At 65.4% G+C, this 57,202-nt stretch carries 50 protein-coding genes and 1 tRNA gene (1 of these 51 cut by a window edge); 22 read left to right on the top strand and 29 right to left on the bottom strand.

Features of this window, described 5'->3' with window-relative positions:
• The 3 genes from modB to G3O06_RS13025 all read right to left on the bottom strand — a co-directional run.
• Positions 1-301, bottom strand: the start of a protein-coding gene (gene modB / locus G3O06_RS13035; RefSeq protein WP_039358066.1) for a molybdate ABC transporter permease subunit. The gene continues 377 nt to the left of window position 1, outside the view; only the first 301 of its 678 coding nucleotides appear in the window; the start codon lies at positions 299-301; its stop codon lies beyond the left edge, outside the window.
• A gap of 10 nt (positions 302-311) precedes the next feature.
• The gene (modA, locus tag G3O06_RS13030) at positions 312-1,112 is read right to left on the bottom strand and encodes a molybdate ABC transporter substrate-binding protein (protein WP_205816268.1); all 801 of its coding nucleotides are present in this window, start codon (positions 1,110-1,112) and stop codon (positions 312-314) included.
• A 137-nt stretch (positions 1,113-1,249) separates the two neighbouring features.
• A complete protein-coding gene (locus G3O06_RS13025) occupies positions 1,250-1,948 on the bottom strand; it encodes a phosphatase PAP2 family protein (RefSeq protein ID WP_205816267.1) in 699 nt (232 codons plus the stop codon).
• Between the two features lie 249 nt (positions 1,949-2,197).
• Between G3O06_RS13025 and G3O06_RS13020 the strand changes: the two genes are divergently transcribed.
• A complete protein-coding gene (locus tag G3O06_RS13020) occupies positions 2,198-3,307 on the top strand; it encodes a PHB depolymerase family esterase (protein ID WP_175004234.1) in 1,110 nt (369 codons plus the stop codon).
• A gap of 81 nt (positions 3,308-3,388) precedes the next feature.
• Complete coding sequence (locus G3O06_RS13015; RefSeq protein ID WP_085040617.1) at positions 3,389-3,565, top strand: DUF3563 family protein; 177 nt, start codon at positions 3,389-3,391, stop codon at positions 3,563-3,565.
• Between the two features lie 111 nt (positions 3,566-3,676).
• On the opposite strand, the gene G3O06_RS13010 is transcribed toward G3O06_RS13015, so the two are convergent.
• The 5 genes from G3O06_RS13010 to G3O06_RS12990 form a co-directional block, all read right to left on the bottom strand.
• On the bottom strand, positions 3,677-4,096 hold the full coding sequence (locus G3O06_RS13010) for an organic hydroperoxide resistance protein (RefSeq protein ID WP_174972915.1): 420 nt from the start codon (positions 4,094-4,096) through the stop codon (positions 3,677-3,679).
• Between the two features lie 156 nt (positions 4,097-4,252).
• The gene (locus tag G3O06_RS13005; protein WP_174972917.1) at positions 4,253-4,705 is read right to left on the bottom strand and encodes a MarR family transcriptional regulator; all 453 of its coding nucleotides are present in this window, start codon (positions 4,703-4,705) and stop codon (positions 4,253-4,255) included.
• Positions 4,706-4,834: 129 nt separating this feature from the next.
• Entirely contained in the window at positions 4,835-5,644 is an 810-nt protein-coding gene (locus G3O06_RS13000; RefSeq protein ID WP_174917443.1) for a BPSS1780 family membrane protein, read from the bottom strand.
• Positions 5,635-6,633: a homoserine kinase gene (locus tag G3O06_RS12995; RefSeq protein ID WP_174972919.1), complete on the bottom strand. Its 999-nt coding sequence runs from the start codon at positions 6,631-6,633 to the stop codon at positions 5,635-5,637. The genes G3O06_RS13000 and G3O06_RS12995 overlap by 10 nt, the downstream gene beginning before the upstream one ends.
• 101 nt (positions 6,634-6,734) lie before the next feature.
• A complete protein-coding gene (locus G3O06_RS12990) occupies positions 6,735-7,130 on the bottom strand; it encodes a hypothetical protein (protein ID WP_039358086.1) in 396 nt (131 codons plus the stop codon).
• A gap of 129 nt (positions 7,131-7,259) precedes the next feature.
• Between G3O06_RS12990 and G3O06_RS12985 the strand changes: the two genes are divergently transcribed.
• A complete protein-coding gene (locus tag G3O06_RS12985) occupies positions 7,260-8,786 on the top strand; it encodes an AMP nucleosidase (protein WP_174917445.1) in 1,527 nt (508 codons plus the stop codon).
• A gap of 172 nt (positions 8,787-8,958) precedes the next feature.
• Here the strand turns inward: G3O06_RS12985 and G3O06_RS12980 are convergent, their stop codons facing one another.
• From G3O06_RS12980 to G3O06_RS12970, 3 genes are all read right to left on the bottom strand, one after another.
• Entirely contained in the window at positions 8,959-9,930 is a 972-nt protein-coding gene (locus tag G3O06_RS12980) for an aldo/keto reductase (RefSeq protein ID WP_205816266.1), read from the bottom strand.
• A 26-nt stretch (positions 9,931-9,956) separates the two neighbouring features.
• Complete coding sequence (locus G3O06_RS12975; RefSeq protein ID WP_205816265.1) at positions 9,957-10,760, bottom strand: glucose 1-dehydrogenase; 804 nt, start codon at positions 10,758-10,760, stop codon at positions 9,957-9,959.
• 64 nt (positions 10,761-10,824) lie between these two features.
• Positions 10,825-11,283, bottom strand: coding sequence for a cupin domain-containing protein (locus tag G3O06_RS12970; protein WP_241019870.1), 459 nt, complete (start codon positions 11,281-11,283; stop codon positions 10,825-10,827).
• A gap of 164 nt (positions 11,284-11,447) precedes the next feature.
• Here G3O06_RS12970 and G3O06_RS12965 point away from each other — a divergent pair, with 164 nt between their 5' ends.
• Positions 11,448-12,380: a LysR family transcriptional regulator gene (locus tag G3O06_RS12965; protein WP_205816263.1), complete on the top strand. Its 933-nt coding sequence runs from the start codon at positions 11,448-11,450 to the stop codon at positions 12,378-12,380.
• Positions 12,381-12,659: 279 nt separating this feature from the next.
• Here G3O06_RS12965 and G3O06_RS12960 read toward each other — a convergent pair whose 3' ends face one another.
• The 4 genes from G3O06_RS12960 to G3O06_RS12945 form a co-directional block, all read right to left on the bottom strand.
• Complete coding sequence (locus G3O06_RS12960; protein WP_174917450.1) at positions 12,660-13,223, bottom strand: Tautomerase enzyme; 564 nt, start codon at positions 13,221-13,223, stop codon at positions 12,660-12,662.
• A 144-nt stretch (positions 13,224-13,367) separates the two neighbouring features.
• Positions 13,368-14,360 (bottom strand): helix-turn-helix domain-containing protein, encoded by a 993-nt coding sequence (locus G3O06_RS12955; protein WP_205816262.1) that lies wholly within the window; start codon positions 14,358-14,360, stop codon positions 13,368-13,370.
• A 170-nt stretch (positions 14,361-14,530) separates the two neighbouring features.
• Entirely contained in the window at positions 14,531-14,827 is a 297-nt protein-coding gene (locus G3O06_RS12950) for a hypothetical protein (RefSeq protein WP_205816261.1), read from the bottom strand.
• 391 nt (positions 14,828-15,218) lie between these two features.
• Positions 15,219-15,977, bottom strand: a complete 759-nt coding sequence (locus G3O06_RS12945) for a TIGR00730 family Rossman fold protein (RefSeq protein ID WP_174917453.1) — start codon at positions 15,975-15,977, stop codon at positions 15,219-15,221.
• Between the two features lies 1 nt (position 15,978).
• Here G3O06_RS12945 and polA point away from each other — a divergent pair, with 1 nt between their 5' ends.
• The 3 genes from polA (at position 15,979) to G3O06_RS12930 (ending at position 21,624) form a co-directional block, all read left to right on the top strand.
• Complete coding sequence (gene polA / locus G3O06_RS12940) at positions 15,979-18,732, top strand: DNA polymerase I (RefSeq protein WP_205816260.1); 2,754 nt, start codon at positions 15,979-15,981, stop codon at positions 18,730-18,732.
• A 271-nt stretch (positions 18,733-19,003) separates the two neighbouring features.
• The gene (locus tag G3O06_RS12935; protein WP_205816259.1) at positions 19,004-20,338 is read left to right on the top strand and encodes an NAD(P)/FAD-dependent oxidoreductase; all 1,335 of its coding nucleotides are present in this window, start codon (positions 19,004-19,006) and stop codon (positions 20,336-20,338) included.
• Positions 20,339-20,748: 410 nt separating this feature from the next.
• Positions 20,749-21,624: a dienelactone hydrolase family protein gene (locus tag G3O06_RS12930; protein ID WP_205816258.1), complete on the top strand. Its 876-nt coding sequence runs from the start codon at positions 20,749-20,751 to the stop codon at positions 21,622-21,624.
• A gap of 54 nt (positions 21,625-21,678) precedes the next feature.
• On the opposite strand, the gene G3O06_RS12925 is transcribed toward G3O06_RS12930, so the two are convergent.
• Both G3O06_RS12925 and G3O06_RS12920 read right to left on the bottom strand, forming a co-directional pair.
• Positions 21,679-22,548, bottom strand: a complete 870-nt coding sequence (locus G3O06_RS12925) for a sulfurtransferase (RefSeq protein WP_205816257.1) — start codon at positions 22,546-22,548, stop codon at positions 21,679-21,681.
• A gap of 117 nt (positions 22,549-22,665) precedes the next feature.
• Positions 22,666-23,772, bottom strand: a complete 1,107-nt coding sequence (locus tag G3O06_RS12920) for an aromatic ring-hydroxylating dioxygenase subunit alpha (RefSeq protein WP_174972941.1) — start codon at positions 23,770-23,772, stop codon at positions 22,666-22,668.
• A gap of 271 nt (positions 23,773-24,043) precedes the next feature.
• On the opposite strand from G3O06_RS12920, the gene G3O06_RS12915 reads away from it, so the two are divergent.
• The 4 genes from G3O06_RS12915 to folE2 all read left to right on the top strand — a co-directional run bounded on the left by G3O06_RS12915 (position 24,044) and on the right by folE2 (position 28,168).
• Positions 24,044-24,337 carry an exodeoxyribonuclease VII small subunit gene (locus G3O06_RS12915; RefSeq protein ID WP_011355806.1) on the top strand — a complete coding sequence of 98 codons (294 nt, stop codon included), beginning with the start codon at positions 24,044-24,046 and terminating at the stop codon, positions 24,335-24,337.
• Complete coding sequence (locus G3O06_RS12910; protein WP_069251092.1) at positions 24,334-25,218, top strand: polyprenyl synthetase family protein; 885 nt, start codon at positions 24,334-24,336, stop codon at positions 25,216-25,218. The genes G3O06_RS12915 and G3O06_RS12910 overlap by 4 nt, the downstream gene beginning before the upstream one ends.
• A gap of 81 nt (positions 25,219-25,299) precedes the next feature.
• Positions 25,300-27,204, top strand: a complete 1,905-nt coding sequence (gene dxs, locus G3O06_RS12905; RefSeq protein WP_175000927.1) for a 1-deoxy-D-xylulose-5-phosphate synthase — start codon at positions 25,300-25,302, stop codon at positions 27,202-27,204.
• Between the two features lie 154 nt (positions 27,205-27,358).
• Entirely contained in the window at positions 27,359-28,168 is an 810-nt protein-coding gene (gene folE2, locus G3O06_RS12900) for a GTP cyclohydrolase FolE2 (RefSeq protein ID WP_205816256.1), read from the top strand.
• A gap of 92 nt (positions 28,169-28,260) precedes the next feature.
• Here folE2 and tsaD read toward each other — a convergent pair whose 3' ends face one another.
• On the bottom strand, positions 28,261-29,301 hold the full coding sequence (gene tsaD / locus G3O06_RS12895; RefSeq protein ID WP_205816255.1) for a tRNA (adenosine(37)-N6)-threonylcarbamoyltransferase complex transferase subunit TsaD: 1,041 nt from the start codon (positions 29,299-29,301) through the stop codon (positions 28,261-28,263).
• Positions 29,302-29,803: 502 nt separating this feature from the next.
• On the opposite strand from tsaD, the gene G3O06_RS12890 reads away from it, so the two are divergent.
• On the top strand, positions 29,804-30,736 hold the full coding sequence (locus G3O06_RS12890; RefSeq protein WP_205816254.1) for a LysR family transcriptional regulator: 933 nt from the start codon (positions 29,804-29,806) through the stop codon (positions 30,734-30,736).
• On the opposite strand, the gene G3O06_RS12885 is transcribed toward G3O06_RS12890, so the two are convergent.
• Complete coding sequence (locus tag G3O06_RS12885; RefSeq protein ID WP_205816253.1) at positions 30,737-31,153, bottom strand: VOC family protein; 417 nt, start codon at positions 31,151-31,153, stop codon at positions 30,737-30,739.
• Positions 31,154-31,230: 77 nt separating this feature from the next.
• On the bottom strand, positions 31,231-32,028 hold the full coding sequence (locus tag G3O06_RS12880) for a hypothetical protein (RefSeq protein WP_241019869.1): 798 nt from the start codon (positions 32,026-32,028) through the stop codon (positions 31,231-31,233).
• A 367-nt stretch (positions 32,029-32,395) separates the two neighbouring features.
• Here G3O06_RS12880 and G3O06_RS12875 point away from each other — a divergent pair, with 367 nt between their 5' ends.
• The 4 genes from G3O06_RS12875 to dnaG all read left to right on the top strand — a co-directional run bounded on the left by G3O06_RS12875 (position 32,396) and on the right by dnaG (position 36,533).
• Positions 32,396-33,616: an NAD(P)/FAD-dependent oxidoreductase gene (locus G3O06_RS12875; protein ID WP_205816252.1), complete on the top strand. Its 1,221-nt coding sequence runs from the start codon at positions 32,396-32,398 to the stop codon at positions 33,614-33,616.
• Positions 33,617-33,723: 107 nt separating this feature from the next.
• Positions 33,724-33,936 (top strand): 30S ribosomal protein S21, encoded by a 213-nt coding sequence (gene rpsU, locus G3O06_RS12870; RefSeq protein WP_006751743.1) that lies wholly within the window; start codon positions 33,724-33,726, stop codon positions 33,934-33,936.
• A 202-nt stretch (positions 33,937-34,138) separates the two neighbouring features.
• Entirely contained in the window at positions 34,139-34,585 is a 447-nt protein-coding gene (locus tag G3O06_RS12865) for a GatB/YqeY domain-containing protein (protein ID WP_174917463.1), read from the top strand.
• Between the two features lie 70 nt (positions 34,586-34,655).
• On the top strand, positions 34,656-36,533 hold the full coding sequence (gene dnaG, locus G3O06_RS12860; RefSeq protein WP_174998688.1) for a DNA primase: 1,878 nt from the start codon (positions 34,656-34,658) through the stop codon (positions 36,531-36,533).
• Positions 36,534-36,599: 66 nt separating this feature from the next.
• Here the strand turns inward: dnaG and G3O06_RS49945 are convergent, their stop codons facing one another.
• Positions 36,600-36,734 carry a hypothetical protein gene (locus tag G3O06_RS49945; protein ID WP_307873380.1) on the bottom strand — a complete coding sequence of 45 codons (135 nt, stop codon included), beginning with the start codon at positions 36,732-36,734 and terminating at the stop codon, positions 36,600-36,602.
• Between the two features lie 253 nt (positions 36,735-36,987).
• Here G3O06_RS49945 and rpoD point away from each other — a divergent pair, with 253 nt between their 5' ends.
• The 3 genes from rpoD to G3O06_RS12845 all read left to right on the top strand — a co-directional run bounded on the left by rpoD (position 36,988) and on the right by G3O06_RS12845 (position 41,065).
• Positions 36,988-39,045, top strand: coding sequence for an RNA polymerase sigma factor RpoD (rpoD, locus tag G3O06_RS12855; protein WP_346779512.1), 2,058 nt, complete (start codon positions 36,988-36,990; stop codon positions 39,043-39,045).
• A gap of 129 nt (positions 39,046-39,174) precedes the next feature.
• Positions 39,175-39,250: transfer RNA gene (locus tag G3O06_RS12850), tRNA-Ile, on the top strand.
• A 264-nt stretch (positions 39,251-39,514) separates the two neighbouring features.
• The gene (locus tag G3O06_RS12845; RefSeq protein WP_174972957.1) at positions 39,515-41,065 is read left to right on the top strand and encodes a phospholipase D family protein; all 1,551 of its coding nucleotides are present in this window, start codon (positions 39,515-39,517) and stop codon (positions 41,063-41,065) included.
• Between the two features lie 22 nt (positions 41,066-41,087).
• Here the strand turns inward: G3O06_RS12845 and G3O06_RS12840 are convergent, their stop codons facing one another.
• Complete coding sequence (locus G3O06_RS12840; protein ID WP_205816251.1) at positions 41,088-42,554, bottom strand: PLP-dependent aminotransferase family protein; 1,467 nt, start codon at positions 42,552-42,554, stop codon at positions 41,088-41,090.
• 312 nt (positions 42,555-42,866) lie between these two features.
• On the opposite strand from G3O06_RS12840, the gene G3O06_RS12835 reads away from it, so the two are divergent.
• Positions 42,867-43,517, top strand: coding sequence for a pyridoxamine 5'-phosphate oxidase family protein (locus tag G3O06_RS12835; protein WP_205816250.1), 651 nt, complete (start codon positions 42,867-42,869; stop codon positions 43,515-43,517).
• A 343-nt stretch (positions 43,518-43,860) separates the two neighbouring features.
• On the opposite strand, the gene G3O06_RS12830 is transcribed toward G3O06_RS12835, so the two are convergent.
• Complete coding sequence (locus G3O06_RS12830; RefSeq protein ID WP_205816249.1) at positions 43,861-45,693, bottom strand: S53 family peptidase; 1,833 nt, start codon at positions 45,691-45,693, stop codon at positions 43,861-43,863.
• Between the two features lie 799 nt (positions 45,694-46,492).
• On the opposite strand from G3O06_RS12830, the gene G3O06_RS12825 reads away from it, so the two are divergent.
• Positions 46,493-47,263 (top strand): APH(3')-II family aminoglycoside O-phosphotransferase, encoded by a 771-nt coding sequence (locus G3O06_RS12825; RefSeq protein ID WP_346779513.1) that lies wholly within the window; start codon positions 46,493-46,495, stop codon positions 47,261-47,263.
• A gap of 80 nt (positions 47,264-47,343) precedes the next feature.
• Here the strand turns inward: G3O06_RS12825 and G3O06_RS12820 are convergent, their stop codons facing one another.
• The 5 genes from G3O06_RS12820 to G3O06_RS12800 all read right to left on the bottom strand — a co-directional run bounded on the left by G3O06_RS12820 (position 47,344) and on the right by G3O06_RS12800 (position 54,098).
• Positions 47,344-47,955 carry an ankyrin repeat domain-containing protein gene (locus tag G3O06_RS12820; protein ID WP_205816247.1) on the bottom strand — a complete coding sequence of 204 codons (612 nt, stop codon included), beginning with the start codon at positions 47,953-47,955 and terminating at the stop codon, positions 47,344-47,346.
• A gap of 77 nt (positions 47,956-48,032) precedes the next feature.
• Entirely contained in the window at positions 48,033-49,568 is a 1,536-nt protein-coding gene (locus tag G3O06_RS12815; protein ID WP_205816246.1) for a catalase, read from the bottom strand.
• Between the two features lie 328 nt (positions 49,569-49,896).
• The gene (locus G3O06_RS12810; protein ID WP_205816245.1) at positions 49,897-51,384 is read right to left on the bottom strand and encodes an efflux transporter outer membrane subunit; all 1,488 of its coding nucleotides are present in this window, start codon (positions 51,382-51,384) and stop codon (positions 49,897-49,899) included.
• A gap of 13 nt (positions 51,385-51,397) precedes the next feature.
• A complete protein-coding gene (locus G3O06_RS12805) occupies positions 51,398-52,984 on the bottom strand; it encodes an MDR family MFS transporter (protein WP_174917474.1) in 1,587 nt (528 codons plus the stop codon).
• Complete coding sequence (locus tag G3O06_RS12800) at positions 52,977-54,098, bottom strand: HlyD family secretion protein (RefSeq protein WP_205816244.1); 1,122 nt, start codon at positions 54,096-54,098, stop codon at positions 52,977-52,979. Before G3O06_RS12800 ends, G3O06_RS12805 begins: the two co-directional genes overlap by 8 nt.
• Before the next feature lie 92 nt (positions 54,099-54,190).
• Here G3O06_RS12800 and G3O06_RS12795 point away from each other — a divergent pair, with 92 nt between their 5' ends.
• Complete coding sequence (locus G3O06_RS12795; protein ID WP_205816243.1) at positions 54,191-55,024, top strand: CerR family C-terminal domain-containing protein; 834 nt, start codon at positions 54,191-54,193, stop codon at positions 55,022-55,024.
• 27 nt (positions 55,025-55,051) lie between these two features.
• Here the strand turns inward: G3O06_RS12795 and G3O06_RS12790 are convergent.
• A partial coding sequence (locus tag G3O06_RS12790; RefSeq protein WP_205816242.1) for a mechanosensitive ion channel domain-containing protein occupies positions 55,052-57,202 on the bottom strand: 2,151 nt, incomplete at its 5' end.

The following is a 57,202-nucleotide window of genomic DNA, read 5'->3' as shown; positions in this document are numbered from 1 at the left end:
GAAACGCGACGACCATCGATGCGATCACCGCGCCCTGCCACGTGAAGACCAGCTCGATGCCGAGCTTGTCGAGCCACGCGCCGAACACGCCGCGCCGGCCGAGCAGCACGAGCAGGTAATACCCGAGTACCGTCGGCGGCAGCACGAGCGGCAGCGTCAGCACGGAATCGACGACGTCGCGCAGCGGCGAGCGCCAGCGCGCGAGCATGAACGCGGCGGCGACGCCGAGCACGATGTCGAGCGCGGTTGCCCAACCGGCAACCTTCAGCGACAGCAGCAGCGGTACCCAGGCGTCTTGCATCGCGCTACGCTCACTTGCCCGCGGGCTTGAAGCCGAACGTCGACAGCACGGCCTGGCCCTGCGGCGACGCGACGAAGTCGATGAACGACTGCGCCTGCGCGGCGTGGCGGCTGTCCTTGACCACGGCGATCGGATAGGTGATGGCCGTCTTCGTCGGCACCGTCAGCGCGACCTTCACGCGGCCCGGCATGATCGCGGCGTCGGTGCCGAACACGAAGCCCGCGTCGACTTCGCCGCGTGCGACATAGTCGAGGCTCTGGCGCACGTTGGCGGCCAGCACGCCTTTCGCGCTGACGGCATCCCACACGCCGGCCGTGCGCAGTGCGCCCTCGGTGTAGCGACCGACCGGCACCGATGCCGGGTCGCCATACGCGATGCGCTTCACGCCGGGCGCCGTCAGGTCATTCAGCGACGTCGGTGCGGCGGCCTTGCTGTCCGCCGGCACGATCAGCACGAGCGAGTTCGCCGCGAAATCGCGGCGCGTACCGGGCACGATCACCTTTTCGTCGGCCGCACGATCCATCGCCTTCTGGTCGGCCGACGCGAACACGTCGGCCGGCGCGCCCTTGGCGATCTGCTGCATCAGCACGTCCGACGCGCCGAAGTTGAACAGCACCTTGGTATCCGGATGCTGCCTCTCGTACGCTTCGCCGACGGCCTTGAACGCGTTCGTCAGGCTGGCGGCGGCCGACACGACCAGTTCGTCGGCGGCGGACGCGGGCGCGCTGAACGCGATACCGGCAGCGGCAAGCGTGGCGATCGGCAGCAGGCGAAGCAGGGTGCGGCGAAGCGGACGGACGGTTGAGCGCATGGTGGATTCGTTTTGAATGGGTGGAAACCGTAATCGTAATATAGGGCGGGTTATAACGCTCGACATACCGTTCATGCGACGGCGTGCATGTAATGGTCAGACCAGAAAAGGGGCGGGCGTGACGGCCGGGCGGCCGGTCACGTACGGAGCGTTTGCGGCGACGATTGGGTGCGCTGCAGCGACGACGGTTGCGATGCGGGGCGGTAGTTCGGGTTGGCCTTCCAGCGCGCGCGGACGAACGGGCGCTCGTGGCCCGACAGTTGCAGCGCCACCTTGGTGACCCAGCGATGCGACGGCACGGTGATGCCGTGCAGCGCCACGGTGACGAGTACGAGGCTCGCGACGACCGCGGGCACCGACCAGCGGTGCGGTACCGCGCGCCACGAACCGGCGATGAACGCGAGCGCGGCGATCGCGCCGACGATACAGCCGGTGATCGATTCGGACGGCGAATGTGCGTCGAGCGCGACGCGCGACACGCCGACCGCGACGCCGGCCGCGAGCCCGAGCGCGATGCCGGCGATTCGCACCGGCGTGCGCGTGCGGATCAGCGCCAGGAAAATCGCGACCGGATAGACCGACGTCGACAGCATCGCATGGCCGCTGAACCCCGTGAAATCCCACTTGCGGATGCCGATCCCCCAGCCGAGGAACGCGATCTTCGTGAGCGCGACCACGCCGATCGCGACCGCGAGCACGCCGAGCCACGCGGCCGCGCGCTGCCACGAGTAGCCGAGCGCGAGCCAGACGGCGATCGTGATCGCGAGCGGCAGGGTCAGGCCGGCGCCGCCGAACGCGGTGATCATGATCCACAGGTGAGACGACAGGTCGAACATCGGGAAGGGGACGAACGAAGGCGGGGAAGATGCTTAAATCAACGCGCGAGCCGGAAGGAACGACTACAACGGATACAAGCGGCGAAGCCCCAGTATAGCGCCGCGTGCGCACGAGCCCCGTTTTTTGCGCGGCCGGGAACTATCCGCGTGCAGGAAAAATCCCAGAAACAATGTTATGGTGCATTGCACAAAGACGAACGATGCATCCGCTGTGGTGCCCCTATTTTTTCCTGACTGCGAGCCCGATCGATGACCAAAAGTCTGACCAAGGTGTGGCTGGGCGGCATGAAACGCATGCTGTCTCCGGCCGCCCAGCGCGCGGCGCGTGATGCGCAGCGCATCACACGCGACGCACTCGAGGCCGCGGCCTCTCCCGCCGTATCCGATCTGTCCCCGCCGCGCGAATCGCGCGTGCGACCGCGCGCGGCCGCATGGGCGGCCGGCGAGTGGACGCGCGGCGAACATCCGATGGCACCCGCGCTCGGGCGCCTCGTCCAGAATCTCGCGTACGGCCTCTACGTGCCGACCGGCCGCCGGCGCGGCGCGATGCCGCTCGTCGTGATGCTGCACGGCTGCCAGCAGTCCGTCGACGAATTCGTGCAGGGCACGCGAATGAACCTGCTGGCCGACAAGCACGGCTTCGCGGTGCTGTATCCGGAGCAGTCGCTGCGCGCACATGCGCACGGCTGCTGGCACTGGTATGAAGACACCGACCGCGCGGGCCGCGGCGAGGCGAATGCGGTGGCGTCGCTCGTCGACGCACTCGTTGACGAACGCGGTTTCGACGCGTCGCGTGTCTATGTCGCGGGGCTATCGGCCGGCGCAGGCCTGGCGTCGCTTCTTGCACTGCACCATCCTGACCGCTTCGCGGCGGTGGCGCTGCACTCGGGCCCCGCGCTCGGCGAGGCGAATTCCGGCATTACCGCGATGGACGTGATGCGGCGCGGCGTGCGGCAGAACCCGGCCGCGGCCGTCGATGCGTTGGTCGATGCCGCCGCGTATCCGGGCATGCCCGCGCTGATCGTCCAGGGCGATGGCGACCACGTGGTCGCACCGAAGAACGCCGACCAGTTGACGGTGCAGTTCATGCGCCTGAATGGGCTGGCCGACAGCCGCGGCGCACTGCGCGGCGGCGAGCGGGTCGAGACGCGCGAAGCGGGCGCGCAGATCACCGATGTCTGCCGCGACGGCGAGCCGGTCGTGCGGCTCTGTCATGTGAAAGGGCTCGATCACGCGTGGGCCGGCGGCGATGAAGCCGTGCCGTTTCATGCGGCGGTCGGCCCCGATGCGAGCGCGATGATCTGGGCCTTTTTCGAAGCCAATCGCCGCACTGTGGCGACCGAACGACGCATCGGTTGAGCGACGCTGGTCAAAATCTAGGGTTTTCCCTATAATTCGGGAAAACCCTAGTCAAAGAACCTTCGAATAGCGAGATCAACCATGTACCTGCTGAGCCACCTCTTCCTGATGCTGACCAAGAACGCTGAAAAGGCCTCGAAAGAGCGCGCCGACGCGTACCTGGCCGACGCCACCGACATCTACGATCTCGAATTCCGCATGCGCAAGATCGATCGCGAAGCGGCGATGAATCGCCCGTATTCGTTCGGCGCGCGCTAAGCAGCGCAGGGCGGGCCGGCTGGTCCGCCGTTCCGGCGAGTCACGCAGCAAAAGGGCGCGTGCGGCTACATGCCGCACGCGCCCTTTTTGCATTCCTGGCTTTGTGTCGCGTCAGACGACCGTCAGGCGCACCGGCACGTTGTTGCGCGTCGCGTTCGAATACGGGCACACGTGGTGCGCCTTTTCGACCAGCGCTTGCGCGTCGGCCTTGTCGAGCCCGGGCAGCGACACGCGCAGCTCGACGTCGAGCCCGAAGCCGCCTGCGTCATTCGGGCCGATGCCCACTTCCGCGGTGACCTGAGTGTCGGCCGGCAGTGCCTTCTTGTCCTGGCCGGCAACGAATTTCATCGCGCTCAGGAAACAGGCCGAGTAACCTGCGGCAAACAGTTGCTCCGGATTCGTGCCTTCCGCGCCCGTGCCGCCGAGTTCGCGCGGCGCGGCCAGCTTCACTTCCAGCTTGTTGTCAGCGGATACCGCGCGGCCGTCGCGGCCACCCGTGCTCGTGGCGCTGGTCTTGTACAGAATGTTCATCGTGCAGCTCCTGTCTGGGAAAGGGAGGAAAAGCGGCCCGGTCGAACGGGGTGTCGCCGGCCACGAAGAAAATATAGAACACAAATCATTAGTGTGCAAATGAAATTTTGAAGAAAAGGCCCGGCAGCGCCGGGCCGGTTCGCCGAGGCTCGCCTGTCAGCGTTCGTTGGCAGCCGACAGCGCGTCGCGCAACTGCTGGAGATCGGCGCGCAGCCTGACGAGGAATTCGGGGGATTGCTGCATCGCGCAAAAGAGATCGGCGGGTACCGAGCGCGCGCGGTCTTTCAGCGTACGGCCTTCCGGCGTCACGCGCACGTTCACCACGCGTTCGTCGGCCGCGCTGCGCACACGCTCCACGTAGCCGAGCGCCTCCAGCCGCTTCAGCAGCGGCGTGACCGTGGCCGGGTCGAGGTCGAGCCGCGCGGCGATGTCCTTCACGGCGATGTCGTCGCGTTCCCACAGCACGAGCATCGCGAGATATTGGGGATAGGTCAGCGACAGCTTGTCGAGCAGCGGCTTATACGCCTTCGTCATCGCATGCGAAGTCGAATAGAGCGCGAAGCAGAGTTGCTCGTCGAGCGTCTGGGGCAACGGGGGCAGGCGGTCCATGATTCGGGAGGCGCGGCGAACGCGCGAACAATTTGTACGCAAATTATTTTGCGCGCAAAAGATCGGGATGAACAGGGGGCGGCCGGCGCGGAGAACGGTGGCCGGCGACGTGCGCCGGCCGGGGATACGTCAGCGGCCCGACGTGGTGGTCGTTGCGCCGGGTTCCTGTACGCCGAAGCAGCCGCGATAGGTCGCGTAGAACGAGCAGTACAGCATCGTGACGATGATGATCGTCACCGGCATCATGATCGTCAGCGCGTACGCGCCGGCGCCGAGCGCCTGCAGCAGCAGTGACAGCGCGAGCGACGTGCCGAGCGCGACGGCGAACCACAGCACGCCGTACACGACGAACGCGCCGCGATTGCGCCAGCAGCTGACGACGCTGAAAAACAGCGCCTTCGCGGGCGGCACGTCATGCCAGGCGACCAGCACCGGCGCGAACCAGAACAGCATCGCGACCGGCAGGTAGAGCAGCGTCGCGAAGAACAGCGCGCCGAGCGTGCCTTGCGCGGCGAGCGTTTCCGGCGTCGCGCTTGCCTCGTCCGCCGCGCCCATCATCACGTGGAACAGCGCGCCGCCGTCGACGAACGACGAAGCGGCGAACACCAGCACCATCGACGCGACGTAGATCACGCCGAGCACGAGCAGCCGCTGGGTCGCGACGGTACCGTACGAGCGGAAGCCGTCGACGAGGATCGTCGGCATCACCGGCTTGCCGGCCACCGTGTCGCGGCATGCGGCCATGAAGCCGACCGCGACGCCCGGAATGAACACCAGCGGCAGCGCGGAGCCGATCACGGGCACCATCGACACCAGCGTGATCGCCAGCAGGTACGTGAAGAACAGCGTGATGAACGCGAGCGGGTTCCGGCGGAACAGCCAGACGCCTTGACGGAACCAGACATAGCCCGTTTTGGCGGGCACTTCGATCAGTTGCATGCGGTTTGGATCTCGGGAAGCGCGGGCGTATGCGCGATACGCTCGCGCAGGATGCGTTCGAAATGACCGGGGTCGTGCGGCTTGAGCATCTCGGCCGCACGCGGCAGGTAGAAGTCGTACAGGCGCGACACCCAGAAGCGGTACGCGCCCGCGCGCAGCATGTCGCTCCAGTGGCGGCGCTCCTCGGCCGTGAACGGCCGGACGGTCTGGTACGCACGCAGCATCGCATCGGCGCGCGCGACGTCGAGCACGCCGGTCGCGAGGTCGACGCACCAGTCGTTGACCGTGACCGCGACGTCGAACAGCCACTTGTCGCAGCCTGCGAAATAGAAGTCGAAGAAGCCGCCGAGCCGCACGTCGTGGCCGGTGCCGGGCGCCGCGTGCGCGAACAGCACGTTGTCGCGGAACAGGTCGCAATGGCACGGCCCGGCAGGCATCGCCGCGTAGTCGTCCGATGCGAAGAAGCTGGCCTGGTGTGCGAGTTCGCCCTCCAGCAGCGCACGCTGCTCATCCGTGATGAACGGCACGATCGCCGGCACGTTCTCCTGCCACCACGGCAGGCTGCGCAGGTTCGGCTGGTTGCGCGGATAGTCGCGGCCGGCGAGGTGCAGGCGCGCAAGCATCTGCCCGACCTCGATGCAGTGTTCGACCCCCGGCGCGAGTTCGGCCGAGCCGTCGAGCTTCGTGACGATCGCGGCCGGCTTGCCGTGCAGCTCGCCGAACAATGCGCCGTCGTCACGCGGGATCGGATCCGGCACCGGCACGCCGTGGCCGGCCAGATGCCGCATCAGGTCGAGGTAGAACGGCAGTTGCTGCGCCGTGAGCTTTTCGAAGATCGTGAGGACGTACTCGCCGCGCGTCGTCGTCAGGAAGAAATTGCTGTTTTCGATACCGGACGGAATGCCGCGGAACGCAAGCACGTCGCCCAGTTCGTAGTGGCGCATCCATTGCGCGAGATCGGAGTCGGAAACAGCAGTGAAAACGGCCATGCGGGATGCGTCAGGTCAGGGTGTCGGCACGCGGGCGGCGTGCGTCGCGACAGCAGGTGAAGGGAGGCGGCGCGCGGCGTTCGACGCGGCGCGCCACGGAATCAGTAGCGCAGGTTCAGCGACGGCAGGCGCGTGATCGGGATGCCCGCGTCGTGCGGCTTCGGCGACGTGTCGGGCGTCGAGCTCATCTGGTAGCGCGTGCCGAAGTTCGACTTCACGTCGATCTCGACCGGTTTGCCGCGATCGCGATACTCGGTGACTTCGGTGCCGTTCTTGCTCTTTTCGTGGAAGCTCGGCGTGCGGCGGATATCGGCGAAGTCGACTTTCGACGTGACTTCGGCACCCGGCCGGTTGATCTTGCGGAGATCGGGCAGGCCGGCGGCCTCGTTGGCCTCGGCCCGAGCCTGCGCGTCGGCGTCAGGCGTACCGCCGGCGGCGTAAGCGACGCTGGCGGCGGCAAACGCGGCGGCAGCGGCGACGAGAATGAGCGGCTTCATGATGAGTCTCCAGTGAACCCACCGATTTTAGCAAATACTGCGCCCCTTCCGGCCCTCGCGTGCGCAGGGGCGGCCATAAGCGTGACCGGGTTCCGTGGTAATGTCGTCAGATCAGACGAGGTGATGAAAATGAAGAACGATTTGAGCCGCCGGCACCGAGCGCTGACGCCCGAAAGCCCGTCGGTCGAGGCTTTCGACGATCCGATCGCCGCCGTCGCGCGGCTGTCCGCCATTTACGACACGAATACGGGCTTCCTGCGCGACGCCTTCGCGCGCTATCGCCGCCACGAACCGATTACCGAGCACGTGCGCGCATGCTACCCGTTCGTGCGGATCCGCACCGACGTCAACACGCACGTCGATTCGCGCCGCTCGTACGGTTTCGTCGCCGGCCCCGGCGTATTCGAGACGACGGTCACGCGCCCCGATCTCTTCGCGAACTACTATCGCGAGCAGCTGCGCCTGCTGGCGAAGAACCACCATGTGAAGATCGAGATCGGCGTGTCGTCGCAGCCGATTCCGGTTCATTTCGCGTTTCCGGAAGGCATCCATCTCGAAGGCGAGCTCGACCGCGACCGCCTGCTCGCGATGCGCGACATCTTCGATACACCCGACCTGTCGTATCTCGACGACCGCATCGTCAACGGCACGTTCGAGCCAGCGCCGGGCGAGCCGCATCCGCTCGCGCTGTTCACGGCCGCGCGCGTCGATTTCTCGCTGCACCGGCTGCGTCACTACACGGCCACGTCGCCCACGCACTTCCAGAACTACGTGCTCTACACGAACTATCAGTTCTACATCGACGAATTCGTGAAGCTGGGCCGCACGGTGATGACGGAGAGCGATGATCCCGAGGTGCGTGCATACCGCAGCCAGTACAGCTCGTTCGTCGAGCCGGGCGATGTCGTCACGTACAACGCGAACCTCGGCAGCGAGCCGGCCGAGGGCAACGCGCCGCCGCGCCTGCCGCAGATGCCCGCGTATCACCTGAAGCGCGCGGACGGCAGCGGGATCACGATGGTCAACATCGGCGTCGGCCCGTCGAATGCGAAGACGATCACCGATCACATCGCGGTGCTGCGTCCGCACGCGTGGGTGATGCTCGGTCACTGCGCGGGGCTGCGCAACACGCAGCGTCTCGGCGACTACGTGCTCGCACACGGTTACGTGCGCGAGGATCACGTGCTCGATGCCGACCTGCCGCTATGGGTGCCGATTCCGGCGCTGGCCGAAGTGCAGCTCGCGCTCGAGCGCGGGGTGGCCGACGTGACCCGGCTGGAGGGGGCTGAACTGAAGCGCGTGATGCGCACGGGTACAGTCGCGAGCGTCGACAACCGCAACTGGGAGTTGCGCGATCATCGCGAACCGGTGCAGCGGCTGTCGCAGAGCCGTGCGGTTGCGCTCGACATGGAAAGCGCGACGATCGCCGCGAACGGTTTCCGCTTCCGCGTGCCGTACGGCACGCTGCTGTGCGTGTCGGACAAGCCGCTGCACGGCGAGCTGAAACTGCCGGGCATGGCCGACACGTTCTATCGCGGGCAGGTCGACCAGCACCTGCAGATCGGCGTGAAGGCGATGGAGATCCTGCGCACGAACGGGCTCGACAAGCTGCATAGCCGCAAGCTGCGGAGCTTTGCAGAAGTGGCGTTCCAGTAAGTGCAATGACCGGCGGGCCCTGCGGGGCGTTACCGGGGGCACGTTTTCCGGTTTGCCGCACCGGCTGATGTGACGGCGCATGCGATTTCGAGGACTGGCAGCTTCGGCCGCGTGCCCGTCATGATCGACGCGGCTTCAAAACCCGGGCTGGATCCGATTGCCGGGGCCTTGGTCACCATTGCACCGGTTCGACTGCCCGGTCGAATGCGGCCTCGAGCAACGCGATCTCGCGATCGTCGAGTCTCAGGTCGAGTGCCGCGAGCGCGTCGGTCGGGTGATGCGGTTTTGACAACCCGACGATCGGCGCGGTGATGCCTGGCCGGCGCAGCACCCATGCCAGGGCGATCCGGGCGGGCGTCACCCCGCGTGCCAGCGCCACCTGCCGGACGGCATCGACGGTCGCCGCGACCGCGTCGCGCCCGTCGTACCAGGACACCATTTGCTGGTCGGTTGCGGCCCGTGTCGTCGCGGCATCGCGCGAGCCGGCCAGCAGCCCGCGGCCGAGCGGGGACCACGGCGTGCAGGCAATCCCTTCTTCCATGCAAAGCGGCAGCATGTCGCGCTCGTCGTCGCGGCAGATCAGGCTGTACTGGCTCTGCATCGAGACGAATCGGGCGAGTCCGTGATGCCGCTGAAATGCGAGCATCTTCATGAATTGCCACGCATGCATCGACGACGCGCCGAGATAGCGGACCTTGCCGCTCCTCACGAGGGTATCGAGCGCATCGAGCGTTTCTTCGATCGGCGTGTCCGGATCGAACCGGTGGATCACGTAGAGATCGACGTAATCCGTCCCGAGGCGCTGCAGCGACGCATCGATGCTGGCGAGCAGATGCTTGCGCGACAGCCCGCGCGCATTCGGCCCGTCGCCGGTCGGAAAGAACGCCTTGGTTGCGATCACCACATCGTCGCGCGTCGCGAAATCGCGCAGCGCACGCCCGAGAATGCGCTCGCTCTCGCCGCACGAGTAGATGTCGGCCGTGTCGAAGAAACTGATCCCCGCTTCGAGTGCCGTGCGAATGAAAGGGCGGGCCTCCTCCTCGGTCGCGACCCACGGGCGCCATGACGGGTCGCCGTAGGTCATGCAGCCCAGGCACAGCCTCGACACCTTCAGCCCGGACGCTCCCAGTCTCACGTATTCCATCGGTTCTTCCTCCGTCGCGGCGCCGGTCAGCGCATGCCGCCGATCGTGTAGCCGCCGTCGACCAGCAGCGATTCGCCCGTCACGAAGCGCGCTTCGTCGCTGCAGAGCCAGACGGCCGCGTCGGCCACGTCTTCGGGCGTGCCGATCCGTCGTGCGGGCGTGAATGCGGCGAACGGGCGGAACATCTCGTCGTCGCCGAAGCGGCGCGCCATCGGCGTGTCGATGATGCCGGGGTTCACGTTGTTGATCCGGATGCCGTGCGGGCCGCCTTCGAGTGCGACCGCGCGCACCAGCGCATCGAGCGCGCCCTTGCTGGCCGAATAGGTCGATGAGCCGGCAAGCGCGCCTTTCGCGAGCCACGACGACGTATTGACGATCGCACCGCCGCCGTGCGCGAGCATCGCCTCCATTTCGTATTTGATCGACAGCCACGTACCCTTGAGATTGGTGGCGATCACATGGTCGAAGTCGGCCTCGGTCTGTTCGACGATCGGCGCGAACGTGCCTTCCGTACCCGCATTGTTGAACGCAGCATGCAATGCGCCGTAGCGTCCGATCGTTGCGTCGACGAGCGCGCGCACGCCATCGGCGGATCCGACGTCGATGGCCATCGCGAAGGCTTCGCCACCGTGCCCGGTAATCGCGCGCACGGTTTCGTCGAGCGGCGCCGCGCGCCGTCCGGCGACGACGACGCGGGCGCCCTCCCGCGCGAATGCGAGCGCGGCCGCCCGGCCGATGCCGGTGCCGCCGCCGGTGACGAGCGCAACGCGTCCGTCGAGCCGGGGTCGCGTCGTGGCGGGAGATGATGACGAGCTTCGTGAATCGGGCATGACGAGAGTGGCTCCATGTAAAGGGAAGCGAGCTGGCCGGCAGGCCGGCGCATGGTCGAGGTGCTTAGTCCCGGTGGTCGGGCACCGTCAGGGGCGTGCCAGGCGCGCCGGCGTAGAACACGATCAGTTCGGCGCGCTCGTCGCCGGTTTCGCCGCGATGGGCGCCGTCGACCATTTCCGGCACCACGTCGCCGGGGCCGAGCGCCAGCCGCTTGCCGTCGCTGCGGCGCACGGCGGTCAGGTGGCCCGACAGCACGTAGCCGATGTTGATCGACGGATGCGTATGCCACGGCAATACCGCGTGCGGCGGAATCGTGTAGCGTACGACCGTGATCTCCGGTTGTCCTGACGGATAGGCGCGATACCGCGAGCCGTCCCACGCATGCGTGGTTCGCAGCAGTACCGTCTCGGTTACGCGGCTACCCGCGTCCGCTTCCAGTGCGGTTGCTCGCGGCGAACCGGCGACGATCAATGCGGCCGCGAAGACGGTTCGCGAAACGGCTGAAAATGAAAATGTGTTCATGGCGGCGGGCCGTTTGGCTCCGGGTATCGAATACAGCGCCATTGTGCGAAGCAGGGTGCCGCGCGAATAGCACCCGACCGGTTGAAACCGATTCAACCGGCCGGACAGGCGTTGCGATGCGATGGACGATTGCCCGGGCGTTCCGGGTTTGACGGGAGCTGCGAATGGATCGGTTGAAGGCGCTGACGGTATTCGTCCGTATCGCGGCCGCGGGCGGCATCAGCGCGGGCGCCCGCGAGTTGGGCATGACGCCGCAAGCTGCCAGCAAGCAGGTCGCAGCGCTGGAAGCGCTGTTGAACGTGCGGCTGCTCCAGCGCTCGACGCGCGGAATCGTACTGACGCTCGAGGGCGAACGCCTGCTTGCACAGTGCCGCGGCGCGGTCGGGGAACTGGAGAGCGCGCTGCGCACGCTCGACGACGATCGGGCGCACGCGGCCGGCACGATCCGTGTTGCGGCGCCGTATTCGCTGGCCAGGCGCTTTCTCGCGCCGCTGCTCGGCGAATTCTGCGACCGGCAGCCGGGCGTCACGGCCGAGCTGATCGTCAGCGACGACATGGCCGACATCGTCGAACAGCGGATCGACATTGCCGTGCGGACCGGCAATCTGCCCGACAGCGGGCTCGTGGCACGGCGCATCGCCGATCTGCAGTTGATCGTCTGCGCGGCGCCTGCGTATCTGAGTCGCCACGGCGAGCCGCAGACGATCGACGCGCTGCGCGATCATCGTTGCACCGCATTCCTGTATCCGCGCACGGGCAAGCCGTTTCCGTGGGAATTCCTGGTTGATGGTCGTGTCGACACACGACAGATCGACCCGTTCATCGCGACCAACGACATCGATGCGGAACTCGACACGGTGCTGAGCGGCGCCGCGATCGGCCAGTTCTTCGGCTATTCGGTTTACGCGCACATTCGCGAGGGACGCCTCGTGCCGCTGCTGACCCGGCACGTGACCTGCCGTTACGGCCTCCACCTGTGCATGCCGCAGCGCATGCACCTGCCGCAGAGGAGCCGTTTGTTGATGGATTTCCTTGTCGTCCGGCTTGGTGCGCATCCGGATCTTGCGCCGCTTTCGTTTGCGGAAGCGGCGGCATGACACGCGCCTGATCGCGGGTGAGCTTCCGGGCGGCCTTGCGGGCCGGCCGGGCGGTTGCGTCGTCGCTTCGCGCTCGCCGATCTTCAAGCGCCCCGGCGGGCAATGGCAGTCGTCATGGCCGCGACCGGCGCGTTCGTCGGGCCGTGCGAAGTCGTCTCGGCCGACGCGAACCCTGATGGCGAGCCGGGTAAGGGCGCCGCGCCGTTGCGCGCGCCGCGCATACCCGCATTACCTGAAGCCGGGTTCGGGTGCAGGAAGGCGGCACGCGCTTGCCGAGCATCAGTACGCGAGCCCGGCGTCGCGAACGTGCGCTACGTCTTGATGCGTCTCACGCATCGCGGCGAGCACGGCTTCGAGCGCCGCGATCGCATCCGTTCGCCGCTTGATCGCCAGCCGCTGTTCCCCGAGCGCCCGCAGCGTTGCGCCGCCGAAATATTCCATGATGTCCGGCAGGCGCCGCACCACACCGCGGCTACCCCAGCAACCGTCGTCGATTTCCGTTGGAAAGACCCACACGCGCGTCGCGACGGCGTCGACCGGCACACCCTCCGCGCGAGCCACGGCGGCGGTCACGTCCGCAATCAGCCCGGCGCGTGCGGCGTCCGTGTACTGACCTTCCGGCACGGTCGGCACGATCCGGTAGATCGGCGCAGGCGCGATAGCCCCGGCACGATACACGGCCGCAGGCCGATGGACGAAGATCCAGGTCACGTCCCGCACGCGCGGATTGTCGGGATCGAGCCCCTCGTGACGGATCAGCGTATCGGTCAGCGCTTCCATCAGTCGTGCTTCGGCCTGCGGTGCGAGCGCACCTTCGGGGAGGGTGACGTCGATCATCGGCATGACGGTGTCCTGGTTCGGTGGAGAGGGCGCCGCTCCGGGGCGACGTGAATCCAGTGTATGGATCGCATGCCGATGCGCGCAGTGGCGAAACTGCCATTCGACGATGCCATTTCCGACATCGTGTTCGACGCTGGTTGCGCGCGGCTATTGCGTGAAGCGACGGCGATACTCGCCGGGAGAGATGCCGGTCTCGCGCTTGAACAATTGCCGAAAGCCGCTGATGTCCGCGTAGCCGACGCGCTCGCAGACGGTGTCGATCGCGAGCTTCGTTTCCGCGAGCAAGCGCTTCGCGACTTCGATCCTGAGCGTCTGCAGATACCTGAGCGGCGGCGCGCCCACCGCGTCCCTGAAGCGGCGATGGAGCGTGCGTTCGCTCATCGCGACGTGATCGCTCAACCGGGCGAGGCTGAAGGGTTCCCGCAGGTGCTTTTCCATCCAGCGTTGGGCACGCGCGATGGTCGCATCGTCGTGCCCGCGATGGCCCATCCGGTCGAGGTCGATGAACGAATCCTGCGAGACGCGGTTCATGTCGATCAGCATGAGCCTGGCGACCGACGCGGCAAGGCGCGCATTCGCCAGTTTTTCGATGACTCGCAACGCGAGATTCTGGTACGAGGTGACGGCGCCGCCGCACAGTATCCCGTCCTGCTCGGTCAGGATGTCTGATGCACGCAGCGCCACGTCCGGATAGCGGGCACGGAAGCTGGATGCTTTCGACCAGTGCGTCGTGGCAAGGCGGCCGTCGAGCAAGCCGGCCTCCGCGAGCAGGAATGTGCCGGTGCAGTACGTTGCGATCAGCGTGCCGCGCGCGTGTTGCCTGCGCAGCGCGTCGAACAGCGGGGCGAGTGCGGCGGGCCGGTCGAGCAGCCGCTCGAGATCCGCGACGAACGGGCTCGTCAGCCAGATCGCGTCGGCGGGACTGCTGCCGTCGATCGTGCCATCGACCGGGATGACCTGGCCGGAGGTCGCGCGCACCGGGCGTCCGCCGATCGATTCGACGCGCCAGCGAAACGGTGCACTCGTGCGGCCCTGCGACGCCGTCGCGGCGAGATGGTTGGCCGCCGTGAGAATGTCGGTCGGCGCGGCGACGCCGGATGCAAGGGCATGTTCGACAGCCCAGATTCGGATGAGCGGCATGGGTGGCGGGATTGGCCTCGGGCAAGGGCAATCCTACCACCGGGCGCCGCGCGATTTTGCGAGCCGGCAAGGCCGTCGATTCATGCGGCCAGCGGACGAAAATCAAAAGGCCGCCCGGCGCCGAAGCGCACGGGCGGCCTTGCGTTGGTCGAGCGGCCGCGCGGTGTCGCTCAGCACTCGCCCTTCTTCGCGTGTCCCGGCGGGCAGTGATAGCCGCGATCGCCGTGACCGCGATAACGCTGGTGGTCTTCCCACTCGCGGCGTTCCCAGTAGCGACGGCCGTCCCAGTAGCGGTCGCCATGCCAGCCGATGATCACCGCGGGCGCCGGGGCGACCATGACGGGCGCGGGCGCGACGACGACCGGTGCGGGCGTGCCGATGTTGACGTCGACGTTGACGGCGTGGGCGAGGCCGGACAGCGAAAGGCCGAGGCCGGCGAAGGCAAGGGCGATCAGCGAGCGTTGCATGTTCTTTTCCGTGATGTCGTTGTAAAAGGCCGGCGCGACGCGATGGAAGCGAGGGGGACCGTTCCACCGGGGGAAACGCCGCACCGACACATGCAGTGTGGGGGTGCGCGACGGAAAACGCGAGGCGGGTTTGTTACGGCGGATTGGCGGCCGGCAGGTGCGGGGTGCGGGCGTCGGGCCGCGTCATTTGACAATGGCGGCCCGCGTGTACGGATGATTGCGCGCGCGTCGCACAGCGCCGGCTGCGCGGATTTGACATTCGGCGGCGTACGGCCGCGAAGCGCGATTAACGGCGCGTTACAAAGTGACACACGGCAGGTGGCGGGATCGCCATGCCTGCCGCGCGGGAAGCGGTACACCGGCCGTCGGGCCGGCGGTCGCCACGGATGGATTACAGATAGAACATCCGGTCTTCTTCGGGGCGCGGCGGATGGCCGTCGTCGTCCGAACCTTCTTCCTCGCCGCTGTCCTCGTAGAACGCGAGCACTGCGTCGAGCACCTGGTCGGGCTCGTCGATCACCTGCATCAGGTCCATGTCTTCCGGATTGATGAGGCCCATCGGGATCAGCTGGTCGCGGAACCACTGCAGCAGCCCCTTCCAGAACTCGCTGCCGACGAGGATGATCGGCACGAGGCGCGACTTCTTCGTCTGGATCAGCGTGAGCACTTCCGACAGCTCGTCGAGCGTGCCGAAGCCGCCCGGCATCACGATCACCGCATCCGAATTCTTCACGAACGTGACCTTGCGCGTGAAGAAGTGGCGGAAGCGCAGCGAGATGTCCTGGTAGTGGTTGCCGGCCTGCTCGTGCGGCAGCTCGATGTTCAGGCCGACCGACGGCGCCTTGCCGGCGTGCGCGCCCTTGTTCGCGGCTTCCATGATGCCGGGGCCGCCGCCGGAGATCACGGCGAAGCCGGCGTCGGACAGCTTGCGCGCGATCTGCGCGGCGAGCTTGTAGTGCGGCGTATCGGGTTTGAGGCGGGCAGAACCGTAGATGCTGACAGCCGGGCGGATCTCCGACAGGTACTCGGTCGCCTCGATAAACTCTGCCATAATCGTGAACATCTGCCACGATGCGCGCGCCTTCTTGGCCGTCGCGCGTTCTTGATCTGCGAGCGAACGCAGACTCGGAATCACTTTTCTCTTGTTCATAATGCCTGAAGAACGAAATCTGGAAGGTAAGACCCTGCTATTGGTTGACGGTTCGAGCTATCTGTATCGGGCTTACCATGCGATGCCTGATTTGCGTGGCCCTGGCGGGGAGCCGACCGGAGCGCTCTACGGAATCATCAACATGCTGCGCCGTATGCGCAAGGAAGTCAGTGCAGAGTATAGCGCTTGCGTGTTCGATGCAAAGGGTAAGACGTTCCGTGACGACCTTTATGCCGACTATAAGGCAAACCGTCCGTCGATGCCGCCCGACCTCGCATTGCAGGTCGAACCGATCCACGGTGCGGTGCGTGCGCTCGGCTGGCCGCTGCTGATGGTCGAAGGCGTCGAGGCCGACGACGTGATCGGCACGCTCGCGCGCGAAGCCGAGCGGCACGGGATGAACGTGATCGTGTCGACGGGCGACAAGGATCTCGCGCAGCTCGTCACCGACCACGTCACGCTCGTCAACACGATGACCAACGAGACGCTCGACCGCGACGGCGTGATCGCGAAGTTCGGCGTGCCGCCCGAGCGCATCATCGACTACCTCGCACTGATCGGCGACACCGTCGACAACGTGCCGGGCGTCGAGAAGTGCGGGCCGAAGACGGCCGTGAAATGGCTGGCGCAGTACGACAGCCTCGACGGCGTGATCGAGCATGCGGGCGACATCAAGGGGGTGGTCGGCGACAACCTGCGCCGCGCGCTCGACTTCCTGCCGCTCGGCCGCAAGCTCGTGACCGTCGAGACGGCCTGCGATCTCGCGCCGCATCTCGATTCGATCGAGGCGTCGTTGAAGACCGACGGCGAAGCGCGCGACCTGATGCGCGACATCTTCGCGCGCTACGGCTTCAAGACCTGGCTGCGCGAAGTCGACAGCGCGCCGGCGGAAGGCGGCGGCGCCGATGCGCCGGACGGCGAGCCGGCACCGGTCGTGGCGGCCGACATCGTCCGCGAATACGACACGATCCAGACCTGGGAGCAATTCGACGCGTGGTTCGCGAAGATCGACGCGGCTGCACTGACCGCGTTCGACACCGAGACGACCTCGCTTGACCCGATGCTCGCGCGGCTCGTCGGCCTGTCGTTCTCGGTCGAGCCGGGCAAGGCAGCGTACCTGCCGGTTGCACATCGCGGCCCCGACATGCCCGAACAGCTTCCGCTCGACGAAGTGCTCGCGCGCCTGAAGCCGTGGCTCGAATCGGCCGATCGCAAGAAGGTCGGCCAGCACCTGAAATATGACGCGCAGGTGCTCGCGAACTACGACATCGCGCTGAACGGCATCGAGCACGACACGCTGCTCGAATCGTACGTGCTTGAGTCGCACCGCACGCACGACATGGACAGCCTCGCGCTGCGTCATCTGGGTGTCAAGACGATCAAGTATGAAGACGTGGCCGGCAAGGGCGCGAAGCAGATCGGTTTCGACGAAGTAGCGCTCACGCAGGCCGCCGAATACGCGGCCGAAGATGCGGATGTCACGCTGCAGCTGCATCACGCGCTGTATCCGCAGGTTGCGCGCGAACCGGGCCTCGAGCGCGTGTATCGCGAGATCGAGATGCCCGTGTCGCTCGTGCTGCGCAAGATGGAGCGCACGGGCGTGCTGATCGACGACGCGCGCCTGCAGGCGCAGAGCACCGAAATCGCGACGCGCCTGATCGAGCTCGAAGCGCAGGCGTACGAACTGGCGGGCGGCGAATTCAATCTCGGCTCGCCGAAGCAGATCGGGCAGATCTTCTTCGAAAAGCTGCAGTTGCCGGTCGTGAAAAAGACGCCGAGCGGCGCGCCGTCGACCGACGAGGAAGTGCTGCAGAAGCTGGCCGAGGACTACCCGCTGCCGAAGCTGCTGCTCGAGCACCGCGGGCTGTCGAAGCTGAAGTCGACCTATACCGACAAGCTGCCGCGCATGGTGAACCCTGCAACGGGCCGCGTGCACACGAATTACGCCCAGGCCGTCGCGGTTACGGGCCGCCTGGCGTCGAACGATCCGAATCTTCAGAACATTCCGGTGCGTACGGTCGAGGGCCGGCGGATCCGCGAGGCGTTCATCGCCTCGCCGGGCCACCGGATCGTGTCGGCCGATTATTCGCAAATCGAACTGCGGATCATGGCGCATATCTCGGGCGACGCGTCGCTGTTGCGCGCGTTCTCGCAGGGCGAGGACATCCACCGCGCAACGGCCGCCGAGGTGTTCGGCGTGACGCCGCTGGAGGTCAATTCCGACCAGCGCCGCATTGCGAAGGTGATCAATTTCGGGCTCATCTACGGGATGAGCGCGTTCGGGCTCGCGTCGAACCTCGGCATCACGCGCGATGCGGCGAAGCTCTATATCGACCGCTATTTCGCACGCTACCCGGGTGTCGCGCAGTACATGGAAGACACACGTTCGGTTGCGAAGGAGAAGGGCTACGTCGAAACCGTTTTCGGTCGCCGCCTGTGGCTGCCCGAGATCAACGGTGGCAACGGCCCGCGCCGCCAGGCGGCCGAGCGCGCGGCAATCAATGCGCCGATGCAGGGCACGGCGGCCGACCTGATCAAGCTGTCGATGATCGCGGTGGACGACTGGCTCACGCGCGACAAGCTTGCATCGCGGATGATCATGCAGGTGCACGATGAACTGGTGCTCGAGGTACCCGACGGCGAACTGTCGCTGGTGCGCGAGAAACTGCCGGAAATGATGTGCGGCGTGGCGAAGCTGAAGGTGCCGCTGGTCGCCGAAGTGGGCGCCGGCGCGAACTGGGAAGAGGCACACTGACGCACCGCCGCGTGGTTCCCGATTCCTGCGGCATATTGTTGCAGGGATGCTGAATATCGAGATGGTTTGCTTGTGGTCAACGCGCAAGCTCCCGGACAATGCATGTCATTGACGCGGGGGCATGCGCACCCCGCGTTCCGGGGTTGGAAACATCGAAGTGCTTCGAACTGCACATTGATGATGTCCGAACCGGTTAATCCACCGGGTGGCGCGAATGCCTCGCTTTCGCACGCTCCGGCGGCAGCAGTTTCGAATCGCAAAGGGGGAACAGATGCATCGGATCATCATCGTAGGCGGAGGCGCGGGCGGCCTGGAACTGGCGACGCGGCTCGGCGACCGTTACGGCGCGCGTGGCAGTCGTCCCGCGCGTGCGCTTGTCACGCTCGTTGACCGCAATCCGACCCACATCTGGAAACCGCTGCTGCACGAGGTTGCGGCCGGCAGCATGGACCCGTTCACGCAGGAGCTCGAATATGCGGCGCAGGCGCGCTGGCATGGCTTCGAGTTCCAGCAGGGCGGGCTGACCGGGCTCGACCGCGCGGCGAAGCGCATCACGCTCTCGCCGGTCAACGACAGCGACGGCGAGGAGTTGTTGCCGGCGCGCGAGCTGGAATATGACACGCTCGTGATCGCGATCGGCAGCACGACTCACTTCTTCGGCGTGCAGGGCGCACCGGAAAACGCGATCGCGCTCGATACCGTTGGTGAGGCCGAGCGCTTCCGCAAGCGGCTGATCGCCGCGTGCATGCGCGCCGAGCACCAGGCGCCGGCGCCGACCGCGCCGGGCGAGGCGGCGGAGCCGCGCATCCAGGTCGCGATCGTCGGCGGCGGCGCGACCGGTGTCGAGCTGTCTGCCGAGCTGCGCAACACCGCGCAGGTGTTGTCGGCCTACGGGTTGCACAAGCTCGACCCGCGGCACGACGTCGGCATCGTGCTGATCGAATCGGGGCCGCGGATCCTCCCGGCGTTGCCGGAGCGCGTATCGTCGGCGACTGCCGAACTGCTCGAAAAGATCGGCGTGCGGCTGATGCTCTCCGAGCGCGTGACCGAGGTGGCGCCCGGGGCCGTCCATACGGCGAGCGGCAAGACGGTGCGTGCCGACCTGACGGTCTGGGCTGCGGGCATCAAGGCGCCGTCCGTGCTCGCCAATCTCGATGGTCTCCAGGTCAACAAGCTCGGCCAGCTCGACGTGCGCCGCACGCTGCAGACCTTCACCGACGACAACGTGTTCGCGCTCGGCGATTGCGCGGCATGCGCATGGCCCGGCAACGAACGCAACGTGCCGCCGCGCGCGCAGGCTGCGCACCAGCAGGCGAACTTCCTGCTGAAGGCAATCGGCTGCCGGCTCGACGGGCGCCCGCTGCCCGAATTCACGTATCGCGACCTGGGCTCGCTCGTGTCGCTCGGCCATTTCAGCGCGGTCGGCAACCTGATGGGCGGGCTGATCGGCGGCAACATGCTGATCGAAGGGCTGTTCGCCCGCTTCATGTACATGTCGCTGTACCGGATGCACATCGCCGCGCTGCACGGCTATCCGCGGATGATGCTCGATACGGTCGCGCACTGGCTGCGGCGCACGACGCTGCCGCGCGTCAAACTGCACTGAACGCGCGTTCGCGCGGGAAGCGGGCGGGGATTGCGCACGTCGTGCGTAGTCTCCGCCCGTCGTTTTTTGCGGGCCGCCGGGCTACCGAGCGCGTGTGACGGGCAACATCGGTCGTGCGTTGCTCGTTTCAATCGCCAGGCATCCGATCGCGCAACGGCGATTGACAGACGGCTTGTTGCATCGCGATTCGACGGGCTGCCTGCGCGTTTCTCCGCTGTCGAATCAACGCGTCGTAATCGAGTCTTACATATCCGACAGTTGACGCAACAACGGATTATTGGGCATCTTGTCCGGGTTTCCGTTCGCGGCGGGGTGCCAACCGCCGCGACATCCGCGCCGCGCGCCGGCGCGATGCCCCGTCATGCCGTGTCCGTGATCGTGATGGCGGCCCCCAATCGAGGAGTGCATTCATGTTGAAACCCGAAGTCGACAGCCTGGTTCCCCACGTTCCGTTCTCGCGCCGCAAGTTCATGCAGGCCGCGCTGGGCGGTGCCTTCGCGGCGGCCGTGCTGCCCGTATCGGCGCAGACGGTCACGACCGACAGCGAAGGGCTGGACGTCGACACCGTCGAGATCCGCTCGGGCGACGCGAGCGTCCCCGCGTATCGCGCGCAGCCGAAGGACAAGACGAACCTGCCGGTCGTCATCGTGATCCACGAGATCTTCGGCGTGCACGCGCACATCGCCGATGTCTGTCGCCGCTTCGCGAAGCTCGGTTATCTCGCGATCGCCCCCGATCTGTTCGCGCGGCAGGGCAACGCGGAGAAGTATCCGACGATCAAGGATCTGTACGAACACATCATCAACAAGGTGCCGGACCGGCAGGTTACCGAGGATCTCGACGCGACCGTCGCGTGGGCCGGCAAGAACGGCGGCGACCTGTCGCGTCTGGGCGTGGTCGGGTTCTGCTGGGGTGGCCGTCAGAGCTGGCTGTATGCGGAGCACAACCCGCACGTGCGTGCGGCCGTTGCGTGGTACGGGTTCGTCGAAGGTAAGACCGACGAGATGACGCCGTTCAACCCTGTCGATCATGCATCGCTGCTGAAGGTGCCCGTGCTCGGGCTCTACGGCGAGAAGGACACGAACATCGCGCAGGCGTCGCTCGCGGACATGCGCAAGGCGATCCAGACGAGCGATTCGAAGCTCGCGCGCGAATCGGAGATCGTCGTGTATCCGGATGCCGGTCACGCGTTCTTTGCCGATTACCGGCCGAGCTATGTGAAGGCCGATGCGGAGGAGAGCTGGAAGCGCGCGATCGCGTGGCTCCACAAGTACGGCGTGATGTAAACGGCAAGCGGCGGCACATGCCGCCGCTTCGTTGCGACTGCGCCGCGCGGGCGCTTACGGCGTCGGGCCGGTTGCGATCGGCCGCGACGGATCGGCGCTCCATTCGCTCCACGAGCCTGGATACAGCGACGCGCCGTGCAGGCCCGCAACCTCCAGCGCAAGCGCGTTGTGACATGCGGTGACGCCGGAGCCGCATTGCAGGATCACTTGGTTCGGCTCGGTGCCCGCCAGCACGGTGGAAAACGCCTCGCGCAGTTCATGGCCGGTCTTGAAGCGGCCGTCGGCGGTCAGGTTGTCCTTGAAGAAGCGGTTGCGCGCGCCCGGAATGTGGCCGCCCACACGATCGATCGTTTCGTTTTCGCCACGGTAGCGATCGGGTGCGCGCGCATCGATCACGACGCGCGTGGGTGCGTTCACGTTGGCGAGCACGGCTGCCGCGTCGACCGTCGCTTCGAGCGGCGTGGCCGCGCGGAAATCGCCGGCGGCCGGATGCGGCACGTCGATTGCCAGCGGCTGGCCGGCTGCTTCCCAGGCCTGCAGGCCGCCGTCGAGCACGGCAACCGAATCGTGGCCGAGCCAGCGCAGCAGCCACCACAGGCGTGCCGCATAGGCGCCGCCTTGTGCGTCGTACGCGACCACCTGTTGACCCTGCTTGAGGCTGCGGCTCGCGAGCAGCGTGGCGAGCGCGTCGCGGGTCGGCAGCGGATGGCGGCCGTTGGTCCCTGTCTTGCGGCCCGACAGGTCGCGGTCGAGATGGAGGTATTGCGCGCCGGGGATATGGCCGGCCGCATACGCGGCTTCGCCGGCAGCGGGATCGACGAGATCGAAGCGGCAGTCGAACAGCGCGACGCTGCCGGGCGCCGCCGCCAGGCGCTCGGCGAGATTGGCGGCGGAGATGAGCGTGGTGTAGTGAGTGTGTGGCATGACGGCTCCCTGGAGTGCGAATGTCCTGACATTCCAAGTCTAAACAAAAAAAGACGGGCCGAAGCCCGTCTTTTCGTCTGCCGGATGCGGTGCGGCGTCAAAGCGCCGCACCGGCTGTCAGATGTCGCCGAGGTGGCGGCGCAGGAACTCGTGGAAGTGCTGCATGCCGTCTTCCATCGGGCTCTGGTACGGGCCGACCTGCGACTCGCCGCGTGCCATCAGTGCACGGCGGCCTGCGTCCATCCGCATGGCGATTTCATCGTCCTCGACCGCCGTTTCCATATAGGCGGCGCGTTCCGCCTCGACGAATTCGCGTTCGAACAACGCGATTTCCTCGGGGTAATAGAACTCGACGATGTTGGTCGTCTTCTGCGGGCCTTGCGGGATCAGCCACGACACGACGAGCACGTGCGGATACCACTCGATCATCAGGCCCGGGTAGTAGACCATCCAGATCGCGCCGAACTCCGGCGGCACGCCGTTGCGGAACTGCAGCACCTGCTCGTGCCATTTCTGGTAAGTCGCGCTGCCCGGTTTCGCGAGCGCGTTGTGCACGCCGACCGTCTGCACGCTGTACCAGTCGCCGAACTCCCACTTGAGGTCGTCGCACGACACGAAGCTGCCGAGGCCCGGGTGGAACGGGACGACGTGGTAATCCTCGAGGTAGACCTCGATGAACGTCTTCCAGTTGTAATCGCACTCGTGCACTTCGACGTGATCGAAGTGGTACTCGGAGAAGTCGAAGTGATGCTTCGTGCCGAGGTTGGCGAGGTCGCGCGCGACATTGCGGCCCTCGGCCTCGAACAGCAGCCCCTGCCAGTTCTGCAGCGGGCTCTTGCCGAGGTTCAGGCACGGCTTGTCGGGGAAGTGCGGCGCGCCCAGCAACTCGCCTTCCAGATCGTACGTCCAGCGGTGCAGCGGGCACACGATGTTCTGCGTGTGGCCGCGCCCGTTGAGCATGATCGCCTGCCGGTGGCGGCAGACGTTCGACAGCAGTTCGATCTGGTTCGCCTGGTTGCGGACCAGCACGCGGCCTTCCTTCTCGGACGGCAGCGCAAAATAATCCCCCGCCTCGGGCACCATCAACTCGTGCCCGACGTAACGAGGTCCTTTCTTGAAGAGGGTTTCGATCTCGCGCTCGAGTAGCGCCTCATCGAAGTATGCAGTGACTGGAAGCTGGCTGTGAGCCGACTTCAACTGAAGCGCGTCGCTCAGATTGGACATTCCCACTCCCGGTGTTAGCGTGAAAGCAGTGAACAACCCAACCATCGAAAAATCGATTTAGGGAAACGGGGAATTATACCCGGTTCGCCTCGTAAGGCTAGGAATAAGTGCCTGATTTGTGTCAATTTTTTGTCGGGCGACAATCGGAAGGTGCACACTGTGTGTCGAAGATGGGGCCGGAATATGTACCCGGGTGCCCAAGTCGGCAGATCGGAGAATTCTCTTTTGCCGTAGAATGTCCGACTTGTTTTGAAATTTGACACCCTCGTCCATGGCGAAAACCGCATCCCCAGGCGCCACGCCGCCCGGCAATGGCACCGAACCGTTGCCGGACAATTATGAGATGGCGCTCGCGGAACTCGAGACGCTGGTTGCCCGGATGGAAGGCGGCGCGTTGAGCCTCGAGGATTCACTGACGGCGTATCGCCGCGGTGCGACCCTCGTTGCGTTTTGCCAACAGCAGCTCGAGAAAGTGGAGCAACAGGTTCGCGTGCTCGACGGCGCGACGCTGAAGCCGCTTTCGTCCGGAACGGCCGCCACGGACGGCGAAGACGACGATCTATGACATTCGAACAATGGATGCGGTCCGTGCTTGACCGTGTCGAGGACGCACTCGGCCACTATTTGCCCGCTGAAACCGCGGTGCCGGAAAAACTCCACGAGGCGATGCGTTATGCGGTCCTCGGCGGTGGCAAACGCGTTCGCCCGCTGCTGTGCCATGCAGCAGGCGAACTGACCGGCGCGACGGAAGCGGCGCGCAATGCGGCGGCAGCAGCACTGGAGATGATCCACGTCTACTCGCTCGTGCACGACGACATGCCGTGCATGGACGACGACGCGTTGCGTCGCGGCAAGCCGACCGTGCACGTGCAGTACGACGAGCCGACGGCACTGCTCGTCGGCGACGCGCTGCAGTCGCAGGCGTTCGTTGCGCTGACCGATGCCGCCGCGCTGTCGCCGGTGCAGCAGGCCGCGCTCGTGCGCGAACTGGCGCTGGCAAGCGGCTCGATCGGCATGGCCGGCGGGCAGGCGATCGACCTGGCGAGCGTCGGCCTCAAGCTGACGCGCGAGCAGCTCGAGACGATGCACCGGATGAAGACGGGCGCACTGCTGCGCGCGGCCGTGCGGATGGGCGCGCTGGCCGGCGAAACGCCGTCCGCGGAAACGATGGCCGCGCTCGATGTGTACGCGGGGGCCGTGGGCCTGGCCTTCCAGGTCGTCGACGATATTCTCGACGTCACGACCGATTCGGCGACGCTCGGCAAGACGGCCGGCAAGGACGCGGCGAACGACAAGCCGACCTATGTATCGATCCTCGGCCTCGAGGCGTCGCGCGAGCTCGCAGCGCAACTGCGCGCCGAAGCGCACGACGCGCTGAAACCGTTCGGCGCACGCGCACAGCGTCTCGCCGAACTTGCCGACCTGGTAGTGAACCGGGTCAGCTGACGCGAAAGCCCGCCGCCGCGCACATGCTACGGTGCGTGCAACAGAATGCGGGCGCGTTTGATTTCCTACAATGGAACGACGATGTACGACTTGCTGAAAACCATCGACGACCCGGCGGATTTGCGCCGCCTCGATCGTCGCCAACTCCAACCGCTCGCGGATGAACTGCGCGCGTTCGTGCTCGACAGCGTGTCGAAGACGGGCGGCCATTTGTCGTCCAACCTCGGGACGGTCGAGCTGACGATCGCGTTGCACTACGTGTTCAACACGCCGAACGATCGCATCGTCTGGGACGTGGGCCACCAGACCTACCCGCACAAGATCCTGACGGGCCGCCGCGACCAGATGCATTCGCTGCGCCAGCAGGACGGCATCTCGGGCTTCCCGCGTCGCAGCGAATCCGAATACGACACGTTCGGCACCGCACACTCGAGCACGTCGATCTCGGCCGCGCTCGGCATGGCGATCGGCAGCCAGCTGAACGGTGACGATCGCTTCTCGATCGCCGTGATCGGCGACGGCGCGATGACGGCCGGCATGGCGTTCGAGGCGATGAACAATGCGGGCGTGTCGGAAGATGCGAAAGTGCTCGTGATCCTGAACGACAACGACATGTCGATCTCGCCGCCGGTCGGCGCGCTGAATCGCCATCTCGCCCGCCTGATGTCGGGCCGCTTCTATGCGGCTGCGCGCGCAGGCGTCGAGCGCGTGCTGAGCGTTGCGCCGCCGGTGCTCGAACTCGCGCGCAAGCTCGAGGAGCACGCGAAGGGCATGGTCGTTCCGGCCACGCTGTTCGAAGAGTTCGGCTTCAACTACATCGGCCCGATCGACGGTCACGATCTCGATTCGCTGATCCCGACGCTGCAGAACATTCGCGAACTGCGCGGTCCGCAGTTCCTGCACGTGGTGACGAAGAAAGGCCAGGGCTACAAGCTCGCCGAAGCCGATCCCGTGCTCTACCACGGCCCCGGCAAGTTCAACCCGGCCGAAGGCATCAAGCCGTCGACCACGCCCGCGAAGAAGACGTACACGCAGGTGTTCGGCGAGTGGCTGTGCGACGAAGCCGAGCGCGATTCACGCGTGGTCGGCATCACGCCGGCGATGCGCGAAGGCTCGGGCATGGTCGAGTTCGAGAAGCGCTTCAAGGATCGTTACTACGACGTCGGCATCGCCGAGCAGCACGCGGTGACGTTCGCGGGCGGCATGGCAACCGAAGGCCTCAAGCCGGTCGTCGCGATCTACTCGACGTTCCTGCAGCGTGCTTACGATCAGCTGATCCACGACGTCGCGCTGCAGAACCTGCCGGTCGTGTTCGCAATCGACCGTGCGGGCCTCGTCGGCGCGGACGGCGCGACGCACGCGGGCGCGTACGATCTCGCGTTCATGCGCTGCATCCCGAACATGACGATCATGGCTGCGTCCGACGAGAACGAATGCCGCCAGATGCTGCACACGGCGCTGCAGCAGCCGAACCCGACCGCGGTGCGCTATCCGCGTGGCGCGGGCACGGGCGTGGCGACGGTGAAGGAATTCACCGAGATCCCGCTCGGCAAGGGTGAAGTCCGTCGCCACACGTCGCAGCCGGAAGGCAAGCGCGTCGCGATCCTCGCGTTCGGCACGATGGTCGCACCGTCACTCGCGGCAGCCGAGGAACTCGATGCAACCGTCGCGAACATGCGTTTCGTGAAGCCGGTCGACGCGGCGCTCGTGCGTGAACTCGCCGAGACGCACGACTACCTCGTCACGATCGAGGAAGGTTGCGTGATGGGCGGCGCGGGCTCGGCCTGCGTGGAAGCCCTGATGGAGAGTGGGGTTATCCGACCCGTACTACAATTGGGCCTCCCTGACCTGTTCATCGATCACGGCGACCCCGCGAAGCTGCTGTCGCAATGCGGCCTCGACGGCGCGGGTATCGCGAAATCGATTCGCGAACGCTTTCTGAATCCGGCGGCCGACGTCGCCGGTCAGGCGAAGCGCGTCGCATAAGCTGGCACCGCCTGTGGGCGGTGTCGGTGCGACTGGCGCAACCGGTCTTCATTGATGCGGAAAACATGGGCCTGCGGGCCCATGTTGCTTTTCCGGCTGCCGCATGACGCGGCGTGCGCGTCGTCGAACGCGCGGCTTACAAGGATTGAACAAGATGAACCAGATGAATCCCGCCTTCGTGATGCCCGACGTGCAGAGCACGGTGGATACCCGCCAGATTCCGATTCAGCGCGTGGGCGTGAAGGCGGTCCGGCATCCGTTGACGGTGCGCACCGAAAGTGGCGACGTGCAGCCGACCGTCGGTGTCTGGAACCTCGATGTCCGCCTGCCGGCCGACCAGAAGGGCACGCACATGTCGCGCTTCGTCGCGTTGCTCGAAGAGAATCGTGCACCGTTGACGGTCGAGCGTTTTCGCGCGATGCTCGCGTCGATGCTCGAGAAGCTGGAAGCCGAGGCCGGTCGCATCGAAGTCACGTTCCCGTACTTCGTGAACAAGACGGCGCCGGTGTCGGGTGTGCAGAGCCTGCTCGACTATGAAGTGACGCTCGCGGGCGAAAGCCGCAACGGCGACACCCGCCTGTTCCTGAAGGTGCTCGTGCCCGTGACGAGCCTGTGCCCGTGCTCGAAGAAGATCTCGCAGTACGGCGCGCACAACCAGCGCTCGCACGTGACGATCGACGCGGAGCTCGCGGCCGACTTGCCGGTCGAGACGTTGATCCGCATCGCGGAAGAAGAGGCGTCGTGCGAGCTGTGGGGCCTGCTGAAACGTCCGGACGAGAAGTTCGTCACCGAACGTGCGTACGAGAACCCGAAGTTCGTCGAGGATCTCGTGCGCGACGTCGCGCAGCGTCTCGACGCGGACGAGCGTGTGGTCGCATACGTGCTCGAGGCCGAGAACTTCGAGTCGATCCACAATCACAGTGCGTATGCGCTGATCGAACGCGACAAACGGCAGGCTGCATAACGCTGCGGCGTTTTGTCGCGCCGATGAAAAAAGGCCGCTCGTATGAGCGGCCTTTTTGTTTGATGGTGCGACGTTGCGTCGCACCGCGCGGCTCAGCGTGCGAGCGACGCGAGATCCCAGCGCGGCTTCACCGTGAATGCGTAGTCGGCATTCGCCTGGTCGGGCCAGCGGCCGAGCCGCAATGCGCCCGCGAGCGCGATCATCGCGCCGTTGTCGGTGCAGAGCGCGAGATCGGGGTAGTGCACGTCGAAGCCGCGCTTGGTCGCGGCGGCCGACAGCGCGGCGCGCAACTGGCGGTTCGCGCCGACACCGCCCGCGACCACGAGGCGCTTGAGCTTCGTCTTCTTCAGCGCGGCGAGCGACTTGGCGACGAGCACGTCGACGGCCGCATCGACGAAGCCGCGCGCGAGGTCGGCCTTCGCGCGTTCGAGCGCTTCACCTTCGAGCTTCGCCGCTTCGAACTTCTTCATCTGCGTTAGCACGGCCGTTTTCAGGCCGCTGAAGCTGAAGTCGAGATCGCCCGAATGCAGCATCGGACGCGGCAGCACGACCGCACCCGGCGTGCCGGTTTCTGCGAGCTTCGATACTTCCGGGCCGCCCGGGTAGCCGAGGCCGATCAGCTTGGCCGTCTTGTCGAACGCTTCGCCGGCCGCGTCGTCGAGCGTTTCGCCGAGCGTCTCATACACGCCCACGTCGGTCACGCGCATCAGTTGCGTGTGGCCGCCGGACACCAGCAGCGCGACGAATGGGAACGGCGGCGGCTCGTCGACGAGCAGCGGCGACAGCAGGTGGCCTTCGAGGTGGTGGATGCCGACGGTCGGCTTGTTCCAGGCGAGCGCGAGCGCATTCGCGATGCTCGCGCCGACCAGCAGCGCGCCGGCGAGGCCGGGGCCCTGGGTGAACGCGATCGCGTCGATGTCGTCGCGGCGCGTGCCGCTTTGCGCCATCACTTCCTCGAGCAGCGGCAGCGCGCGGCGGATGTGGTCGCGCGACGCGAGCTCGGGCACGACGCCGCCGTATTCGCGGTGCATCGCGATCTGCGAGTGGAGCGCGTGCGCGAGCAGGCCGCGCTGCGTGTCGTAGAGCGCAAGGCCGGTTTCGTCACAGGAGCTTTCGATGCCGAGAACGAGCATGGTGAGGGCGGGGCGCGCCGCCAAAAGGGCGTGCCGGATTATGAACGGTAACCGGAAATTATAGCAGGCAGGCAACGGCGGGCGCTTGGGGGGGCGCCGGGCCCGATGTCGGGCGGGTGCAGCGCTTCTGGAACCTTCCTGAGCAATCAGAGCTTCGTATATCGTAACGGGGGCCTGTCATATGGCTGCCCCTTGAGAGCGACAACGCCTTTGATCGGCGCATCGACGACCTGCTGGTCGCGATCGCGCTGAGCGCCGGGCAACACCGCTGCACATCCGGGTGCGATGCATGGGCGGTATGGCGGGTGCGCGCTGACACTGGTAGCCTCGATCACGATCGCCTCGATCATGGGTGGCAAACTGGATGGCTGCGTGGCTGCAGCATGCATTTTGCGGACTAGCGTGACGCATGGCTCGTCCGCCGCCCGTGTCCGCTGCGGTGTGCCAAGCACTGCGCCGCGTGACTGGAGCCTGCTAAACCATCGCACTACTGGATCCGTCTATGGATGAGCTCCGCCGAATCGACCTCAACCTGCTACTGACCTTGCATGCCCTGCTGACGGAGCGTCACGTGACGCGGGCCGCAGTGCGCCTGCACAAAAGTCAGCCCGCCGTCAGCCATTCCCTCGCTCAACTGCGCGAACGGTTCAACGATCAGCTCTTGATCCGACGGGATGGCTACATGGCGTTGACGGCCAGGGCACAAGCCCTGATTCGGCCCCTGGAAGCGGCGCTACTCAGCTTGAGCGGTCTTCTCGGTGAGGCCGATTTTGCGCCCGACACAGCCCGAGCCAGGCTGCGTTTGTCGCTGTCCGACTACGCAGCCAAAACCATCTTCCCCTCGGTTGTTCGCCGTGTGAGAACGGAAGCGCCTGGCATCGAGCTGGCGATCAGCCAGGCGAGCCGCGAAGCGATGCACGCGCAGTTGTCCGACGGCGAGCTGGACCTCGCATTGGGAATTTTTCCGAATCCGCCAGAGGAAATTCTTGTGGAGGACCTGTTCCCGGACCACTTCGTATGTGTGGCCGATGCATCCGCGTTGCCGGCCGATGGCCAGTTGTCGTTCGAGGATTGGCTCGCACGACCGCACGTGATGCTCGCGCTGCGGCCCGATGCCAATGATGAGATCGAGAAGACGCTCAGCGCGAAGGGGCTGCGCAGGCACATTGCTTTGGCGCTCCCACACTGGACTGCCGCCGTTCAGATGCTCGAAGGAACCGATTTGATCCTCACGATCGCAAAACGGGCTTTGATCGGGATTGAGCAATATCCAGCACTGCGTTGCTTTGACCCGCCGCTGGTCCTCCCCGAGATTGCCTATCAGCAGGCATGGCATGTCAGAAAGGACCAGGATCCGGCATTGAGATGGCTACGAAGATGTTTCGTTGAAGCAGGGCAGATGATGAACACCGGCGGCCCTTCAGTGGCGCAGTGATTACGCCAAATTGCTCGGCCCCTTGAGTTCAACCCGATTCCCGTCCGGGTCGAAGCAGTAGATGGACGGGCCCTCACCCTCTGCACCGTACCGGATGACAGCCTCTTCTGCCGGGACGCCGGCCGAGTGCAGAAAACACAAAATATCGACCTCGTTGAACGGAGCAATGCGCAAACAGAAGTGATCCACGTTCCGATGTGCAGGGTCGGCCGGACCGCCGGCTTGCAGGCCCAACGGGCCATGAACATCGACCAGATCGATCATCGAGGTGCCGGCGCCAAGATGAATCATGCCGAGATCGTCGCGGCGTTTCCTGATTTGGCACCCAAGCACTTCGGTATAAAAGTGCACGCTACGCTTCATGTCCTGGACCCTCAGTACCACGTGGTCCAGGTGCTTGATTTCAAATGGCGTCATCGTTTCATCTCGTTGAGGGCTTGGGCGTTCATATCGCCCAAGCCCGGCTGCGAATGGCAGATCAATTGGTTGGAAGATTATTGGACCTTGTCGAGAACGACCGGCATGTCGCGACTGAAGTCGACCCACGGATTCGTTCCCAGAAGGTTCGCGTGCGGGACATCGGCCTGGTATCGCATGGTGAATGCTTTCGGGCCATGACCGTAGGCCACGATCAGGCCTTGCCTGGCGTCCATGATGCCGGCGTGCATACCAAGCCCGTGATAGCTGACTCGCACGGCTTTTTCGCCCAGGTTCACTTTCTCGACTTGAAAGCGAGCAATCGAGCCATCCTTTAACGTGAACGCCCAGCGGAACGGACCGCCCGAGACGACCGTCATCACCTCGTCGATGTCAGTCCCGTCGTCCGCCGAGTTGACGTGCATGCGCCCATACTTTTCCAGAACCGCTTTGTGCGTCGCGTTATCGAGTGCCTTCATGTCGTACACCTTGGGGTAGGGGCCCGTGCCAGTTTCTTCGGTCATGACACCCCCTCCGGTGACAGCCGGCGTACGACCGGCCAGCCTGACTTGCTCGAGCAGTTCCGGCGTAGTCAGCTTGAACTCGTGAATCAAATCTTGTTTTTCTCGTTCGCTGAGTGCGCGCTCATACGATGCGGCGAGAATCGAATGAGCAGACTTCGGGGCATCGATCGTCACGACATGCACACCGATGTCTTTCAGTGCGACATTGACCTTCTCAACACCGACAATATCGGGTCGCCCATCACTGAATTTGAGAGAGACCACATCGCTTGCCATTGCATTCGCGGAGGCGCCGATCGAGGCGGCAACCGCAGCAGAGGCCAATAGAATGTCTTTGGTTTTCGGCTTCATATTCGGAATCCTTTGCGATTAATAACAACGTCTGTTGTTGTGATAGAGCATCGCATTGCATTCGAATTTCTGGAAATCGATTATCCGTACAAGCCTCATTCGCGTAGCGAATGATGTGTCTCCGATGACGAGGGGCGGCCGCATTCAGGTTCTCTGGTCGACCAGCGGCGATGAAGTCTGTCGACTCGCGATTGTGTGCAGGAACACCTGCGAATCGAGGCTGCGCCACCATGCAGGCGTTGAGTTCTCCGTCGTCGCATGTATCATTCGCCTCTCCTCAGGATGCTCATTCGCCGCGTTTCTCACGGCGCTTGATATGCCTGAATGGTTTTCCTGACCCTTCCAAAGTTCCTGAACAATCCGCGCCATGGAAACTTATGACATCGCCGTGATCGGCGCGGGCGCCGCCGGGATGATGAGCGCCGCGGTTGCCGGGCAGCTCGGCCGCCGCGTCGTGCTGATCGATCACGCGCCGCGGCTCGCCGAGAAGATCCGCATCTCGGGCGGCGGCCGCTGCAACTTCACGAACCTGTACGCCGGACCCGACAACTACCTGTCGTCGAATCCGCATTTCGCGCGCTCGGCGCTGGCGCGCTATACGCCGCGCGACTTCCTCGCGCTGCTCAAGCGCCATCACGTGAGCTGGCACGAAAAGCACAAGGGCCAGCTCTTTTGCGACCACGGCAGCGACACGATCATCGACGTGCTGAAGCACGAGTGCGATGCGGGCGGCATCGCGTGGCGCCGGCCCGTCGTCGTCGACGCGGTGCGCCACGCGCCGGCCGACGGTTTCGTGCTCGACACGCAGCAGGCGGGGACGATCGGTGCGCGCGCACTGGTCATCGCGACCGGCGGCCTGTCGATCCCGAAGATCGGCGCGACCGACTTCGGCTACCGGCTCGCCAAGCAGTTCGGCCACAAGCTCATCGACACGCGGCCCGCGCTCGTGCCGTTGACGTTCGCGCAGCAGGACTGGGAGCCGTTCGCGGCATTGTCCGGCGTATCGCTCGAGGTGCGCGTATCGACCGGCGACAAGAAGCGCGGCGGCGAATTCGTCGAGGACCTGCTGCTGACCCATCGCGGCCTGTCCGGGCCCGGAATTCTGCAGATCTCGAGCTACTGGCAGCCCGGCGACCCGATTCGCGTCGACCTGTTGCCGCAGCGCGACGCGGTGGCCGACCTGCTCGACGCGAAGCGCACGTCGAAGCGCCAGATCGGTTCGCTGCTCGCGGACTGGGTGCCGTCGCGCCTCGCGCATGCGTGGCTCGACACGCATCGCGTCGCGGCCGATGCGCGGCTCGCGGACCTGCCCGACAAGACGCTGCGCCAGGTCGGCGATGCGCTGTCCGGCTGGACGCTGACGCCGAACGGTACCGAGGGCTACAAGAAGGCCGAAGTGACGAAGGGTGGGGTCGATACACGCGACCTGTCGTCGGCGACGATGATGAGCACGCGCGTGCCGGGGCTGTTCTTCGTCGGCGAGGCGGTGGACGTGACGGGCTGGCTTGGCGGCTACAACTTCCAGTGGGCGTGGGCGTCCGGCACGGCGGCCGGGCAGGCCGCGGCGGAGTATGCGCGCGGCGCGTGACAGGGCCGGGCCGGCGCCGTTTTGGCGGGACCAGTCCCCGTGCCTTTAGGCAATCGCTCTGCTATACTCGGTAGTCTTTCCCTGCAATCCTTTATTCGTGTCGGATCATGACGATCATTCGCGTTAAAGAGAACGAGCCGTTCGAAGTTGCAATGCGTCGCTTCAAGCGCACGATCGAGAAGAACGGTCTGTTGACCGAGCTTCGTGCGCGAGAGTTTTTCGAGAAGCCGACCGCGGAGCGCAAGCGAAAGAAGGCTGCTGCGGTGAAGCGTCACTACAAGCGTATCCGGAGCCAAACGCTGCCGAAGAAGCTGTACTGAACGATTGGGCGCCGTGCGGTTCGCTGAGCGGCGCACCGGCGACTCCGGGCGATCGCGGAAGATCGAGCATGATCGTGCGACCGATCAGGCGAGCCGCCGATGCCGGATTCGAGCAACCCGCTTGAGACATTGTCCCAAGCGGGTTTTTGTGTTGACGCCCTTTTGGCGGGCGTCGGATTCACGTTTCCTTCCCGGGTGAAAGATGAGTTTGAAAGAGCAGATCAGCGAAGACATGAAGGCCGCGATGCGCGCGAAGGAAAGCGAGCGCCTGGCAACGATTCGCCTGCTGATGGCCGCGATCAAGCAGCGCGAAGTCGACGACCAGATCACCCTCGACGACGCGGGCATCACCGCCGTGATCGACAAGATGATCAAGCAGCGCAAGGATTCGATCAGCCAGTTCCAGGCAGCCGGCCGTGACGACCTCGTCGCGAAGGAGCAGGCCGAACTGGTCGTGCTGGGCGGCTACATGCCCGAGCAGCTGTCGGAGGCCGAGGTGGCCGCCGAAGTCCAGGCCGCGGTCGCTCAGACGGGTGCCGCCGGCCCGCAGGACATGGGCAAGGTGATGGGCGTGCTGAAGGGCAAGCTCGCCGGCCGCGCCGACATGACGGCCATTTCCGCGCTGGTCAAGGCCGCGCTCTCGAAGTAACACCTGTTTCCCCGGTGCGCGCAGTGCGTGCGCCGGGGCGTCGTATTGTCTTTTTTCGCTCGATCCCACGGTGATTCCGCATTCGTTCCTGCAGGATTTGCTGAACCGCGTCGATATCGTCGACGTGGTGGGCAAGTACGTGCAGCTCAAGAAGGGCGGCGCCAACTTCATGGGGCTGTGCCCGTTCCATAACGAGAAGAGCCCGTCGTTTACCGTCAGCCCGACCAAGCAGTTCTATCACTGCTTCGGTTGCGGTGCGCATGGCACGGCGATCGGCTTCCTGATGGAGCACGCGGGGCTCACGTTCCCGGAGGCCGTGCAGGACCTCGCGCAGTCCGTCGGGCTGACCGTGCCGCACGAGCCGTCGATGCGTGGCGGCGGCGGGGGCGGAGGTGGTGGCGGTGATTATCCGGCGCCGGTGTCGAAATCGGTCGCGACCGCGCTGTCCGATGCGATGACCGCCGCGTGCGACTACTACCGCAAGCAGTTGCGCGGTGCGACCGTCGCGATCCAGTACCTGAAGAACCGGGGCCTGACCGGCGAGATCGCCGCGCGCTTCGGGCTGGGTTATGCGCCGGACGGCTGGCAGAACCTCGAAGCCGCGTTCCCGGACTATCGCGACGAGTCGCTCGTCGAGTCGGGGCTCGTGATCGTCAGCGAGAAGACCGATGCCCAGGGCGTCGCGCGCCGCTACGACCGGTTCCGCGAGCGGATCATGTTCCCGATCCGCAACGTGAAGGGGCAGGTGATCGGCTTCGGCGGGCGCGTGCTCGGCAGCGGCGAACCGAAGTACCTGAACTCGCCTGAAACCCCGCTGTTCAACAAGGGCAGCGAGCTGTACGGCCTGTTCGAGGCGCGGCTCGCGATTCGCGAGCGCAAGTACGTGCTGGTCGTCGAAGGCTACATGGACGTCGTCGCGCTCGCGCAGCTCGGGTTCCCGAACGCGGTCGCAACGCTCGGCACCGCATGCACGCCGATTCACGTGCAGAAGCTGCTGCGCCAGACCGATACGGTCATTTTCAGTTTCGACGGCGATTCGGCCGGGCGACGGGCGGCCCGGCGCGCGCTCGAGGCCTGCCTGCCGCATGCGGGCGACAACCGCACGATCCGGTTCCTTTTTCTGCCTGCCGAGCACGATCCGGACAGCTATGTGCGCGAGTTCGGCGAGGAGGCGTTCTCCGAGCAGGTCGAGCGTGCAATGCCGCTGTCACAATTTCTGCTGAACGAAGCAATTTCCGGCAAGGCGCTCGATCAGCCGGAAGGCCGCGCGAAGGCGCTGTTCGACGCGAAGCCGTTGTTGCAGGCACTGCCTGCGAACGCGTTGCGCGCGCAGATCATGCACATGTTCGCCGATCGCCTCGACATCCCGTTCGAAGAAGTCGCGGGGCTGTCCGACGTCGATACGCGGATCGCGGCACCGCCGCGCCAGGCGCCCGCGCGCAGCGAGCGGCGCCGCGTGACGGACAGCGAAAAGCGCGCGCTGCGCACGCTGGTGATGCATCCGCGCATCGCGTCGCAGCTCGACGACGAGCAGCTTGCGACCCTGCGCACGTTGCCGCGCATCGGCGAACTGTTCGCGGAAGTTGTCGATCATGCGCGCGCACTGGGCGATGGCGCGGAGTTCCGGCTGCTGTCGGATGTCCTGCGGACGTCCTCGAATGGAGCGACTTACGAGGAAATCTTCCGCGAAATTCTGGACTATGATGAAAACGTCCGCGACTTGCTGTTACAGAATCCGGAAGACGAGACGGTGCCCGAGCGGCAGCGTGAACAGGAACGGATCGCGGGGGAGGAACTGCAGGCGGCGGTGCTCAAGATGCGTTACGACGCCTGCTGCGACCGGCTTGACAGGCTGGCGCGGCAATCCACCTTCACACCCGAGGAATTGGCCGAATTGACGGAATTGAACCAGCAGCGAACCGACATGAAGCGTCGGCTCGGGCTGTAGGCGGCCGGGGAGCTTAGAGAGGGTTCCCCAGCGTGCTATAATATAAGGTTTCCAGCGGTTTGTTTTCTAAGCAGAGGCGAGAATCGCGATGGCAAAGACGACAGGCGGAAAGAAAGCAGCAGGCAAGGGCTCGACGGAGCCGACCAAAAAGGTCACAGCGGCCAAGTCTGCTTCTTCCACCAGGACAACGTCTTCAGCCACGTCAGCCCCTGCAGGAAAGAAAACCGCGGCCGGCACTGCTCAGGCTGCGCCGGCGTCGGCAGCCAGAACACGGGCTGCCGCCAGACCCGACTCCGGGCCGGCCAAGCCGGCGGCGAAGCGGGCAAGTGCGAAAAGCGCAAGGGACACGACTGCCGCCGCGGACGAAACGGCAGTACGTACTACTCATGCACCCACGGTTCAACCGGCTGTCGTCCAGCAGCCGCGAGTCGATATAGCCGGTACGGCGAACTCCATGACCAAAAAGCTGAACGAAGTATCCGTCGAAGACGACGCAAATCAGAGCGACGAGCAGCCCGCAGCAGCAGCGGCGGCTGCGCCGGGCAAATCCAAGGTGCGCGATCGTCGCGCCAAGGAAAAGGCGCTACTGAAGGAAGCGTTCGCGACGAGCACGCCGGGTACGGCCGAGGAGCTCGAGGAGCGCCGCGTGAAACTGCGCGCGCTGATCAAGCTCGGCAAGGAGCGCGGCTTCCTCACGTACGCCGAAATCAACGACCACCTGCCGGACAACTTCACCGAGACCGAAGCCCTCGAAGGCATCATCGGCACGTTCAACGACATGGGCGTGGCGGTTTACGAGCAGGCGCCGGACGCGGAAACGCTGCTCCTGAACGACAACGCGCCCGCCGCGTCGTCGGACGATGAAGTCGAAGAGGAAGCGGAAGTCGCGCTGTCCACCGTCGATTCGGAATTCGGCCGCACGACCGATCCGGTCCGGATGTACATGCGTGAAATGGGCACGGTCGAGCTGCTCACGCGCGAAGGCGAAATCGAGATCGCGAAGCGGATCGAGGACGGCCTGCGCCACATGGTGATGGCCATCTCCGCGTGCCCGACGACGATCGCCGACATCCTCGCGATGGCCGAACGCGTCGCGAACGAAGAGATCCGCGTCGACGAGCTCGTCGACGGCCTGCTCGATCCGAATGCTTCGGACTCCGCCGATACCGACGGATTCTCCGCGAAGGAAGCGGAAGCCATCGAGAACGAGAACGAGGAAGCCGAAGAGGAAGAGGAAGAAGAGGAAGAGGAGGAGGATGACGGTGCCGCCCAGGCATCGGCCAACGCCGCCCAGCTCGAAGCCCTCAAGCGTGCGTCGCTCGACAAGTTCTCGCAGATCAGCGAGTGGTTCGACAAGATGCGCCGTGCGTTCGAAAAGGAAGGCTACAAGTCGAAGGCCTACCTGAAGGCGCAGGAAACGATCCAGACCGAACTGATGACGATCCGCTTCACCGCGCGTACCGTCGAGCGTCTCTGCGACACGCTGCGTGCGCAGGTGGACGAAGTGCGTCAGGTCGAACGTCAGATCCTGCACATCGTCGTCGACAAGTGCGGCATGCCGCGTTCGGAATTCATCGCGCGCTTCCCGGGCAGCGAAACCGACCTCGACTGGTCCGAGAAGATCATGGCCGAAGGCCATTCGTACAGCGCGGTGCTGTCGCGTAACGTTCCGGCGATCCGCGAACAGCAGCAGCGCCTGCTCGACCTGCAGGCGCGCGTCGTGCTGCCGCTGAAGGACCTGAAGGAAACCAACCGCCAGATGGCGGCCGGCGAACTGAAGGCACGCCAGGCGAAGCGCGAAATGACCGAGGCGAACCTGCGTCTCGTGATCTCGATCGCGAAGAAGTACACGAACCGCGGCCTGCAGTTCCTCGACCTGATCCAGGAAGGCAACATCGGCCTGATGAAGGCGGTGGACAAGTTCGAATACCGTCGTGGCTACAAGTTCTCGACCTATGCGACGTGGTGGATCCGCCAGGCCATCACGCGTTCGATCGCTGACCAGGCGCGCACGATCCGTATTCCGGTTCACATGATCGAGACGATCAACAAGATGAACCGCATCTCGCGGCAGATCCTGCAGGAAACCGGTCTCGAGCCGGATCCGGCAACGCTTGCCGAGAAGATGGAGATGCCGGAAGACAAGATCCGCAAGATCATGAAGATCGCGAAGGAGCCGATCTCGATGGAAACGCCGATCGGTGACGACGACGATTCCCATCTCGGCGACTTCATCGAGGACAACAACACGGTCGCGCCGGCGGATGCCGCGCTGCATGCGAGCATGCGCGACGTCGTGAAGGACGTGCTCGATTCGCTGACGCCGCGCGAGGCGAAGGTGCTGCGGATGCGCTTCGGTATCGAGATGAGCACCGATCACACGCTCGAGGAAGTCGGCAAGCAGTTCGACGTCACGCGCGAGCGGATCCGTCAGATCGAGGCCAAGGCGCTGCGCAAGCTGCGTCACCCGAGCCGTTCCGACAAGCTGAAATCGTTCCTCGAAGGGAACTGATTTCCAGCGTCTCTCCTGCGAACGCCGCCGGTATCTGCGTGATGCCGGTGGCGTTTGTCTCCTTTGTTGTTACAATGCCGGCCCGGCTTCGTTGTCGGGGCGGCGTGTGACACGCTTCGCTTCTCATCAGGGCTTGTAGCTCAGCGGTTAGAGCAGTCGACTCATAATCGATTGGTCGCGGGTTCGAACCCCGCCGGGCCCACCAGATTTCATGCGCGCGATCGCGCATGCCGAAAACCCGCGATGGCTTCATGCGTCGCGGGTTTTTCTTTGCGTGGACGCGTGACGAGCGTCAGGATCAGGAAAGTACCGAGAAGGTGCCGCGCCGCCGTCAATCGAAGTATGCTGTAGCGCGGCCGCTCCACACTCGACACGTGACACGGGTTGCGGCCGAAGGAAAGCCAAACAGCCCCGCGATCCATCCGGCGGCGAGAATAAACAGACTTCGGCCGGGAGTGGGACGGCAATCATGACCATGCTGCGTTCGTGGGGTGCGATTCTTTCGTTGCTGGCGCTCGTCGCATGCGCGAGCCTGCCGCCGCAGGCTGATCGAGCGCCGACGCACGCGTACACCGATACGGACAACACGCGGCTGGGCGTCGCGTTCCAGCAGCAGGCCAGTGCGCATCCAGGGCAGGATGCGTTTCATCTGCTGACCGATCCGGTTGATGCGCTGGATGCGCGCGTGTTGCTTGCCGATCGCGCGGACCGGTCGATCGACCTTCAGTACTACATCTGGCATGACGACCTGACCGGGCACGAACTGGCCGACGCGATCATTCGCGCGGCCGATCGCGGCGTGCGCGTCCGCGCGCTGCTCGACGATCTCGGCACGAACGCGGACGACCGCAAGCTGCTCGAGATCAGTTCGCATCCGAACATCGAGATCCGGCTGTTCAATCCGGTCGCCACGCGACGCTTCAAGAAGATCGGCACGGTGTTCGAGTTCTCGCGCGTCAACCGGCGCATGCACAACAAGGCGATGATCGCGGACAACCAGGCGGCGATCGTCGGCGGCCGCAATATCGGCGACGAGTACTTCGGCGCATCGTCGATGCTGGAGTTCGGCGATCTCGATGTCGTCGTTCACGGCCCGGTCGTGAAGAACATCTCGACCGAATTCGACACATTCTGGAATTCGCCGTACGCGTATCCGATCAGTGCGCTGGTCGGACACGATGCGGCGCCGGGCGGGCTGGATCGCGAGCGCGAACGGTTGCGCGACTACCTGAGGGCCATGGAGGACAATCCGTACGTGCTCGAGGCCAGGCAGCGGCTCGACCGGATCGTTCACGGGCAGGGCACGGAACTGTCGTGGGGTCATGCAACGGTGCTGTACGACGATCCGTCGAAGATCGCACACGCGCCGAAGGACAGCGACGGGCACCTGATGCCGCAGTTGCGGGCGCTCGCGTTGCAGCCCGAACATGACCTGCTGATCGTGTCGCCGTATTTCGTGCCGGGCAAGGAAGTCGTCGAGCGGCTGCGCGCGCTTACCGCGCGCGGCGTGCGCGTAACCGTGCTGACCAACTCGCTCGCGTCGACCGACGTGGCGGCCGTGCATGCGGGCTACCGGCACTACCGAAGCGATCTCGTGGCGGCCGGCGTGCGGCTTTACGAGCGGCGGCCATCGGGCGACAAGAGCATTTCGAAGCAGGTCATCATCGGATCGTCGCGTGCGTCGCTGCACGCGAAGACCTACGTGTTCGACCACAAGAGCATTTTCATCGGCTCGATGAATCTCGATCCGCGCTCGCTGAACCTCAATACGGAGATCGGCGTTTACTGCGAGAGTCCGGCGATTGCGTCGCAGGTGGCCAACGATCTGGAGGCGCGGCTCGATCGAATCGCGTGGCGCGTCGAGCTGAGGACCGATCCGGCTGGTAAAGGGCAGCTCAAGTGGATTCAGACCGATTCGGACGGGAAGGTCACCGAGCTCGAGCACGAGCCGGAAGTGTCGGCCCCGCGGCGGATGGAAGTCTGGTTTCTCGGGTTGTTTCCGCTCGAGTCGCAGCTGTGAGCGACGATGTCGCGCGTGACGCTCAGCAACGCGTGCGGCCGTGCTGCTCGATGACGGCTGCGAGCTGTCTCGTCGCGGCCTCGATCGTCGCGTCGTTCAGCCCGGCGTATCCCAGCACGAAGCCGTTGTACGGCCGGCCGTCGCCGACCCGGTAGCTGCTCAGCGGCTGAAGCAGCAGGCCCTGTGCGGCCGCGGCGCGGGCGACGTCGGTATCGTGCAGCGGCATCGCGAGATCCGCCGACAGGTGCATGCCGCCCGGGCTTTCGCGAACGCTCAGCACGTTGCCGAGGTGGCGGGCGAGTGCCGCTTCGAGGCTGCTTCGCCGCTCGGCGTACAGCGTCCTCATCCTGCGCAGGTGCCGCGCGAAGAGGCCGGTGTCGATGAATTCGGCCATTGCCAGTTGATCGGCCGAATGACCGCGATGGACGAGTTCGCGCAGCGTTCTGGTGAAGCGTTCGACCAAAACCGGCGGAACCACCATGAAGCCGAGCCGCAGGGCGGGAAACATCGTCTTGCTGAAGGTGCCGAGATAGCAGACCGGTGCGTCGGCATGCAAGCCCTGGATCGCGGGCAGCGGCTGGCCGCCGTGGCGGAACTCGCTGTCGTAATCGTCCTCGATGATCCACGCGCCGCACGCACGTGCGTGCTCGACGAGCGCCGCTCGTCGCCGGGGGCTCATCAGCGCGCCGAGCGGGTATTGGTGCGATGGCGTCGTGTAGATCAGCCGGGGCGGCCGGGTGCGCCACTGTTCGTCGGTTGGAGCCATCCCTTCGTGGTCGACCTCGATCGGCACCAGATCCAGCCCGGTCGAGCGGAATGCGGTTCGGGCGCCGTTGTAGCAGGGGTTCTCGAGCCAGCCGTATTCACCGGGATTCGCCAGCATGCGCGCGCACAGTTCGAGGCTGCCTTGCGTGCCGTCGGTGATGAATACCTGGCCAGTTTCGCAGCGCACGCCTCGCGAGACCCGGATGTAGGCGGCCACGGCACGCCGCAATTCGGGCAGTCCTTCGACCGGCCCGTAGGCAAGCTGCGCGGGCTTGATGACTTTCCATGCGCGCTCGATGCAGCGGCGCCATTGGGCAATGGGGAATTCATCGAGCGAAGGGAGGCCGGGAACGAACGGCAGCATGCGTTCGGGTTCCGGGTCGGCGTTCTCCAGCCCGTGCACGCGCTCGGACAATTGAACCGGGGCGGGGCCGCTTTCGAGCCCTGCGCTGGAGCTGCCGCATCCATCCCATAGCGTGATCGTCCCGTTGCGCGTGGCCGCCACGAAGCCTTCCTCGGCAAGGCGCTCGTACGCGTAGACCGCCGAGTTGCGCGCGATGCCCAGCTCCGCCGCGAGCACGCGCGTCGCCACGAGCCGCGTGCCGGGCGGAATGTGCCCGTCCAGCAGCATGTTGCGCAGGCTCCGGTAGAGCGCTTCCTGCTGGCTGTGGCGTGTCGTGCCGTCCTGTCTGGAAAGCGATGAGATGAGCAGCGCAAGATCCATGGGCTGGTTCCAGAATTTTTCGTTGAGCTGGTTCTTTTGAAGATTCGACGCGCGTCGTATCGTTCACGTTCTCGCGGTGCCGGCCGGCGCGCGGTATTTCCGGCGATCGTCACGGATAGCGGCACGCGCGTATTTTGATCGATCTGGCAGGCGACTGTCGATGGGCCGATCGACCGGTCGATCAGGCGTGGAAGCCGTAGTGTTCGAATCGATTAACTTCGTAGTGCAAATATATTTAGAGCAGATACCTGCATCTTTCCGGAACGCGGGCCGCTCGAAGCGCGCAAGGGCGCGCGAACAGGAAAGCAAAACATGAAAGACCAGACCGTCATCTCTCCCACATCCCGCACCACCATTCGCCGCCTGCCGGAACTGGCGCAGCACGATCGCGCGATGCTTCATCGCATCGTGGACGCGGCCTACGTCTGCCACATCGCGTTCGGTGCAGGCGAGGACACGCACTGCATCCCGACCGCGCACTGGCGACGTGGCGACGACCTTTATATTCACGGGTCCAACGGCAGCCGGATGATCAAGGCGCTGTCGGCAGGCGCACAGGCCTCCGTCGCGATTACGTTGCTGGACGGTCTCGTGTTGGCCAGGTCGGCCTTCAACCATTCGATGAATTATCGATCCGCGGTGATCTACGGGCGGTTCGACATCGTGGAGGGCAGTGGGGACAAGCTCGTGGCGCTGGATGCATTGATGGACAAGATCGCACCGGGTCGCAAGCATGACGCGCGGCCCGGCAACGAGAAGGAACTCAATGCGACCAGCGTGCTGCGGATTGCCCTTGCGGAAGCCGCCGTGAAAGTCAGCGATTCGATGCCGTCCGACAAGGACGAAGATCTTGCGCTCGCTGTCTGGACGGGAATCCTGCCGCTGAAGACGACGCGCGGTGAGCCGGTTCATGCCGACGGCAACATGCCGGTGCCGGACTACGTTCGCAACTGGGCCGAGTGAGTTGCTTGGCAAAGCCGCACGGTATTGAGGAAAACGGCGGCGCGCGGTGTTGGGGGGCGCTGGTTTCGCATGGCAGCGAGACGCCGGTTTCGTTGGCCGGCAGCGCGAATGCCGCGCTGCCGTGACGGGGTGCGTTTCACTCGATACGGTGCTCATGCTTCGATCTCGATGGCCTGCGCGGGCGGCGGCACGATCGCCGGCCCGACGTAGACCACGGGCGCGTTATGCGGAACGCAAAAGACCCGCGAAGGCTTTGCAGCCTTCGCGGGTTGTTCAAACGATCCCATCCGGTTCCATGCGTACGCTACGGCGTATACGCGGAACCGGGGCGGTCATCGATCCATCAGCGTGCGAAATCCGACGTGCTCTGGATGAACGTGTTCAGCTTCGAGATGTTCACGCTGCCGAAGCCCGTCGTTGCATCCCAGCCGGCCTTCGCCTTGTAGCCGTAGGTGCCGCTGCCGTTGTTGCCGGACGTGACGTCGTGCAGCAGCGCCGCGTTGCTCGGGAAGTACTTGTAGATGCTCGACGCAGGGAACCCGAGCGCGTTGTTGTTCGCGGACTGCAAGCGCGCCCAGATGCCCGTGAAGATCGGCGCGGCGAGGCTCGTGCCGCCTTCGTTGTTCAGATAGCCCGATCCCCACAGCGTGTCGGACGTCTGGCCGTTCACGACGAGAATCGCGCCGGTGCGCAGGTCCGCGTCGAAGCCGATGTCAGGCAGTGCGCGCTTGGTCGATCCGGTGAGGCTCGACGATTGCCACGACGGCGCGGCCTCGTACTTGCTGTACCCGCCGCCCGTCGACCACACGGTGCCCGGTTGCCAGCTCGGATCGTTCCATACGATCTCGCTGTTGTACGCATTGGTCGACGTATTCGTGAACAGCGTCGTGCCGCCCACCGCGATCACGTACGGCGACGTTGCCGGTTCGCTTACCGTATAGGTCGAGCGCGACGGCGTGCCGCTCGCGCATTCGTACGCACCGTGATCGCCGGCGGATACCGAGAAGGTCTGCCCCTGCGCGACCGCTTGCTTGAAGATGGTGTCGTCGGTTGCCTGCGAGCCGGTGCTGTTCGCGGACGATTCGCACACGCCGAGCGACACGTTGATCACCTTCGCGACGTTGTCGGTCACGGCCTTGTTGTACGCGGCGGTGATCGCCGTGAGCGTCATCGACGGTGCGACGTAGAACACGACCTGCTTCACGCTGCCGCCGGCCGCGCCGACGATCGACTGGCTGTCGAGGTTCCATTCGACGGTGCCGTCGGTGTCGGTGTACGAGCTGCCGGACGGGCCCGTCTTCACGATGCTGCTGCTGATCGAGCCGAGGCTGTTGTTCGACGCGAACGTATTGAGGTCGCTCACCGTCTGCGACAGGTCGCCTTCGGAGATGATGCCGACGGTGGTCTGCGAGGCCGTCGGCGTGCCGTCGCCGCCGTAGATCGACGAGAATTCGGTCGGGTTGTGCGGCACCGCCGATGCGCCGGCCGGAATCGTCAGGTTGCTGGTGTTGCCTTGCGGCTGGCTGCCCGCGCCCGTGTGCATCAGCTCGACGTTCTGCAGGCCCAGCACCGAACCCACGACGCCGCCGATCGCGTTCGGCACTTGTGCGGCGTCGGTATTCGCGTAGACGCTGCGGCCGTTGCGCGTGAAGCGCTTGAGCGTCGTGCGGAACGCGGACTTGATGGTGGCTGCGGTACCGGACGCGGAGACCAGCAGGCGGTTCGGCGCGACCACGATGTTCACGAAGCCTTCCTTGCGCAGATGCGCGACGACCGAGGCGACCTGCTGGTCGGTCGGCGCATATTGCGCCGCGAACTGTGCCGGCGTGAGGAACTGCCGGTAGTGCGGCGAACCAGGCGTATGCAGGTCGTGCAGGTATTGGTCGAGTTGCGCTTCGTTGCGCAGGTTCAGCCCGAGCACGATGTCCACCGATTCGCCCGGCGCCATCTCGATTGCTGCCGCTGCAGCGGCAGCCGTGCTCGCGGCCGGCGCGCCGGCCGTACCGGCTTCGCTCTGCTGCACGAGCGGCAGGAAACCCTTGGTGTGCGTTTCCGTCCAGCCGGCCGCAGGCGCGGCGTAGGCGGTCGCCATGCCGAACGACGCGGCGGCTGCTGCGGCGAATGCAAGCTTGACGAGGCGAATATGCTTTTGTTTCTTGTCTGCAACCTGATTCATTTGAATTACCCCTCCGGTTGAACATCGAACAGCACGAACAACAACGGTCGACAGCGGCGCGGGTCATGCACCGCCGATTTCTGTCGCACGCGTGCGGATGGCACGGACGCGACAGGGCCTTTCGCCCGATCCGGAAAGGTGTTTTTTCTCCGGGGGCGAAATACGGAAAACGCGGTAACGGGAAGGCTGCGCCGCGAAACGACGCAATTGCGCCGGGCATGGCGCGGGCGGGATTGCTAGAGCAACAGTTTCGGTGTCCTGCTCATTTGATTCGATCCTTCGGCCCGCTGCCTGATGGCAGTTGTCCAATGAGATGCATCGGGATGTTGCATGCGCCGGCGCGCGAACGATACAGCCGGCGGCGAGCACTTCGGTGCGGCGGAAGCGAAAAAACGTAGAGCGGAAACGATTGCGTGGAGAGCAATTCGTCAGATTGCTTGCATCGGACGGTATCAAGAACGAAAGCGAGGTGTCAAACTTTTTTTGATTATATGAAACTAAATTAAAGCGAATAAGTGCAATGTTTTTGAAAACATTGGCAGTATTTTGTAATATTCGAAGCCCACAAAGAAAGTAATGGCGAATGCGATTTGCCGATCATTTCTGGTTCCTCGCGTAATAGAGGCGCATTTGGCCGATCGTGTTTGAGGCGTGACTCGAATCGCAGGGACGCGGCGGAGAAAGTCGAGTCTGCGGGCAGCAGGAAGTGGGGCATGAAGTCGCGAGGTGTCCGACGTTTCGCATGCCGCCCCAGTCAACGAGGATCGAATCTGACGTGATCGATAAAGAAAGGCTTTGCATCGAAGTACCCGCAACCTGGAACGCCACGCTGGCAGATTGCCGATGGACGCGACAGACGGAAGGGCAGTCGGATGCCGCGGTGTTCCGGCTCGATGCGCAAGACGGATCGTGCAGGTTCGTCAAGACCGAACCGGCGGGCCCGCTGGGCGAACTGCGCGACGAGGCGGCGCGACTGCGCTGGCTGGCGACGACGGGTTTGCCGGGTGCGCAGGTGCTCGAGGTGGCATCGGCGGCGGGGCGCGAGTGGATGCTGCTGAGTGCCGTGTGCGGCGAAAATCTCGAAGTCGCGCCGCTCGGGCCGGCGGAGAAAGTGGCGATCATCGCCGACGCGCTGCGTGCGCTGCATCGGCTCGATCCGGCAACCTGCCCGTTCGATCACGGTGCCGATTCTCGTATCGCGCGTGCCCGTGCACGGATGAACGCGGGGCTCGTCGACGAGGGCAACCTCGATGACGCGAATATGGGCGTGCCGCTCGACGAACTGTTCGCCAGGCTTCGGGCGAGCCGGCCGTCGATCGAGGACAGGGTCGTTACGCACGGCGACGCGTGCCTGCCCAACTTCATGGTCGAAGACGGTCGCTTCTCGGGCTTCATCGACTGCGGACGCCTCGGCGTGGCCGATCGCTATCAGGATCTGGCGCTGGCAGCCCGTGATATCGAAGCAGATCTCGGCAGTGAATGGGTCGCGCCTTTCTTCGCCCGGTACGGAATCGAGCAGCCCGATCCGGGCCGGATCGCTTTCTACCGGCTGCTCGACGAGTTTTTCTGATTCCGCGGAGTGTCGGGGCAACGCAAGAGGACGTTTCCTTGTTCCTCCGCGTTACCGGAAACAAGCAGGAATCCTGCTCTTTACCGTTCCGCACCTGCATGCCGCAGTGCATCCTCGGCTTCCGTGTTCTCGTGCGACCGCGCGAGTTGCAGCAGCGACTGGCCGCGCCGATCGACATGATCCGGATTCGCGCCACGCGCGACGAGGAGCGGGATCAGCTCGAATCGATTGAACAGCGTGGCAAATCCCAGCGCGGTTTCCCCGGCGCCGTTCGTCTGGTCGATCGGGCATTGCGTGTCGATCAGGCGCCGCGCGATGTCGGGTTCGTTCTTGAAGAGGGCGCCCATCAGCGCCGTGTTGCCGTGACGGTCGCCGGCACATGCGTTTGCGCCGGCCGACAGCAGGTAGTCGAGCGCGGTTGGCTGGCCGTCGTAGGACGCGAGTATCACGGCCGTAAAGCCGTGGCTGTCGGTGGCGTCGACGGGATAGCCGGCGTCGTGCAGTGCACGCAGGATATCGACGCGTCCGACACGGGCGGCGTCGAACCAGTCGCCGTCGTAGCGGCGCAGCGCGGCAGGGTCGGCACGCGTATACGCTGGCCGGTCGGGAAGGTGCGCGCAACCGGCGAGTGCGGCCAGCGCCAGGATTGCTGCGGTCGAGCGGATCGCGCGCGTCAGGCGTTTGGATTGCATGAGGATGTCCTGATGGTTGTCTAAGGTCGACGTGCGCGGCGCAACCCCGCACGTCGACAGCGACCGGCGTCGCGGGATCAGTTCTCGCTCAGTTTTGCCGCGAGCGCTTGCACTTGACCGACGTCGGCGTGAACGGCCTGCGCGAGACGCGTGCCGTAGTCGGCATCGGCCTTGTAGAAGTACGACAGCATCGCGTACTGGTTGTGCGCGTTCGTCACCTTGCCGAGATCACCGGACAGCGCTGTGATCAGGTCGTCCCTGTCCTGCTGCGACAGGCTGCGGTAGTACTCGCCCGCCTGACGGAACCGCAGCTTCTTGTGGATCGCTTCCTGCTGCGTCGTTCCGCCGAGCGTCATGCGTACGGACTTGTACTGCGGATTCGGCGCGAGTTCATGCAGCGTCGACGGTTCGTAGTTCACCTCGCCCTTGCGGTCACCGGCGTTCATCTTGCCGTCCTGGTTGTTGTTGACCACCGGTACGACGGGCCGGTTGATCGGCAGGTCCATGTAGTTCGCGCCCAGCCGGTACATCTGTGTGTCGGCGTACGCGAACAGGCGGTCCTGCAGCATCCGGTCTTCGGACGGCTCGATACCCGGCACGAGTCGCGACGGCGCGAACGCCGACTCCTCGGTCGACTGGAAGTAGTTGTCGGGCACGCGGTTCAGCGTCATCGTGCCGATCTTGCGCTCGGGCACGCCTGCCCAGACCTTCGTGTCGTCCAGCGCATCGAAGTCGAACCGGTTCAGGTCCTGCGGGGTGAGCACCTGCACGTACAGATCCCATTTAGGGAAGTCGCCTTGCTTCAGCGCACCGTACAGGTCGTTCGTCATCATGTTCCAGTCGCGCCCGATCGATGCGTCGATGTCTTGCGGACGCAGGCCGTGTACGCCTTGCTGGCTTTTCCAGTGGAACTTCACGTAGTGCACGTCGCCGTGCGCATTGACGAACTTGAACGCATGCACCGCGAAGCCGTCCATGTGACGATACGAATCGGGCATGCCCGCGTTCGTGTACAGCATCGTCAGCATGTTCGTCGCTTCGGGCGTGTTCGCGAAGAAGTCGAAGGCGAGGTTCGGATCCTGCACGCCGGTCACGGCGCTCGGCTTGTTCGCGTGAACGAAGTCGGGGAACTTGATGCCGTCGCGAATGAAGAACACGGGCCAGTTGATGCCGACCATGTCCCAGTTGCCCTGTTGCGTATAGAACTTCACCGCGAAGCCGCGCGGATCGCGGGCCTGTTCAGGTGAGCCGCGATAGCCCATCACGGTGGAGAAGCGCACGAATACCGGCGTGCGGGTGCCGGGTGTGAAGACCTTCGCTTTCGTCAGGTTCGAGATGTCGGAGGTCGGCACGAACTCGCCGAATGCGCCGGTGCCGCGTGCATGCACGACGCGCTCCGGAATGCGTTCGCGATCGAAGCGCTGCAGTTTCTCGATGAGTGCGGAGTCTTGCAGAAGCACGGGGCCGGCAGGGCCGGCCGTCTGTGAATTCTCGTTGTCGCCGACGGGGGCGCCCGTGTCTCGAGTGAGTTCGGCGGCATGGGGGGACGCGGAAAGTGCAACGCAGATCGCGGCGACTGCGTGTCTCAGCACGCGATTGGAGGATGAGGACATGACGATGGAACTCCTTGAATCCGATCGGTGGTGGGGAAGCCGACTGAATTAGAAGAGATCGTCAGACGATTGGCTAATTGATATTGGATATGTTTTCGATAGCCGCGCCGTCGATGCGGTGCCAGCCCGGTTGCTATCGGTGCCGATGGTGAATATTGTTGCGCGCGCAAATAGTTGTTGCATCGCGCATCGTGAAGCGATCCATGCTCGTCGAGCCCGGACGCATCGAAAACGCGACGCCTTGCGCGGGTTTCGCTATCCGCATTTCAAGCATCGGTGCCGCAGCAGTGCCGACGATCCCGGCCGTGCGGCACCGATCCAATCGACGTCAACCTGCGCCAGTCTGCCATCCGAGTCCGAGGCTCTTCTGCAGCGACACATAGTCCTTGATCAGTTCGGCTTGCCCGGCAATCACGTTCTGCTGCGCGGACAGCGCTTCGCGTTGTGTATCGAGCAGGTCGATCATCGATGCAACGCCCGCGCGATAGCGCTCGTCCATCAGCGATCGGGAATGCACGGCCGATGTCTGTACCTTGGTGAGCGCGACGACGTGCTCGCGCTGGTGCCCGTAGCGCTGCAACGCCGTGTTGGCATCCTGCAAGGCACCCAGCACCGCCTTCTGATAGTTCGCTTCCGCTTCGTCACGCGACGCTTCGGCCGCGCGCACCGCGCCGCGCGTGCGCCCGAAGTCGAGAATGTTCCATTGCAGATACGGCGCGCCAACCCACGTGAAGTTCTGCTTGCGGAGCAGGTGGCCCGGGTCGGTCGCGCTGAAGCCGAGATCGCCGAGCAGCGTCACTTTCGGGAAATAATCGGCGACGTGCTCGCCGATCTGCGCATTGCTCGATGCGAGCCGGCGTTCGGCCGCGCGAATGTCGGGGCGCTGCTTCAGCAGCGTGGCCGGATCGCCGATCGCGACGCTGCCGGGCAGCGTCGGCAGCGGCGTGTCCGGTGTCGACAGCGCCGCGTCGAGCGCACCGGGGGCGCGGCCCGTCAGGATCGCGAGCCGGTCGAGCGATTCCGTCACCTGCGCGTCGAGCGGAATCAGCGATGCGCGCGTGTTTTCGACCTGTGTCGTCAGGCGTTCGATGTCGACATCTGCGGCGACGCCGCGCGCGCGGCGCTGCTGCGTGAGGTCGAGCATTTCCTGCTGCAACTCGGCGGTGCGTCGCGACAGCGCGAGCCGCTGCTGCTGGTCGCGCAGGTCGACGTACGCGTTCGCGACTTCGGCCGCGATCGACACTTGCGTATCGGCGAGGTCGGCGTCGACCGCTTCCGCCTGTGCAGATGCTGCTTCAACTGCGCGGCGCGTGCCGCCGAACAGGTCGATTTCCCAGGTTGCGTCGAAGCCTGCCGAATAGAGCTGCAGCGGGCCCGAGCCACCCAGCGACGGCGATGTTCCGCCCGACTGGCTCGAGCCGTTCGACGGCAGCAGCGAACCGAGCGCGCTGACGTCCGGCTCGCGCATGCGGATGGCGGCGACGGTGGCCGACGATTTCGGCAACTGCGCCGCGCGCTGTTGCGAGAGCTGCGCACGCGACGCGCGCAAGCGTGCCTGCGCAGCGTGCAGATCGGGGTTGTACGCGAGCGCGGCGGTGATCAGGTCGTCGAGCTGGCGATCGTTGAGCCTGTGCCACCACGCGCTCGGCGCGGGTGCCGCGGTGTCGATGCCGGAGGCCGGCGCACGCACGAAAGTCGGCGCATCCGGTGCGGCGGGCGCGCCGCGGTAATCGGGGCCGACCGTGCAGCCGGCGAGCAGGCACGCGGCCGCGCACAGCGTGAGCGCAGGGCGGCGGGGCAGGGAGAAGGGTTTCATCGCGTAAGACGGTTCAGTGGCCGGACGACATCGGTTGCGGCCCGCGCGGCGTTCTCAGCAGTAGCGCGAGCGGCACGCAGGCGAGCAGTGCGAGGCCCAGCAGATAAAAGGTTTCGGAATAGGTCATCACGACGGCCTGGATCTGGATCTGCTGCGCCAGCTGTCCGAGCGCGCGCATGTTCGAATACGCGAGGTCGCCGGTGTGCGCGAACCAGTTGGCCGCGTAGGCCGACAGCCGGTCCTGCCCGATCAGCGAGTTCGCCGTCACCGATTCGCGGAGCGCGGCCGTATGGAAGGTCGTGCGCCGGTCGATCACGGTGCCGATGATCGCGAGCCCGATCGAGCCGCCGAGATTGCGCGCCATGTTGTAGAGCCCGGCCGCATCGCCCGAGTCTTCGCGCGCGACGGCCGCCATCGATGCCTGGTTGAGCGGCATCATCGCGAGCATCTGCGCGACGCCGCGGATCAGTTGCGACCAGACGAAGTCGTGGCCGACGCTCTGCGCGGTCAGGCTGATGTCGAGCATGCAGCTCAGGCAGAACAGGAGCAGCCCCGAGATCACGAGGATGCGGAAATCGACCTTGCCGAGCAGGCGCGGCAGGATCGGCATCACGAGAAAGGCGGGCAGCCCTGACAGCAGCATGATCGCGCCCGCCTGTTCCGCGTTGTAGCCGGCGACGATCGCGAGGAACTGCGGCAGCAGGTAGGACACGCCGTACAGTCCGGCACCGACCGCGGACACGATCACGATCACGCTCGCGTAGCGCGGGTTGCGCATCAGCGACAGCCGCATGATCGGCCGCTTCGCGAAGATCTGCGACAACGCGATCAGGATCATCCCGGCGAGCGACACGAGGCTCAGCATGACGATCATCTGCGATTCGAACCAGCGTTCACGCTGGCCTTCCTCGAGCACGACGGTCAGTGAGCTCAGCCCGATCGCGAGGCCGAAGATTCCGAGCCAGTCCGCGTTCAAGAATGAGTGCCATTGCGGGCGGTCCGACGGCAGCCCGAACACCAGCAGCGCCATCAGCAGCAGGCACACCGGCAGGTTCAGGAAAAAGCACCAGCTCCAGCTCACGTTTTCCGCGAGCCAGCCGCCGAGCACGGGGCCGAACAGCGGCCCGAGCAGCACGATCAGGCCGAACAGCGTCATGCCGACCGGCAACTGCGACAGCGGCAGCCGCGTGCGGATGATGGTCTGCGCGGTGGGGATCAGCGCACCGCCGGTGAAGCCCTGGCCGATCCGGCCGGCGATCATCATCGGCAGCGAATGCGACCAGCCGCACATCATCGAGAACGCGATGAACAGCGCGGAGTTCGTCAGCAGGAAATTGCGCAGCCCGAACACGCGCGTGAGCCACGCGGCGAGCGGGATCATCACGATCTCCGACATCAGGTAGCCGGTCGAGATCCACGTGCCTTCGGTGCCGGTCGCGCCGATTTCGCCCTGGATCTGCGGCAGCGCGGAGTTCGTGATCGAGATGTCGAGCGTCGCCATCAGCGCGCCGAGTGCGCCGGCCGCGACCGCGATCCAGTCGGTTACGCTCGCGCGGCCTTCGTGCGGCGGCACGGGCATCGTGGCGGACGGTTCAGCCATGATGTGTCTCGTCGCGGGCCGAGCGCGTATCGATGTCGACCGTCACCGACAGCCCCGGCAGCAGCATGCGCTGCGCGCGGGCGTTCGCGGCGAGGCGGATGCGCACCGGCACGCGCTGGACGATCTTCGTGAAGTTGCCGGTCGCATTCTCGGGCGGCAGCAGCGCGAACTGCGCGCCCGTGCCGGGTGCGAAGCTGTCGACGACGCCCGACAGCGCACCGTCCGGCAGCGCGTCGACGTGAAGTTCGACGGGCTGGCCGATGCGCATGTTGGTGATCTGCGTTTCCTTGAAGTTCGCGACGAGGTAGATCGAGTCGACGGGCACGACGGTCAGCAGGCGCGTGCCGGGCTGCACGTATTGACCGACGCGCACCGTGCGATCGCCGACGCGGCCGGCGAGGGTGCTGCGCACGATCGTGTTGTCGAGATCGAGCTGCGCCTGCGCGGCGCTGGCCTGCGCGGCTTCGAGCTGCGCGCGCGCCTGCTGGAGCTGCGCGGTGAACGACGCGATCTGCGTGCGCGCGGCAGCGATCGACGCATTGTTCGCGGCGAGCGTCGCGGCCGCCTGATCGCGCGTGCTCTTCAGGTCGGCCACGCGTTCGTGCGTTTCCGCACCGGTCGCCGCGAGCGGGGCATAGCGCGAGTATTCGTCGCTGGCGTGCTGCGCATTGATGCGCGACACCTTCGCCTGCGCGTCGGCCTGTTCGAGATTCGCATGCTGCTGGCTGATGTCGGCCTCGGCGCGTGCGATATCCGCGCGGCGCGCGTCGACGGTCGCAAGCGATTGTGCAAGCGCGACCTGGTACTGGCGGACATCGAGCCGCACGAGTGGATCGCCGGACTTCACGGCCTGGTTGTCGCGCACATACACGTCGGTCACGTAACCGGCGACCTTCGGCGCGGCGGTCATGCTGTCCGCCTGCAGGTACGCGTCGTTGGTGCTTTCGATGAAGCGGCCGACAGTCCACCAGCGGCCGAGCCAGACGGCGCCACCGATGGCCGCGAGCACGGCGGCGACGAGCAGGACGCGCCGCTTCGAGCGGTTGCCGTTTCGCGGTGTTGTTCCGTTTTCCTGACGATTTGCTTTCTGTGGAGAGTCTTGCAGCGTCGACATGCCGGCATCCAATTTATTCCAAGTGGAAGAATTATTCCAGTTGATAGAATTGTGTCAAGTAGAATGTCGATCGACCGAATGACGAGGAAGGCATGAATGAAGCGAAGAAGCTGCGCCGCACGTCGGCGGGCGGCTACGCCCGCGGCGACGAAACGCGCCAGCGGATCATCGAGGCGGCGATCGAACTGTTCGGCGAACGCGGGTTCGCGGGTGCGTCGACACGCGAGATCGCCGCGATGGCCGGCGTGAACGCGCCGGCGCTCCAGTACTACTTCGAGAACAAGGAAGGCGTGTACCGCGCGTGCGTGGAGACGATCGCGGAGCACGGCTGGGATGTGTTCGCGCCGGCAGTCGGCCATGCGTGGGCGATGCTCGATGCGGACGCGGACGTCGACGTGCTGATCGACGCGTTCGTCGGGCTGCTGCGTGCGCTTGCGGACCGGATGTTCACGGCGCCGAAAACGATGAACCAGCGGATGTTCTTCGCGCGCGAGCAAGGCGGCCAGGAGCCGGCGAGCGCGAGCGAAATCCTGATGAAACGCATGCGCAAGCCGCTCAACGACGTGAGCGCCGAGCTGATCGGCCGTATCTCGGGGCGCCCGGCCAACGATCCGGTCACGCGATTACGCGCGCTGAGCCTGTTCGGGCAGATCACGGTGTTCCACATGGCGCAGCGTTCGGCGCTGCAGTTGCTCGAATGGGAGGCATTCGAGGGCGAGCGTGCGGCGCTGCTGACCGACACGATCGCCGAACAGACGCGCGTGCTGCTCGAGCAATGGCACGCGCAGCGCGACGTATCGGCTGCGGATCCTGAAGCCGGCTCGAAGCCGGGGCAGGGCGCGGCGGCGAAACGCTCGGCGAAGGCGGGCGCGTCGGCACCCGCCGCGAAAAGCACTCGACGCGTGAACAAGCCCGCCGCGCGTTGAACGCGGCGCGCCGTCAGCCCCGGCGGGTCAACCCGGCTTGTGCGCCGGTTCGGCGGGCGACGGCGGCCGGGCCGTCGGTTCGGCAGCATGGCCGTTGTCGCCGTTGCCGCCGTTTTCGTCATTGACGACAGGCTGCGATCCGTCCGCGTACGCGACGACGCTGCGCTGCGGATTGGCGATCCGGATGCCGCGTTCGCGGAACGTCTCGGCGATCCGCCGGTTGAATTCACGCTGCACGCCCCAGCGCGTCGCGTCCGTGCATTGCATCTGTCCGGCCAGCGCGAGCGTCGCGCCGTCGACCTGGTCGATACCCCAGTAGCTGAAGTCCGACAGGATGCCGTCGCGGTACTTCGGATCGTCGCGCAACGCGGCACCGATCTCCTTCAGCGTCGCGATCGCGCGATCGATATCCTCGCCGTAGGCAATGCCGATCTTGACGGCTGCGTTGCCGAGCCCGCGATTCGTATTGTTGACGGTCGTCACCGAGCTGAACGGGATCGTGTACAGCGATCCGTCGCCGGCGCGCAGCCGCACGGTGCGGATCGACAGGTACTCGACCGTGCCCGACACGCCGGCGAGCGTGACCCAGTCGCCGACCTGCATCGCGTTTTCCATCAGCAGGAAGATCCCGGTGATGAAATCCTGCACGAGCTTCTGCGAACCAAAGCCGAGCGCGACGCCGAAGATGCTGGCGCCGGCAAGCAGCGGGCCGACGTTCACGCCGAGCTGGCTGAGGCCCGTCAGCACGACGACGAGCGCGATCATCACGAACAGCAGCGAGCGCAGCATCGGCAGCAGCGTGCGCAACCGTGCCGCGCGCACGAGATTGCCTTCGCGCGTCCATCGCTGCAGCCGGCGCTCGATCGCGATGTTCGCGGCTTCCCACACGATGAGCGCGACGATGGCTGCGATCGCGATCGTCACCAGTGCCGACGCGAGCCGGTGGCCGATCGTGCCGGTTTCGAACGCGCGGAAGATCGGCACGCCCCAGATCTGCAGCAGCAGCACGATGGTTACGATGCCGATCGCGCCCGACACGATCTGGCGCAGCAGCGGGTAGTAGCGGTATGCGTGCAGATGGACGAGCGTGCGGTCTTCGTCGCGGCCCTGGAACAGCCGCGCGAGCGCGCCGAACACGACGATCGACACCATCCGCATGCCGATCATCACGGCGATCGAGCGGCCGCCGAGCGTGATCAGCACGCGGTAGCCGTTGTGGACGTCGAGCGCCCACACGAACCACAGCGCCATCACGATGAATACCGACACCGGAGCCCATGCGTCCGCGAGCGCGTTGGTGATCATCGTAAAGGAGGGGCGGCCGTCGCCGGCCGCGCGGATCCGCGCGGCGACCGGCTGGCGGCACTGCAGGATCAGTGCCGAAACCATCAGGTGCCCGACGAGCGCGACGGCTTTCAGCAGCGCGACGTGACCGGCGTCGCTGAGACCGAAGTTCGCTGCGATCTCGACAGCGGCCGTGCAGGCGCCAACCACGATCACGATCCGCGCGATCGAGCGTTGCGCGAAATCGGCCCACGCGTCGCTGATATGCAGCAACCGCAGTTGCCGCGCATCGGGCTGGAAGAACAGCCGGCTGACGATCGTGACGAGCCGGCAGATCACGTAGATGTCGATCAGCGCTTCGAGCGCGGATTCGATCGGCGTGCCCGTATCGCCGATCGCCGACATCGTCAGGCTCGCGACGCCGACGAACACGAGCAGCGGCACTGCACGCAACGCGAGGCTGACGAGCGCGCGCGGCATCCGGTGCAGCAGGGTGGTGTGGCGGCGCGCGTGGCCACGGCCTTGCGACGCTGCGGGCGCGGCGTCGGGGGCGTCGGGCGTGTCCGGCGGCGTGTTGTCGTCGTCGGGCGTGGCGGAGTCGGGCGCAGTGGGGGGCGACGTGCCGGCGCGCCGTGCGGCCAATGCGGCCAGCGCACGTCGCAACAGCCGCTTCGCGAACCATTCGACGACGAGCGCGGGCACGAGCACGGCGATGATGATCCAGAGTGCGTGCGCAAGATCTGCGCGCTCGTCGGCGCGCACCAGCCGGTCATGCCACCAGCTTCCAACCGAGCCGAGATCGAGCAGCGAGTGCAGCGATTCCTTCAGCGCACCGCCGATTTCGGTGGTCCAGCGCGACCCCTGCCGGACTAGCATCGACGCGAGCCCGTTCGA

The organism is Burkholderia sp. Ac-20345 (assembly GCF_017104825.1).
Taxonomy (GTDB): domain Bacteria; phylum Pseudomonadota; class Gammaproteobacteria; order Burkholderiales; family Burkholderiaceae; genus Burkholderia; species Burkholderia lata_B.
Note: the sequence above shows the minus strand (reverse complement) of the source record. Positions and strands in the feature narration are given on the sequence as shown.

Bases quoted from the DNA above. Each gene is read 5' to 3' on its own strand.
- modA (WP_205816268.1), bottom strand. From the start codon at position 1,112: ATGCGCTCAACCGTCCGTCCGCTTCGCCGCACCCTGCTTCGCCTGCTG.
- G3O06_RS13025 (WP_205816267.1), bottom strand. From the start codon at position 1,948: ATGTTCGACCTGTCGTCTCACCTGTGGATCATGATCACCGCGTTCGGC.
- G3O06_RS13020 (WP_175004234.1), top strand. From the start codon at position 2,198: ATGACCAAAAGTCTGACCAAGGTGTGGCTGGGCGGCATGAAACGCATG.
- G3O06_RS13015 (WP_085040617.1), top strand. From the start codon at position 3,389: ATGTACCTGCTGAGCCACCTCTTCCTGATGCTGACCAAGAACGCTGAA.
- G3O06_RS13010 (WP_174972915.1), bottom strand. From the start codon at position 4,096: ATGAACATTCTGTACAAGACCAGCGCCACGAGCACGGGTGGCCGCGAC.
- G3O06_RS13005 (WP_174972917.1), bottom strand. From the start codon at position 4,705: ATGGACCGCCTGCCCCCGTTGCCCCAGACGCTCGACGAGCAACTCTGC.
- G3O06_RS13000 (WP_174917443.1), bottom strand. From the start codon at position 5,644: ATGCAACTGATCGAAGTGCCCGCCAAAACGGGCTATGTCTGGTTCCGT.
- G3O06_RS12995 (WP_174972919.1), bottom strand. From the start codon at position 6,633: ATGGCCGTTTTCACTGCTGTTTCCGACTCCGATCTCGCGCAATGGATG.
- G3O06_RS12990 (WP_039358086.1), bottom strand. From the start codon at position 7,130: ATGAAGCCGCTCATTCTCGTCGCCGCTGCCGCCGCGTTTGCCGCCGCC.
- G3O06_RS12985 (WP_174917445.1), top strand. From the start codon at position 7,260: ATGAAGAACGATTTGAGCCGCCGGCACCGAGCGCTGACGCCCGAAAGC.
- G3O06_RS12980 (WP_205816266.1), bottom strand. From the start codon at position 9,930: ATGGAATACGTGAGACTGGGAGCGTCCGGGCTGAAGGTGTCGAGGCTG.
- G3O06_RS12975 (WP_205816265.1), bottom strand. From the start codon at position 10,760: ATGCCCGATTCACGAAGCTCGTCATCATCTCCCGCCACGACGCGACCC.
- G3O06_RS12970 (WP_241019870.1), bottom strand. From the start codon at position 11,283: ATGAACACATTTTCATTTTCAGCCGTTTCGCGAACCGTCTTCGCGGCC.
- G3O06_RS12965 (WP_205816263.1), top strand. From the start codon at position 11,448: ATGGATCGGTTGAAGGCGCTGACGGTATTCGTCCGTATCGCGGCCGCG.
- G3O06_RS12960 (WP_174917450.1), bottom strand. From the start codon at position 13,223: ATGCCGATGATCGACGTCACCCTCCCCGAAGGTGCGCTCGCACCGCAG.
- G3O06_RS12955 (WP_205816262.1), bottom strand. From the start codon at position 14,360: ATGCCGCTCATCCGAATCTGGGCTGTCGAACATGCCCTTGCATCCGGC.
- G3O06_RS12950 (WP_205816261.1), bottom strand. From the start codon at position 14,827: ATGCAACGCTCGCTGATCGCCCTTGCCTTCGCCGGCCTCGGCCTTTCG.
- G3O06_RS12945 (WP_174917453.1), bottom strand. From the start codon at position 15,977: ATGAACAAGAGAAAAGTGATTCCGAGTCTGCGTTCGCTCGCAGATCAA.
- polA (WP_205816260.1), top strand. From the start codon at position 15,979: ATGCCTGAAGAACGAAATCTGGAAGGTAAGACCCTGCTATTGGTTGAC.
- G3O06_RS12935 (WP_205816259.1), top strand. From the start codon at position 19,004: ATGCATCGGATCATCATCGTAGGCGGAGGCGCGGGCGGCCTGGAACTG.
- G3O06_RS12930 (WP_205816258.1), top strand. From the start codon at position 20,749: ATGTTGAAACCCGAAGTCGACAGCCTGGTTCCCCACGTTCCGTTCTCG.
- G3O06_RS12925 (WP_205816257.1), bottom strand. From the start codon at position 22,548: ATGCCACACACTCACTACACCACGCTCATCTCCGCCGCCAATCTCGCC.
- G3O06_RS12920 (WP_174972941.1), bottom strand. From the start codon at position 23,772: ATGTCCAATCTGAGCGACGCGCTTCAGTTGAAGTCGGCTCACAGCCAG.
- G3O06_RS12915 (WP_011355806.1), top strand. From the start codon at position 24,044: ATGGCGAAAACCGCATCCCCAGGCGCCACGCCGCCCGGCAATGGCACC.
- G3O06_RS12910 (WP_069251092.1), top strand. From the start codon at position 24,334: ATGACATTCGAACAATGGATGCGGTCCGTGCTTGACCGTGTCGAGGAC.
- dxs (WP_175000927.1), top strand. From the start codon at position 25,300: ATGTACGACTTGCTGAAAACCATCGACGACCCGGCGGATTTGCGCCGC.
- folE2 (WP_205816256.1), top strand. From the start codon at position 27,359: ATGAACCAGATGAATCCCGCCTTCGTGATGCCCGACGTGCAGAGCACG.
- tsaD (WP_205816255.1), bottom strand. From the start codon at position 29,301: ATGCTCGTTCTCGGCATCGAAAGCTCCTGTGACGAAACCGGCCTTGCG.
- G3O06_RS12890 (WP_205816254.1), top strand. From the start codon at position 29,804: ATGGATGAGCTCCGCCGAATCGACCTCAACCTGCTACTGACCTTGCAT.
- G3O06_RS12885 (WP_205816253.1), bottom strand. From the start codon at position 31,153: ATGACGCCATTTGAAATCAAGCACCTGGACCACGTGGTACTGAGGGTC.
- G3O06_RS12880 (WP_241019869.1), bottom strand. From the start codon at position 32,028: ATGAAGCCGAAAACCAAAGACATTCTATTGGCCTCTGCTGCGGTTGCC.
- G3O06_RS12875 (WP_205816252.1), top strand. From the start codon at position 32,396: ATGGAAACTTATGACATCGCCGTGATCGGCGCGGGCGCCGCCGGGATG.
- rpsU (WP_006751743.1), top strand. From the start codon at position 33,724: ATGACGATCATTCGCGTTAAAGAGAACGAGCCGTTCGAAGTTGCAATG.
- G3O06_RS12865 (WP_174917463.1), top strand. From the start codon at position 34,139: ATGAGTTTGAAAGAGCAGATCAGCGAAGACATGAAGGCCGCGATGCGC.
- rpoD (WP_346779512.1), top strand. From the start codon at position 36,988: ATGACCAAAAAGCTGAACGAAGTATCCGTCGAAGACGACGCAAATCAG.
- G3O06_RS12845 (WP_174972957.1), top strand. From the start codon at position 39,515: ATGACCATGCTGCGTTCGTGGGGTGCGATTCTTTCGTTGCTGGCGCTC.
- G3O06_RS12840 (WP_205816251.1), bottom strand. From the start codon at position 42,554: ATGGATCTTGCGCTGCTCATCTCATCGCTTTCCAGACAGGACGGCACG.
- G3O06_RS12835 (WP_205816250.1), top strand. From the start codon at position 42,867: ATGAAAGACCAGACCGTCATCTCTCCCACATCCCGCACCACCATTCGC.
- G3O06_RS12830 (WP_205816249.1), bottom strand. From the start codon at position 45,693: ATGAATCAGGTTGCAGACAAGAAACAAAAGCATATTCGCCTCGTCAAG.
- G3O06_RS12820 (WP_205816247.1), bottom strand. From the start codon at position 47,955: ATGCAATCCAAACGCCTGACGCGCGCGATCCGCTCGACCGCAGCAATC.
- G3O06_RS12815 (WP_205816246.1), bottom strand. From the start codon at position 49,568: ATGTCCTCATCCTCCAATCGCGTGCTGAGACACGCAGTCGCCGCGATC.
- G3O06_RS12810 (WP_205816245.1), bottom strand. From the start codon at position 51,384: ATGAAACCCTTCTCCCTGCCCCGCCGCCCTGCGCTCACGCTGTGCGCG.
- G3O06_RS12805 (WP_174917474.1), bottom strand. From the start codon at position 52,984: ATGGCTGAACCGTCCGCCACGATGCCCGTGCCGCCGCACGAAGGCCGC.
- G3O06_RS12800 (WP_205816244.1), bottom strand. From the start codon at position 54,098: ATGTCGACGCTGCAAGACTCTCCACAGAAAGCAAATCGTCAGGAAAAC.
- G3O06_RS12795 (WP_205816243.1), top strand. From the start codon at position 54,191: ATGAATGAAGCGAAGAAGCTGCGCCGCACGTCGGCGGGCGGCTACGCC.